Annotated in this window: 57 protein-coding genes (2 of these 57 running past the window's edge); 24 read left to right on the top strand and 33 right to left on the bottom strand. The window is 41.1% G+C overall.

The genetic code is table 11. The features are described 5' to 3' along the window. The 3 genes from CL667_09065 to CL667_09055 form a co-directional block, all read right to left on the bottom strand. Nucleotides 1-338: the start of a hypothetical protein gene (locus CL667_09065; protein ID MAL17852.1), read on the bottom strand. Its footprint begins 604 nt before the window's first position; the window shows 338 of its 942 coding nt (coding positions 1-338); it begins with the start codon at nucleotides 336-338; the stop codon falls past the left edge of the window. A 224-nt stretch (nucleotides 339-562) separates the two neighbouring features. Continuing rightward, nucleotides 563-2,950: a hypothetical protein gene (locus CL667_09060; protein ID MAL17851.1), complete on the bottom strand. Its 2,388-nt coding sequence runs from the start codon at nucleotides 2,948-2,950 to the stop codon at nucleotides 563-565. Nucleotides 2,951-3,083: 133 nt separating this feature from the next. Then, nucleotides 3,084-3,290 carry a hypothetical protein gene (locus CL667_09055; GenBank protein ID MAL17850.1) on the bottom strand — a complete coding sequence of 69 codons (207 nt, stop codon included), beginning with the start codon at nucleotides 3,288-3,290 and terminating at the stop codon, nucleotides 3,084-3,086. Between the two features lie 200 nt (nucleotides 3,291-3,490). Here CL667_09055 and CL667_09050 point away from each other — a divergent pair, with 200 nt between their 5' ends. The 3 genes from CL667_09050 to CL667_09040 all read left to right on the top strand — a co-directional run bounded on the left by CL667_09050 (nucleotide 3,491) and on the right by CL667_09040 (nucleotide 5,941). After that, entirely contained in the window at nucleotides 3,491-4,366 is an 876-nt protein-coding gene (locus CL667_09050; GenBank protein MAL17849.1) for a succinate--CoA ligase subunit alpha, read from the top strand. A gap of 177 nt (nucleotides 4,367-4,543) precedes the next feature. Continuing rightward, on the top strand, nucleotides 4,544-5,137 hold the full coding sequence (locus CL667_09045) for a hypothetical protein (protein MAL17848.1): 594 nt from the start codon (nucleotides 4,544-4,546) through the stop codon (nucleotides 5,135-5,137). A gap of 195 nt (nucleotides 5,138-5,332) precedes the next feature. Next, complete coding sequence (locus tag CL667_09040) at nucleotides 5,333-5,941, top strand: DNA-binding protein (GenBank protein MAL17847.1); 609 nt, start codon at nucleotides 5,333-5,335, stop codon at nucleotides 5,939-5,941. 1 nt (nucleotide 5,942) lies between these two features. Here the strand turns inward: CL667_09040 and CL667_09035 are convergent, their stop codons facing one another. Both CL667_09035 and CL667_09030 read right to left on the bottom strand, forming a co-directional pair. Then, nucleotides 5,943-7,217, bottom strand: a complete 1,275-nt coding sequence (locus CL667_09035; GenBank protein ID MAL17846.1) for a glucose-1-phosphate adenylyltransferase — start codon at nucleotides 7,215-7,217, stop codon at nucleotides 5,943-5,945. Nucleotides 7,218-7,224: 7 nt separating this feature from the next. Further along, the gene (locus tag CL667_09030) at nucleotides 7,225-8,664 is read right to left on the bottom strand and encodes a glycogen synthase (GenBank protein MAL17845.1); all 1,440 of its coding nucleotides are present in this window, start codon (nucleotides 8,662-8,664) and stop codon (nucleotides 7,225-7,227) included. 220 nt (nucleotides 8,665-8,884) lie between these two features. Here CL667_09030 and CL667_09025 point away from each other — a divergent pair, with 220 nt between their 5' ends. From CL667_09025 to CL667_09000, 6 genes are all read left to right on the top strand, one after another. Continuing rightward, entirely contained in the window at nucleotides 8,885-9,805 is a 921-nt protein-coding gene (locus tag CL667_09025; protein MAL17844.1) for an ABC transporter, read from the top strand. 2 nt (nucleotides 9,806-9,807) lie between these two features. Beyond that, nucleotides 9,808-11,106, top strand: a complete 1,299-nt coding sequence (locus CL667_09020; GenBank protein ID MAL17843.1) for a hypothetical protein — start codon at nucleotides 9,808-9,810, stop codon at nucleotides 11,104-11,106. Between the two features lie 577 nt (nucleotides 11,107-11,683). Then, entirely contained in the window at nucleotides 11,684-11,899 is a 216-nt protein-coding gene (locus CL667_09015; protein MAL17842.1) for a hypothetical protein, read from the top strand. Between the two features lie 194 nt (nucleotides 11,900-12,093). Then, nucleotides 12,094-12,375 (top strand): prevent-host-death family protein, encoded by a 282-nt coding sequence (locus CL667_09010; protein MAL17841.1) that lies wholly within the window; start codon nucleotides 12,094-12,096, stop codon nucleotides 12,373-12,375. After that, nucleotides 12,372-12,650 carry a hypothetical protein gene (locus CL667_09005; GenBank protein MAL17840.1) on the top strand — a complete coding sequence of 93 codons (279 nt, stop codon included), beginning with the start codon at nucleotides 12,372-12,374 and terminating at the stop codon, nucleotides 12,648-12,650. Before CL667_09010 ends, CL667_09005 begins: the two co-directional genes overlap by 4 nt. A 122-nt stretch (nucleotides 12,651-12,772) precedes the next feature. Then, a complete protein-coding gene (locus CL667_09000; GenBank protein ID MAL17839.1) occupies nucleotides 12,773-13,840 on the top strand; it encodes an amide hydrolase in 1,068 nt (355 codons plus the stop codon). A 28-nt stretch (nucleotides 13,841-13,868) separates the two neighbouring features. On the opposite strand, the gene CL667_08995 is transcribed toward CL667_09000, so the two are convergent. From CL667_08995 to hisN, 3 genes are all read right to left on the bottom strand, one after another. Next, nucleotides 13,869-14,483 carry a hypothetical protein gene (locus CL667_08995; protein ID MAL17838.1) on the bottom strand — a complete coding sequence of 205 codons (615 nt, stop codon included), beginning with the start codon at nucleotides 14,481-14,483 and terminating at the stop codon, nucleotides 13,869-13,871. A gap of 65 nt (nucleotides 14,484-14,548) precedes the next feature. Beyond that, nucleotides 14,549-16,810: a hypothetical protein gene (locus CL667_08990; GenBank protein MAL17837.1), complete on the bottom strand. Its 2,262-nt coding sequence runs from the start codon at nucleotides 16,808-16,810 to the stop codon at nucleotides 14,549-14,551. Beyond that, the gene (gene hisN / locus CL667_08985; protein MAL17836.1) at nucleotides 16,810-17,580 is read right to left on the bottom strand and encodes a histidinol-phosphatase; all 771 of its coding nucleotides are present in this window, start codon (nucleotides 17,578-17,580) and stop codon (nucleotides 16,810-16,812) included. The genes CL667_08990 and hisN overlap by 1 nt, the downstream gene beginning before the upstream one ends. A gap of 55 nt (nucleotides 17,581-17,635) precedes the next feature. On the opposite strand from hisN, the gene CL667_08980 reads away from it, so the two are divergent. After that, a complete protein-coding gene (locus CL667_08980) occupies nucleotides 17,636-18,235 on the top strand; it encodes a hypothetical protein (protein MAL17835.1) in 600 nt (199 codons plus the stop codon). 151 nt (nucleotides 18,236-18,386) lie between these two features. On the opposite strand, the gene CL667_08975 is transcribed toward CL667_08980, so the two are convergent. From CL667_08975 to CL667_08965, 3 genes are all read right to left on the bottom strand, one after another. Beyond that, nucleotides 18,387-19,625, bottom strand: a complete 1,239-nt coding sequence (locus CL667_08975; protein ID MAL17834.1) for a hypothetical protein — start codon at nucleotides 19,623-19,625, stop codon at nucleotides 18,387-18,389. Nucleotides 19,626-19,673: 48 nt separating this feature from the next. Next, nucleotides 19,674-20,234: a hypothetical protein gene (locus tag CL667_08970; GenBank protein ID MAL17833.1), complete on the bottom strand. Its 561-nt coding sequence runs from the start codon at nucleotides 20,232-20,234 to the stop codon at nucleotides 19,674-19,676. A 240-nt stretch (nucleotides 20,235-20,474) separates the two neighbouring features. Continuing rightward, nucleotides 20,475-22,301 carry a hypothetical protein gene (locus CL667_08965; GenBank protein ID MAL17832.1) on the bottom strand — a complete coding sequence of 609 codons (1,827 nt, stop codon included), beginning with the start codon at nucleotides 22,299-22,301 and terminating at the stop codon, nucleotides 20,475-20,477. A 142-nt stretch (nucleotides 22,302-22,443) separates the two neighbouring features. Between CL667_08965 and CL667_08960 the strand changes: the two genes are divergently transcribed. Continuing rightward, complete coding sequence (locus CL667_08960; protein ID MAL17831.1) at nucleotides 22,444-23,019, top strand: N-acetyltransferase; 576 nt, start codon at nucleotides 22,444-22,446, stop codon at nucleotides 23,017-23,019. Here the strand turns inward: CL667_08960 and CL667_08955 are convergent. Both CL667_08955 and CL667_08950 read right to left on the bottom strand, forming a co-directional pair. After that, on the bottom strand, nucleotides 23,016-23,291 hold the full coding sequence (locus CL667_08955) for a DNA mismatch repair protein MutS (protein ID MAL17830.1): 276 nt from the start codon (nucleotides 23,289-23,291) through the stop codon (nucleotides 23,016-23,018). The genes CL667_08960 and CL667_08955 overlap by 4 nt on opposite strands. A 124-nt stretch (nucleotides 23,292-23,415) precedes the next feature. Further along, entirely contained in the window at nucleotides 23,416-23,724 is a 309-nt protein-coding gene (locus tag CL667_08950; GenBank protein ID MAL17829.1) for a stress responsive protein, read from the bottom strand. A 230-nt stretch (nucleotides 23,725-23,954) separates the two neighbouring features. Between CL667_08950 and CL667_08945 the strand changes: the two genes are divergently transcribed. The 4 genes from CL667_08945 to CL667_08930 all read left to right on the top strand — a co-directional run bounded on the left by CL667_08945 (nucleotide 23,955) and on the right by CL667_08930 (nucleotide 27,099). Beyond that, a complete protein-coding gene (locus tag CL667_08945) occupies nucleotides 23,955-24,638 on the top strand; it encodes a GTP cyclohydrolase I FolE (GenBank protein ID MAL17828.1) in 684 nt (227 codons plus the stop codon). A gap of 8 nt (nucleotides 24,639-24,646) precedes the next feature. Beyond that, entirely contained in the window at nucleotides 24,647-26,110 is a 1,464-nt protein-coding gene (locus CL667_08940; protein MAL17827.1) for a cysteine--tRNA ligase, read from the top strand. Further along, nucleotides 26,110-26,388: a membrane protein insertion efficiency factor YidD gene (locus CL667_08935; protein MAL17826.1), complete on the top strand. Its 279-nt coding sequence runs from the start codon at nucleotides 26,110-26,112 to the stop codon at nucleotides 26,386-26,388. The genes CL667_08940 and CL667_08935 overlap by 1 nt, the downstream gene beginning before the upstream one ends. 228 nt (nucleotides 26,389-26,616) lie before the next feature. Continuing rightward, on the top strand, nucleotides 26,617-27,099 hold the full coding sequence (locus tag CL667_08930) for a phosphoribosyl-AMP cyclohydrolase (protein MAL17825.1): 483 nt from the start codon (nucleotides 26,617-26,619) through the stop codon (nucleotides 27,097-27,099). Nucleotides 27,100-27,341: 242 nt separating this feature from the next. Here CL667_08930 and CL667_08925 read toward each other — a convergent pair whose 3' ends face one another. Then, nucleotides 27,342-29,147: a DEAD/DEAH box helicase gene (locus tag CL667_08925; protein MAL17824.1), complete on the bottom strand. Its 1,806-nt coding sequence runs from the start codon at nucleotides 29,145-29,147 to the stop codon at nucleotides 27,342-27,344. A 314-nt stretch (nucleotides 29,148-29,461) separates the two neighbouring features. Then, nucleotides 29,462-29,986, bottom strand: coding sequence for a hypothetical protein (locus tag CL667_08920; protein ID MAL17823.1), 525 nt, complete (start codon nucleotides 29,984-29,986; stop codon nucleotides 29,462-29,464). A 397-nt stretch (nucleotides 29,987-30,383) separates the two neighbouring features. On the opposite strand from CL667_08920, the gene CL667_08915 reads away from it, so the two are divergent. The 4 genes from CL667_08915 to CL667_08900 all read left to right on the top strand — a co-directional run bounded on the left by CL667_08915 (nucleotide 30,384) and on the right by CL667_08900 (nucleotide 34,364). Further along, nucleotides 30,384-31,070 (top strand): hypothetical protein, encoded by a 687-nt coding sequence (locus tag CL667_08915; GenBank protein ID MAL17822.1) that lies wholly within the window; start codon nucleotides 30,384-30,386, stop codon nucleotides 31,068-31,070. 83 nt (nucleotides 31,071-31,153) lie between these two features. Continuing rightward, complete coding sequence (locus CL667_08910; GenBank protein ID MAL17821.1) at nucleotides 31,154-32,050, top strand: hypothetical protein; 897 nt, start codon at nucleotides 31,154-31,156, stop codon at nucleotides 32,048-32,050. Between the two features lie 16 nt (nucleotides 32,051-32,066). Further along, complete coding sequence (locus CL667_08905; GenBank protein MAL17820.1) at nucleotides 32,067-33,275, top strand: histidine kinase; 1,209 nt, start codon at nucleotides 32,067-32,069, stop codon at nucleotides 33,273-33,275. Nucleotides 33,276-33,287: 12 nt separating this feature from the next. Next, nucleotides 33,288-34,364, top strand: a complete 1,077-nt coding sequence (locus tag CL667_08900; protein ID MAL17819.1) for a hypothetical protein — start codon at nucleotides 33,288-33,290, stop codon at nucleotides 34,362-34,364. 5 nt (nucleotides 34,365-34,369) lie between these two features. Here CL667_08900 and CL667_08895 read toward each other — a convergent pair whose 3' ends face one another. Next, nucleotides 34,370-35,188, bottom strand: a complete 819-nt coding sequence (locus tag CL667_08895) for a hypothetical protein (protein MAL17818.1) — start codon at nucleotides 35,186-35,188, stop codon at nucleotides 34,370-34,372. A gap of 96 nt (nucleotides 35,189-35,284) precedes the next feature. On the opposite strand from CL667_08895, the gene CL667_08890 reads away from it, so the two are divergent. Next, entirely contained in the window at nucleotides 35,285-35,980 is a 696-nt protein-coding gene (locus CL667_08890) for a glycosyl transferase (GenBank protein MAL17817.1), read from the top strand. 14 nt (nucleotides 35,981-35,994) lie between these two features. Here CL667_08890 and CL667_08885 read toward each other — a convergent pair whose 3' ends face one another. From CL667_08885 to CL667_08845, 9 genes are all read right to left on the bottom strand, one after another. Beyond that, nucleotides 35,995-37,278, bottom strand: coding sequence for a DEAD/DEAH box helicase (locus CL667_08885; protein MAL17816.1), 1,284 nt, complete (start codon nucleotides 37,276-37,278; stop codon nucleotides 35,995-35,997). Between the two features lie 404 nt (nucleotides 37,279-37,682). Next, nucleotides 37,683-38,813, bottom strand: a complete 1,131-nt coding sequence (locus CL667_08880; protein ID MAL17815.1) for an ABC transporter permease — start codon at nucleotides 38,811-38,813, stop codon at nucleotides 37,683-37,685. Next, the gene (locus tag CL667_08875; protein ID MAL17814.1) at nucleotides 38,810-39,919 is read right to left on the bottom strand and encodes a multidrug ABC transporter permease; all 1,110 of its coding nucleotides are present in this window, start codon (nucleotides 39,917-39,919) and stop codon (nucleotides 38,810-38,812) included. Before CL667_08875 ends, CL667_08880 begins: the two co-directional genes overlap by 4 nt. Next, nucleotides 39,916-40,659 (bottom strand): ABC transporter, encoded by a 744-nt coding sequence (locus CL667_08870; protein ID MAL17813.1) that lies wholly within the window; start codon nucleotides 40,657-40,659, stop codon nucleotides 39,916-39,918. Before CL667_08870 ends, CL667_08875 begins: the two co-directional genes overlap by 4 nt. Next, nucleotides 40,652-41,584 carry an ATPase gene (locus CL667_08865; protein ID MAL17812.1) on the bottom strand — a complete coding sequence of 311 codons (933 nt, stop codon included), beginning with the start codon at nucleotides 41,582-41,584 and terminating at the stop codon, nucleotides 40,652-40,654. Before CL667_08865 ends, CL667_08870 begins: the two co-directional genes overlap by 8 nt. Before the next feature lie 156 nt (nucleotides 41,585-41,740). Further along, the gene (locus CL667_08860; protein MAL17811.1) at nucleotides 41,741-42,637 is read right to left on the bottom strand and encodes an HlyD family secretion protein; all 897 of its coding nucleotides are present in this window, start codon (nucleotides 42,635-42,637) and stop codon (nucleotides 41,741-41,743) included. Nucleotides 42,638-42,663: 26 nt separating this feature from the next. After that, nucleotides 42,664-43,932 carry a hypothetical protein gene (locus tag CL667_08855; protein MAL17810.1) on the bottom strand — a complete coding sequence of 423 codons (1,269 nt, stop codon included), beginning with the start codon at nucleotides 43,930-43,932 and terminating at the stop codon, nucleotides 42,664-42,666. Beyond that, the gene (locus tag CL667_08850; protein MAL17809.1) at nucleotides 43,929-44,546 is read right to left on the bottom strand and encodes a TetR family transcriptional regulator; all 618 of its coding nucleotides are present in this window, start codon (nucleotides 44,544-44,546) and stop codon (nucleotides 43,929-43,931) included. Before CL667_08850 ends, CL667_08855 begins: the two co-directional genes overlap by 4 nt. A gap of 169 nt (nucleotides 44,547-44,715) precedes the next feature. After that, entirely contained in the window at nucleotides 44,716-45,681 is a 966-nt protein-coding gene (locus CL667_08845; protein MAL17808.1) for an NAD-binding protein, read from the bottom strand. Nucleotides 45,682-45,839: 158 nt separating this feature from the next. Here CL667_08845 and azu point away from each other — a divergent pair, with 158 nt between their 5' ends. Further along, nucleotides 45,840-46,280, top strand: coding sequence for an azurin (gene azu / locus CL667_08840; protein ID MAL17807.1), 441 nt, complete (start codon nucleotides 45,840-45,842; stop codon nucleotides 46,278-46,280). Nucleotides 46,281-46,343: 63 nt separating this feature from the next. On the opposite strand, the gene CL667_08835 is transcribed toward azu, so the two are convergent. Together CL667_08835 and CL667_08830 are read right to left on the bottom strand one after the other, a co-directional pair. After that, nucleotides 46,344-46,991 carry an NAD-dependent dehydratase gene (locus CL667_08835; GenBank protein MAL17806.1) on the bottom strand — a complete coding sequence of 216 codons (648 nt, stop codon included), beginning with the start codon at nucleotides 46,989-46,991 and terminating at the stop codon, nucleotides 46,344-46,346. Nucleotides 46,992-47,066: 75 nt separating this feature from the next. Beyond that, nucleotides 47,067-47,828 (bottom strand): Crp/Fnr family transcriptional regulator, encoded by a 762-nt coding sequence (locus CL667_08830; protein ID MAL17805.1) that lies wholly within the window; start codon nucleotides 47,826-47,828, stop codon nucleotides 47,067-47,069. Between the two features lie 127 nt (nucleotides 47,829-47,955). Here CL667_08830 and CL667_08825 point away from each other — a divergent pair, with 127 nt between their 5' ends. The 3 genes from CL667_08825 (at nucleotide 47,956) to CL667_08815 (ending at nucleotide 51,622) form a co-directional block, all read left to right on the top strand. Continuing rightward, nucleotides 47,956-49,515 carry an acetylxylan esterase gene (locus CL667_08825; protein ID MAL17804.1) on the top strand — a complete coding sequence of 520 codons (1,560 nt, stop codon included), beginning with the start codon at nucleotides 47,956-47,958 and terminating at the stop codon, nucleotides 49,513-49,515. A gap of 66 nt (nucleotides 49,516-49,581) precedes the next feature. Further along, entirely contained in the window at nucleotides 49,582-50,679 is a 1,098-nt protein-coding gene (locus CL667_08820) for a 6-phosphofructokinase (GenBank protein MAL17803.1), read from the top strand. A 175-nt stretch (nucleotides 50,680-50,854) separates the two neighbouring features. Beyond that, nucleotides 50,855-51,622: a hypothetical protein gene (locus CL667_08815; GenBank protein ID MAL17802.1), complete on the top strand. Its 768-nt coding sequence runs from the start codon at nucleotides 50,855-50,857 to the stop codon at nucleotides 51,620-51,622. 147 nt (nucleotides 51,623-51,769) lie between these two features. Here CL667_08815 and CL667_08810 read toward each other — a convergent pair whose 3' ends face one another. The 6 genes from CL667_08810 to CL667_08785 form a co-directional block, all read right to left on the bottom strand. Continuing rightward, nucleotides 51,770-53,482 (bottom strand): AAA family ATPase, encoded by a 1,713-nt coding sequence (locus CL667_08810; GenBank protein MAL17801.1) that lies wholly within the window; start codon nucleotides 53,480-53,482, stop codon nucleotides 51,770-51,772. A 96-nt stretch (nucleotides 53,483-53,578) separates the two neighbouring features. Next, entirely contained in the window at nucleotides 53,579-54,856 is a 1,278-nt protein-coding gene (locus tag CL667_08805) for a hypothetical protein (protein MAL17800.1), read from the bottom strand. 88 nt (nucleotides 54,857-54,944) lie between these two features. Then, nucleotides 54,945-55,724: an enoyl-CoA hydratase gene (locus tag CL667_08800; GenBank protein ID MAL17799.1), complete on the bottom strand. Its 780-nt coding sequence runs from the start codon at nucleotides 55,722-55,724 to the stop codon at nucleotides 54,945-54,947. A 3-nt stretch (nucleotides 55,725-55,727) separates the two neighbouring features. Further along, nucleotides 55,728-56,570: a hypothetical protein gene (locus CL667_08795; protein ID MAL17798.1), complete on the bottom strand. Its 843-nt coding sequence runs from the start codon at nucleotides 56,568-56,570 to the stop codon at nucleotides 55,728-55,730. A gap of 41 nt (nucleotides 56,571-56,611) precedes the next feature. Next, nucleotides 56,612-57,091 (bottom strand): hypothetical protein, encoded by a 480-nt coding sequence (locus tag CL667_08790; protein MAL17797.1) that lies wholly within the window; start codon nucleotides 57,089-57,091, stop codon nucleotides 56,612-56,614. Nucleotides 57,092-57,100: 9 nt separating this feature from the next. Further along, nucleotides 57,101-57,671, bottom strand: the 3' portion of a protein-coding gene (locus CL667_08785; GenBank protein ID MAL17796.1) for a hypothetical protein. 182 nt of this gene lie beyond the right edge of the window; only the last 571 of its 753 coding nucleotides appear in the window; the start codon falls outside the window, past its right edge — the gene reads right to left on this strand; it ends in the stop codon at nucleotides 57,101-57,103.

Here is a 57,671-nt window from a genome sequence, read left to right as displayed (position 1 = left end):
GAGAAGAACACCTCTACTTCTTTATTCAGACTCATGCTCGAGCGCTCTATCACTCCAAAGCTCTGCGGCGGATTTACGGCACTCATAGATCGCCCAACAAAAAGCTCATCTTTATTTGGATGCATAGCCATAAGGCCCGGAACTTCAAGGCTTACTTCATCTACCAGTTCATTTTCTCTGTTGAATTTTAGCACCTTGTTTTCACCGATTAAAGTGACATACCAAAATGAACCATCCGGCTCTGCAATAGCATGATGTGGTTTTGCATTTGCAGAATAGCCCAGCTCCTGGAGATCAATAGTTTCGATTATTTCATGAGTCTGAGTATCAATCACCATTAAGGTTGCTGAACCCTGATTACAAACGTACATATTTTGGGTTGATTGAGCTTCAGCCACTCCTGATATCAATCCAAGACCAATCGTTAAGGCCGTGATGAAGAAAGTTCGCAGAAAAGTCATAATTCGAGCTTCCATAAAATTGAGGATTTGTTGAATAGAAAAAAGGCAACTTCAGAAAGACCTCTATTGAAGGTCATCTAAAGTTGCCTTAAATAAATCGTTTACTGATTTATGGCTTGTTCGTTTGTCTCCAGTACAAAAAGGCCTTCACGACCACTGGTCATAATAACGATGCCACTTTTGAAGTAAGGATAGTTACTCCACGTTCCGGAGAAACCAGGTGCGTCTTCAGTGAATGGATGCGTATCAAAACTTCCAACTTTCTGTGGGTTTGCCGGGTCACTTACATCAATAACCTGCAGACCACTTACATAGTTAGACTGATACATCAAGTCATCTTTGATATATAAATTGTGATCAGAAGAGGCATTTTCTAGGAAATACTCTCTAACAAACTGAGGATCATCCAAATCACTTACATCCCAAACAATAGTTCGGGTTTTGTCCACATTCCCCATCAACTCATCAAGTTCATCATTCTGGAAGAAATATCGATGATCTTCTGTTAACCATCCCTGGTGAACGTATCCGTAATCAGGATAAGAACCTGTTGAAAGAGCTACCGGATTTTCTTTATCGGTTACGTCTGCAATACTGATCGCTGTTTCGTTAGCACCAAAGCAGATTTCACTTCCCTGGTGTTCTTCATCGGGGCCATCATAAATTACACACTGTGCATCATGAGAATAACCGGTTCCGCTTCTTCCTGTAGAAGGATCAGCAAAACATCCTGCAAACGTTGGGTTGGCCGGATCTTGAATATTCACCATGTGTAAACCGCCGCCACAAGTTTGTCCACCGCCGCTGCTTCCTACAATAAATGCAAAACCTGATTCTTCATTAATAACCACGTTGTGTGCACTGTGAATATTCTCGTACATCGCTGTGGCTTCCAGCTCCATCGGGTCACCATCAAACTTGCGCAGCTGGGTTAGGTCAAGAACCTGCATTCCGTGTTCGCCCGCTCCATCAGCAACAATATAAGCGTGGTTTTTATACACTTTGATATCTCGCCAAACATTAGCTCTTGAGCCTTCTGTCATAGGAAGGTTGGCTACATAGATAGGATTACCTGGATCACTAAGATCTACGAAAGATGTTCCTTCGTTTCTACCAACCAGAGCATATTCTTTGCCAGTCACCGGATCTGTCCAGCCCCAAAGGTCATTCAAACGAACGCCTCGGTCACCGCCAATAGATCCAACAGGCATAAATGAAATTAAGTCAACATTGCTACAGCCAAAACGGTCTGCTTTACCGTCACTACAGTCAAGTCTGCCATTGGTAATAGGCTGTAATGTGTTTCCACCTTCACCGAATACAACATTCTGAGTTGTCCAGCTTCCCGTATCGTTTTTCTCAAGGATGGCAGCAGAACCTTCTCCATAATCGGCTCCGGTCATTCCGGCAACGGCCACATCACCATCTACAGCAAGTGTTCCTGAAAAATAATCTCCGGCTTCTTGTGAGCTCATTGGCATTTTTGAAGATCCTGTCCACATTCCATTTTCATCAGACTGAAACTGATAAATAGTTCCTTTTCCACCAGCGGCATTAGGTGCCCCGATCCATACTCCGGACTCGACTACAGAAATCGAACTTCCGAATAAATATGGTGACTGACCGTCAAAAGCTGATAGGCGTCCGCTTTCGCTCCACTCGCCATCTTCGCTACGGAATACAAATACGGTTCCGGCTGCTCCATCATTTCGAGGAGCTCCAACTAAGATCTGGTCACCATGAATTCCAATCGAAGTACCAAACTGACTACGATCTGCTGCCTGGTCACTGGTTAATGACGCACTGTGCATCCATTCAGAACCTTGATTAGCAAATACATGTACGGCACCGCCACCTCGCTGAGGTGCACCGACTACTAAATTCATTCCATCCATTGCAAGGCTTGAACCAAAGTTAGACCCGGCAGTATCAGGATTCACAATGCTTGCCGTTTCTGTCCAATTTCCAGAATTGGATCGGCTGTACACTAATACAGCTCCTAATCCGTCCGCGTGATCAGGCGCACCGACAAAAGCATAATTACCACTCAGCATTACACTTGAACCTAATGCGCTTTCAAAAGAATCTTCAGGCAGCATAAATTCTGCTATTTGACTCCAGCTTCCGGAACCGGACTTTTCAAAAAGAAAAGCAGCGCCCTGTTCTCCATTCATTTCAGGTGCTCCAACAATAAGGAAGTTACCGTCAGCTGATACTGAAGACCCAAAGCCATCACCAATTTTACCATTGGTTGCCATCAACTGATGTTGTTGCGTCCATTCGTCACCGGACTTCCCAAAAACATAAACAGCTCCGGGCTGATGTACGTTAGAAGGTTCACCGATAAATACAGCGCCGTCCGCTATAGAAACTGCCTGGGCAAATCCTCGCATCGCTTCTGATTGCCCATCAGGGGTTGTTTGTGCCTGAATTAAGGCCATGGGCGTGATTAAAAGTAATAGTGAGAATAAATATGATAATCGTTTCATAGATCCTAAAGGTTTATGAGAGTGGTTTTTTAAAATAAATACAGCCTTTAATATAGGGCGAGTCTTTTAGAAATCAATGAAGTTCACCGTTAAATATCGTTACTGCTGTATAAGAATCCTCTAAGCGGTGAAATTATTCATCGGTAGAGCTGAATAACGTCCAGGCAGTCACACCAACCAAGGCAGCTGCCCCACCCAGAATCAGAGCAAGATTTAAATCCCTTTGTATTCTTTCTGCTTTTGATAAATAATCAGAACCAACGCCTTTTTTGGCAATAATTCCTTCCAGTTCATTAATTCTATTTTGTAACTCTTTCTTTGTCTTATTCTTTAAACTCATAATCGTATTGATTTATTTTTTCTTTGATTTAATCAACTAACATTGAGTTTGTTTATTGAGTTTCATGAATTATTGGGGTTACAGTTGAAAAATCTAATCAGATTCCCCGTTCTGAAACTTTACTTAACAATTTAGCATTTCAATTCGCATGCAGAGATGCTATATTCTCAATCCCGAATTTGAACCTCAAAAAAGACAAAATGAGTGTATTAGTTGGAAATGATACCCGCCTGATTGTTCAGGGATTTACCGGAAGCGAGGGTAGCTTCCACGCCGGACAAATGATTGAATACGGTACCAATGTAGTTGGTGGTGTTACTCCCGGAAAAGGTGGACAAACCCATTTAGACCGACCCGTTTTTAATACCGTTGCTGAAGCGGTTAAAGAAGTAAATGCTAATACTTCCGTAATTTTTGTACCTCCTGCATTTGCCGGTGATGCTATTACTGAAGCAGCTTTTGCCGGAATTGAAGTAATTATCTGTATTACAGAAGGTATTCCTGTTAAAGACATGATTGTAGCCAAGCAGATTGTAAGCAGTCATGGAGCAACTTTGATTGGACCTAACTGTCCGGGTGTTATAACTCCGGGAGAAGCTAAAGTTGGAATTATGCCAGGCAGTATTTTTACACCGGGCAAGGTTGGGCTTATATCCCGTTCAGGTACTCTTACCTACGAAGCCGTTGACCAGCTTACCAAAGAAGGTCTTGGCCAAAGTACAGCAATTGGAATTGGTGGCGATCCTGTTATTGGAACCACTCACCTTGATGCTGTTAAAATGCTGAACGATGATCCTGATACCGACTCTATTGTTTTGATTGGAGAAATTGGCGGAACTGCTGAAGAAGAAGCAGCTGCCTGGATTAAAGATAATTGCCAGAAACCTGTTGTAGCATTTATTGCAGGCTCAACGGCTCCTCCGGGACGTCGAATGGGACACGCAGGTGCAATCATCTCTGGTGGTAAAGGAACCGCTCAAGAGAAAAAGAAAGCTCTTGCTGCAGCTGGAATTACTGTAGTTGAAAGTCCGGCTGAGATTGGTGTTACAATTAAGAAAATGCTTGAAACTGCTTAATCACAGTTTCTGTATTTAAGAAAATTCAAAGCCTCTTCCCTTTTGGGTTGAGGCTTTTTTTATTTTTAAAATTCAGGATAAGACAAGCTTGCCGTAAGGATGTCTTAAACTTGTCGTACAATTTTAAGAACCACAGGTCTATGTTTTGTAGACATTTACTTTAATGAATATTTATATATGTCACTATCTAATAACGTAAAGGCGTTCCGAGTACAGAGAGGCTTCTCACAAGAAAAATTGGCAGAATTAACTGGGTTAAGCCTTCGAACAATTCAGCGAGTTGAGAACAATGAAACCAAGCCCATGGGTGATACTTTATCGCGAATTGCTGAAGTATTCCAAATAGCACCTGATGAGTTAATTCAAATGCATAAGCCCCAAGATAGCTCGTACCTGATTGTATTAAACCTGACTCAGTTCTGCTCTATCCTCTTTCCCATTGTTGGTGTTTTAGTCCCTTCACTGCTTTGGATATTGAAAAAGAATATTATTGACAGGGTTGATGAGATTGGTAAGAATATTATAAACTTTCAAATAACATGGTCTATTGTCCTATTGGTGGGTACGATCAGCTACTACATGTATAGTGGTAACATAGCACTGGAGAACATTGGAGAGTACTTAACTGCTTACCAGCAAGCTTTACTTGTTTACCAGATATTTCTAATCTGTATGATTCTATATAATATTTTCATTATTGCTTTTAATACTTTCAAAATCCGAAGCAATAATAATGGCTTTTATCAACCCGCTATACCTTTTCTCCGTTAGTTTCATCCAAATAAGGATTAGAATACAGTCTCTGATATTGCAAGATGAGTTGTTCAGAATTTAATAACGAAATAGATTCTTTGGTTTCAAATAGACATATAGACACATATGTCGCTAAAATGTCGGGTAGATGTCGTACTATAAAAGCACTGCAGCATCTATGTTTTGCGTGAATTCTAACGCAACCAAATTTCTATGAGTACCGATTTAGCGAATCAGATAAAAAACATCCGGAATCAAAAAGGTTTTTCGCAGGAACTCCTTGCCGAGAAAACGGAACTGAGCCTAAGGACTATTCAGCGAGTTGAAAATGCAGAAACTGAACCCAGAGGTGATACCCTCCTACGAATTACGGAAGCGCTGGAAGTCACCCCCGATCAGCTTTTAGAATGGAATCAAGTTGAAGATCAATCCACCTTAGTTGTGATGAGTCTTTCGGCGCTCGGCTTTCTATTTACACCAATCCTTGGGGTTATCCTTCCACTTGTTATATGGATTTCAAGAAAAGATAGAGTCAAGAAAGCTGATATGATTGGCCGAAAAGTGATCAACTTCCAGCTCACATTCACGGCACTCATTTATCTGATGCAAGGTTTACTTTTCATGATACCCATACTCCAATTAGACATTGGCTTCTGGCTGGAGGGGTTGTTTGACTACCTAAACATCTCACCTATTTTATTTCAGCCGATTATTTTTGGGATTCCCTATCTGTACAATCTTGGAAGTATCATCATAAATACTTTCAGAATAAGAGCCGGAGATGAAGTTAGTTTTTCACCATCTGTTAAACTGCTAAAATAGTTTAGATGATTGTGCCATCCGGTATTACCGTATTCTTCTTCACAATCACAATGCCATCCCGTACGTAGTGATATTTGTGGTCGCCATCTTCTAGGTGATTTCCACCCACAATGCGCACATCATTTCCGATGGCTACATTTTTATCAATTATGCAGTTACTGATGTAGCACCGCTGACCAATACCCATGGCAGGTTTATCTGGCTTGGCGTCTTCAATCACAGATCGGTCCTGAAAAATATCGTTACCCATAATAATAGAATATTCTATTGTTGAGCCTTTACCAATCCTAGATCTAATTCCAATTACTGATCTTACAATTCTACTGGCTTCAACAATACACCCTTCCGCCATCAGGGCATGCTCAAGCGTTGTACCCATAAGTTTCGAAGCCGGAAGTAACCGGGCACGGGTGTAAATAAAATTCTCATTGTCATAAAGATTGAAATCCGGAATCGTATCGGCTAAAGCTAGATTTGCTTCAAAGAAAGATTGTATGGTTCCGATATCAGTCCAATATCCTCCAAATTCATAGCTACAAACTTTTTTTCCGCCTTCAACACATTTCGGAATCAGTTCTTTTCCGAAATCCGTAGCATCGGGATTATCATCAAATAGCTTTTTAAGCATTTCGCTGTTGAAGATATAAATCCCCATTGATGCCAGGTAATCTTTACCCTGTTCTTTATAGACTTCGGGTACTTTCGATTTCCACTTACTCAATTCTTTAGCATCGGGCTTCTCAACAAAATCTTCGATAATTCCTTCTGCGTTGGTCTTCATAATTCCAAAACCGGTAGCATCTTCTGCGGTTACAGGAATTGTTGCTACAGTGAGATCCGCATCATTTTCTTTATGGCGCTCCAGCATTTTTGAGTAATCCATTTGGTAGAGCTGATCACCGGAAAGTATCAGCACATGCTCATGGTCATGGTTCTCCATATGGTGAACCGATTGACGAACCGCATCGGCTGTTCCCTGAAACCAGTCAGTACTGTCAGGAGTTTGCTCAGCGGCAAGGATATCCACAAAACCACTACTGAAGGCGTCAAAGTTATACGTGTTTTTTATGTGACGATTCAGCGAAGCTGAATTGAACTGAGTCAATACATAAATCCTTCGGATATCTGAATTCAGACAGTTAGAAATAGGAATATCAACAAGTCTGTATTTACCACCCACCGGAACAGCTGGTTTTGACCTGTGGTCGGTTAGCGGGAACAATCGTGTTCCTCTTCCTCCACCTAAAATGACTGCGATAACGGACGATCTTTTCATAAATAACCTATTTTCTAGTTAGTGCTTTATACATTTTAATGTATTCCTGAGCTGAATTCTTCCAGGAAAAATCGAGTTTCATGACTTTACTCAAGACTTCAGAATATTGTTTTGAATCTTTATACAAATCAACAGCTCTGCTAATGGCATTTGAAGCAGCCTCCAGGCTAAAGTCTTCAAATGTTATTCCGTAGCCATTTTTTTCAGAGATATCTTTTACCGAATCTTTTAATCCACCAACGGCTCGAACTATGGGAACCGTTCCATAACGCATAGCAAACATTTGATTTAAACCACAAGGCTCAACCCTTGAAGGCATTAATATAAAATCGGAACCTGCGTAAATCTGATGTGCCAGCTTCTCATTATACTCCAACGTAGCATCAAAATATCCAACATGATCACTTTCCATACGGGCAAAAATTTGATGCAATTGAGGGTCACCCGTTCCTAATAATACAAAATTAACTTCCTGATCCGAATACATTACCTGTTTAAATAAATCCGGCAATAAATCTGCCCCTTTCTCCCGAACCAAACGCCCGATAAATGCGATGGTCGGTAATTCAGGATTCAGTCCAAATTCCTTACACAGATAAGTTTTGTTCTCGCTTTTCCCCTTCTTTCGGTTCCTAAAACTGAAGTTATATTCAATGAGGTCATCGGTGTTAGGATCCCAAACTTCGGTATCAATCCCGTTAATAATACCCGTTGATTTTTCCTGCTCTTGCTCAAACAATAGCTCTAGTCCGCTGCTGTTATCAGCCAGTTCCTTCATATAGTTTTCAGAGACGGTCGTGATTTGCCAGGATGATTTCAGCCCGGCCGCCAGGGAATTCATTCTTCCGTCCCAATCTAACAATCCAAGATTATTAATATTGAATGCAGGTAATAACTTATAGCTGTCAAGGTCGTGTTCGCCATGATATTCTGCATTATGAACGGTTATTACAGTAGGAATATCCGCCATATCACGATAGCGGTTACATTCGGATAGCATAAAAGGCACCAAGCCCGTGTGGTGATCATGACAGTGAACCAGCTCAGGTTTTTCGTCCCGACTTTTAATCCACTCCAGGCTGGCAATCTGAAAACTCACAAAGCGTTCCAGCTCGTCCCAGTAGCCTCGACCTGACCATGGGTCTATATAAATACCCGGGCGATCAAATCTCCCAGGTATATCAATCACATAGAAAGGGAATCCAAGTTTATCTTCCTTCATTTTCAATACTAAAAAGCGAACCTGCTCTGAAGCCATCGAAAAAGCACTTTCAAATACCGTTTCATAGTCCTGAGAACCTATCCAATGGTTGTCATACTTTGGGATCACCACTTCACAATGATGATCAAGCTGATTTAAATACTTTGGAAGTGAACCAACGACATCCGCAAGGCCTCCGGCTTTTGCGGCCGGGTAACATTCAGCACTTAAGTGAATAATGTGCATCTTTTTAGTAACCTATTTCCCTTTCACTCGTTATGATTTATTATAATGGGAAATAAGAAATCTTTGGGCATCTTGCAAAGTAAATTGCTACTTGAAATAAATTCGGGAGTTAAAAATATTCTGTAATTATAAAGAATACTTTTCGACTAATTAAGCAAGTGCCACTTTTACACTATTTGAAATTAAGCCAACAACCATACATTAGAGGATAGGATACACCATGGCAGTTATTGAGGTTAAAGACATCTATAAATCCTTTGGAAAAACCAAAGCGGTGAATGGAGTCAGTTTTGATGTAAACGAAGGCCGGATTTTCGGTTTACTTGGACCAAATGGAGCCGGGAAAACCACCACCATCCGAATGATAAACTTCATTCTTACACCTGATTCCGGAGAAGTCACCATAAACGGATTGGTTGCAAGTCCTGAAACCCAGCGCATGATTGGCTATATGCCGGAAGAGCGTGGACTATATAAAAAAATGAAAGTCTTTGACCAGCTGATGTATCTGACACAGCTTAAGGGAATGGATGCCGGTGCTGCCAAAAAATCAATTGAGTACTGGTTAGAGCGTTTTGACGCAGCCGATTGGAAAAAGCGGGAAATTAATGAGCTTTCTAAAGGTCAGTCTCAGAAAATACAGTTTATAGCCACCATCGCTCACAATCCGGATATCTATATATTTGATGAGCCTTTCAGTGGACTTGATCCCATCAACAGCGAAACGCTTAAAGAGATTATCATTGAGTTACGGGAACAAGGAAAGACCATCCTGTTTTCCACGCATCGCATGGAACAGGTAGAGCAAATGTGTGATGACATCTGCCTCTTCAATCAGGGTGAAGCCGTACTCACCGGGAACCTCCGGCATATCAAATCATCGTTCGGTGAGAACACCATTAACCTTGAATTTGAAGGTGACGGATCTTTTCTGGATAAACTGGAGAACGTCCGCATCAACAATCGTTCTACAAATTTTGCTGAAATCAGAGTACTGAACGGGCAAAGCATGCAGGACATTCTGAAGCTTGCGATGGAGCACGCTGAGATTCATAAGTTTGAGCGCATCGAGCCTTCACTAAACGAAATTTTTATCTCCACAGTCGGAGAAGACAACATCAAAAAAGCGGAGATTAAGTAATTATGAGTTTGCATAAAGTTTGGCTGGTATTAAAAAGAGAATACCTCACTCGTGTTAAAAGTAAATCATTTATCATCATCACTGCTCTTACTCCCCTGGCTTTTGTAGCGTTTATCGGGATTGTAGTGTTCATCAGTATTTCAGAATCAGAAGTAGAAAAGCGAATTGGGATTTTGGATCAAACCAATGTTTTGGTTGAACGCTTAACTGAAATTAATGAAACACGATACTTCGATGTCAGCGATATCCCTGAAGATACCCTGAGAAGTCAGGTTTTGAGTGGGGATTTGGACGGCTTCATCGTGTTATCCGATTCGGTGATTATGCATGCTAAAAGTCCTACACTGGTACATGGCGGAAGTGGAGGAATTGCTTTTCTTTCCGGTGTTCGTTCTGATTTGCGTGATGCCGTTCGGGAAGAGCGTCTTTCAAGAGAAAATGTATCCGATGAAATTCGTGATATTTTTGAAACAAGAACCGGTTTAGAAGCTGTTAAGCTCACCGAAGAGGGCGAGTCAGAAGACAACACCATCTTTGCTTCGGCATTAGGTTTCATATTAGGGTTGATGATATTCTTTGGGATATTCTTCTACGGAGCCTTATTGATGAGAAGCGTTATCGAAGAGAAAACCAACCGGGTACTCGAAGTGATCGCTTCTTCCGTTAAACCCATCGAGCTAATGTTTGGTAAGCTATTCGGAGTGCTCTCTATGGCTCTTACACAGTTTGTTATTTGGATTCTATTCTATACCGGGATTTCCATTGCTGCAGCACCGGTTGCCGGTATGATTATGCAAGCGCAGATGAGTAACCTGCCTGAAGGAGCAACCGAAGCAGCTGCTTCTTCTTTTGATCCTTCTACGCTTGAAAATATGGTAATCGACCCCTCCGTATTTGCTTACTTTATCCTCTTCTTCTTTTTAGGATTTATGATATACAGCGCACTCTTTGCTGCCATCGGGGCTGCCGTTGATAATGAGCAGGATTCCCAGCAGTTCATGCCCATTGTAGGCTTACCGATTTTTGTTGCCTACTTCCTGAATACGAAAGTGATGCAGGCGCCGGATTCCGGATTGTCTACGTTCATATCCATTTTCCCGCTCACCTCTCCTATCAATATGATTTCGAGAATTGCATCCACCTCTGTTCCAGCCTGGCAGATCATTACCTCTATCCTGCTCATGATCTTAACCTTCTTTGGCATCATGTGGCTGGCTGCTAAAATTTACCGCGTCGGTATTTTAATGTACGGCAAGAAGCCGACCTTCAAAGATCTTGCTAAGTGGATCAGGCAGAGCTAAAAGAAACATGAACAACATCTTTTCATTTCTAAGGGACGGGCTAACTACTCGTCCCTTTTTTTCTGGTCATTCCTGCGCATGCAGGAATCTGGATGCTTGCTTTTAACTTCTACGCCTTTTCTAACATCCAGATCCCAGCCTTCGCTGCGGGATGACACCTGAACTTATTTGTGTAATCTATACCATTCCAACCCCGTCATTCCTGCGCAGGCAGGAATCTGGATGCCTGCCTTCAACCTCTATATCCTTTCCTGCACCAAGATCCCGGCTTTCACTGCGTGATGACACCTGGACTAATTTGTGTAATCCATATCACTACAACTCCGTCATTCCTGCGCAGGCAGGAATCTGGATGACTGCCATCAACCTCTATATCCTTTCCTGTACCAAACCCTAACTATCGTTGCAAGATGACTTCCCTTCACCCCCTAAACAATTGATTTTCCTTTCTGAAAAGAAATATGCACTTTCCTTCAGAGACTTTTTGCGACGAGGTTATATCCCATGTATGTCGCACATTAACATGTTAAGCATACTTCAAATAGCTGCTTTTTTTTAATAAGAAATCGGATCAATCATGAAGCGGAAAGAATATTTCAAGAGTTTTTTGGGAATTTTTATCGGGATAATGTTTTATGAATTCTTCATTGATATGTCAGATCCTTTCCAAAACGCTTGGGCAAACTATTTCACCGAAATAGCAGTAATTTTAACTTGCGTATATGGCGGAATAGGAATCATAACCTTCCTTTCAAATAAATTTTCTTTATTTCAGACTAAAGAAAATCCCTAACAAGGTATTTTAAAAAACAAATCAGGTACGACCGAAACCTGAACGGCAGGAATTAATTTCGCTATTACAAAACAATCTCATAATCCTAGCGCCGTTAAACGCTGGGTCGTTAGGCACCTAGCTGGGGATATTTAATACAATAATGTGTCCTGAATTTAGTACATTAAATAGAACAATAATCAAAGATTTTACCCATGTCTCATATTCAATTTGATAAAGATATTCGCTCGCTCTCCGATTTTCGAGCTAATGCTGCATCTTATATAGAGCGTGTCAAATCTCAACGCCGACCACTTATTCTTACACAGTATGGCAAAAGTTCTGCCGTATTAATTGATGTAGAAGATTATCAAAAAATGTTGGATAAGATTGAGTTATTGGAAGAGTTATCTGCTGCCCGGAAAGAATTAAATAATGGAGAAGGTATTAGTCATGATGAATTCATAAGCGAACTGAGATCACAATATTCATCATGAAAATCATTTGGTCGCCAACGGCAAGAAACAAAACCAAAGAAATTCTAGAGTACATTTCTGAAGATGATCCAAGTGCTGCTTTAGCTCTTATTGATTTGATCGAGGAGAAAGTTGAAAATTTAAGTCAAAATCCAGAGTCAGGAAGAGTATTTCCCCCAACAAATAATGAAAAAATTCGAGAAATAGTTGTCCATGAGAATTATGGGGTAATCTATGAGGTCAATCCCGAGCTAATCGAAATTTTAACAGTTCGTCATTTCCGGCAAAATTTTTAGAATTGTAAATTGTAATTCCTTCGGTGCTTAACAAGGCATTATATTTTTTTTTTTTGAAACCCAATATTGAATCGAGCGTAGGTACCCTCTGCTAAAATATTTTTCTGATCTTAACTAGTTATATGCGTTCTGCCTTTTTTGTATTTCTTATCTGTATTGCCCTTCCCTCTTTCGGTTTTGCTCAACAAGATAGTTTTAACAGAGTTTCTCCTAGTGAGGCGGGGTTCAGCCCGGACAGTCTGGATAAATTAAGCGCCTTTCTTGAACATTCTGGAACGTCGTCCATGGTGTTAGCTTATGATGGAAACATACTATTTGAATGGGGAGACATTTATCAAAGGCATACCATTCATTCCATTAGAAAAGCAGTAATAAATTCTATTTATGGCGTATATGTAGGTAAAGGGATTATAGACACCAGCCTAACACTCAATGATCTCAATATTGATGACATTGAACCCGGCCTTACAAAAATAGAAAAGAGTGCCCGAATAGCCGACCTTCTGAAATCACGGTCTGGTGTTTATCATTCAGCCGCTGCCGTTTCAAAAGGTATGGCAGCCCAAAAACCTGAAAGAGGGAGCCACAAACCCAACGAGGCTTACTACTACAATAACTGGGATTTTAATGTACTGGGGACTGTTTTTGAAAAAGTAACGAAAAAATCTATCTATGAAGCGTTTTACGAGGATATTGCAGTCCCTATTGGGATGAAACAATATACGGGCTCCTTTGATACTTTGACTACCGCTGATGATAATACTCCTATTCCAAAAACCGACGGCTTTTATCAGTTTGAGAAGGATAAATCAAAACACCCAGCCTATCATTTTCGCATGTCCGCTCATGATTTGGCACTCTATGGAACGCTTTATTTGAATAACGGAAAATGGAATGGGCAACAAATTATTCCATCGGATTGGATTGAGGCAAGTACAACATCGTATTCTGTAACAAATCCGTATATGGATTTTGGCTATGGAATGTTGTGGAATGTGATCAACAAAAATGAAAAACGTGCCTCGAAATCATTTTATCATACAGGGGTAGGCATCCATATGTTGGCCGTGTATCCAACTTCTAAGCTTGTATTTGTTCACCGCGTAGATACTGAAGGAGAGTATAATTTTCCGCAGGAAAACCTTTATAAAATAATTTCAATGATCTTTGCAGCTCAAACGAGCTCGTAAGGTTTGGCAATATAACCCAGGACGTCATTCACTTCTTCTTATATCCCGGTGTTTGAATGAAATACTCCGGTTCATATAGCGGCTTATCTTCAGCCTCATCATCTATCTGAAAAATAGAATAAGCCCCGCTATCAAGATTAAAACCAAGCATTCTTCCCGATTTTGCCTTGATCATCACAGCAGCTGAATTGCTATCAAATTCATACTGATCTATTTCGAACTGGTTTTTCTGAATATCTGATTTCATTAGCTCCTTAATAAAATCATCCTGCTCGTTCGTGTAAAGCGTAAACATCTTGTCATTGGTGTACAGGTGAAAGCAGTGATAATGATCAGAGACGTATTCATCTAAACAAAAATCAGAAAGCGCATATCGATACTCTCCATTTACGATAATTGATGTGCCTGACAATGCAATTTTGGACTTTAACTCTTTACCACCCTGCATCTTTTTGAGAAAAGAAAAGAACATCAAGGAAGCCAGCCCAATGATGAAAATGGTTTCAAAAGCATGAGTTTCCCAGAAATCACCAATATTGAACAGGATATAGGTGAATGCTATGAAGAATAAGACAATAAAGAACCCACTTGTACAACCTAGTAGTCTCTGTTTATTTGTATGCTTGAATTCTATGCTCGCCATCTACCTTCATTTATTTTTATAAGATGGCGAGAAACTACTCTAAAATGTCCAAAGTACAAACTGCATTACATGATCCGCCTGATCTTGGCAATCACCCTGGGATCCATCTCTTCTTTAAGTGCGTCCTTAATCAAATCAACCGTTTGCTTTGCGGACAGAAATTGTACGGCATCCAACGCCTGATATCTGATTCGGGCATCCCGATCTTCCAGAAGCATAGGTAAGGTCTGTGCCCAGTAATCCTGATTTTCTTCGTTCTTCAGAAGAATTCCGAGTGCTTGTTGACGAATTTGATGAGGAAATGATCCCAAAGCAAACCGGTCTGCTATAGAGATAGAACGGTTGGTTGTATCGGTTTCGGCCGTGATCTGCAACAACTTGATTGCTCGCTGTTGTCCTTCCAAACTCTGCTCAAGCCGTTCCGTGACAGACAGTATGTCTTCTGTTTCGGCAAGCTCCTGGTAGGTTTTAAGAGTCGCTTCAAAAACCGTATCGGATTCTGCTCGAATCAATGTATTTCGAATAGAAAAAGCCACCTGATCATTCCCGGGATAATTGGCGAGTGCTTTTATTGCTGAAAGTTTAGTTGCAAGGTTGTCAGAATTGAGCTGTTCCAGGAAGTTCTGCTCTGTACCTGATGCTCCCTGAGTAATCATTGAAAGTGTTTCCAGCATCGCTGCTCTAACTTCCGGTTCTGATACAGTATTCAGCACATCTTGTAAAGCAAGCTGCAGGTCTGGGTTTTCAGTGAAATTTTGAAGTTGTTTTGCAGCTTGAATTTGGAGCTCGGGATCAGAGCTGCGTAACTGTCGAATCAAAAATAGAAACGGCTTATTCTCATTTAGCTCGATATCAAAATCTGAAACAGGATTCAGTGTCACATAATCCACGCCTGATGCCATATCTATAGAAACAGAGTCCCGATCACCGGTAAAGCTTATTTCAGAGCGGGTAGTATCCATAAACCCAAATTGCGTTACTTCTACACCTGCCAATATTTCGATCGCATTACCCTGAGCCTCAAAAACAAGCGAGAGAGAATTATTCATCTCATCGTAAAGGTAAGTTACGGTATAAGAATACTGTTCTTCACCGTCTTCCTTCATTGCATTAGGGACAGAAAGTTCACTCCAGAAAGCGCCGCTTTTATCATACCAAAAATCGGCATAGTCCTTCCAGCTGGTTACCCCTTCAAACTCTTGCATCAGCTCCGGTAGAGATTCCTGAATAGTATTGCTCAGGAATTCATTTTCCATATTGCCGATTCCTGCTTGCCAGCGATTCCAAAAGCGGATGGATTCCAAATCGTCTGGATTTAGCAACTGTTGTGAATCTGAATTTCTTGTAACCAAAGCCTTTAAAAATTCAAACTTATGATCCGGTGCATTCAGGTAGCGGTGATAATTTCCAAGCCATTGCTCGGCAATACCTCTTCTCAGCTGCGTAGAAAGTGATCCTAAATTCTGGTACAAATAAATAACGCCTGCACCCGACTGAATTTCTTCCCATCTACTATCCGGCAGCACGATAACATTCAAAGCATCATACGGAAATTCGAATGAAAATTTCTCTTCATACGCCTTCACACTTTCTACTGCAATAGACAATAGTCCAGTCTGAACCTCCTCCAATACAGCGTTTTCAGCAGTATAAACCGAAATCTGTTTGACTCCGGCACGTGCACTTTCAGAAACAAAAGGCCCAACAGCAAAAGTAAGTCCTGATATCGGAACAGCAGTTTCAGAGGTCCAGTTTACTTTTTTCTGTTCTGTTGAAATGACTTCATCATCAACATAGGTCCCGTTAAAAACAACTTGCTGGTCGGCCGGAATTGAAAAAGAAGCATCTAAAGTAGCTGTCACCTCTGGGTGATCCGGAATTGGCATCCAATGCAGTCTTGCTTTGGGATTCAGAGAAGTCCATAGATTTCCATAAATATCACTATGGATGCCATATGGTGAGTTACTTTCCCACGTAATCAAAAACTGAACTTCATCCCCAATGCCAAGGGTATCGGCCAAACTGATAATCAGAGAATCATTACTTACCTCAAAATCCATGGCATTACCTTCTGATGAAATCTCTTTCACATCCAGGTCGGAGGTATTGAAAATGATTTGAGCTAAATCTGGCCTGCGGGAAGTCAGTTCATATCTTCCTACTCCTTTAACCAGAGAAGACTCAGCCTCAATATTTAAATCAAGCTGAATATGACTCAGTTCAAATGGTAATTCAGGATAGGATTGATACTTCCAGTCTACCTGACTTTGAGCAAAGGTAACGGTTGAAAAAAGAAACAGAAAAAGTGCGGTCAGTAGTTTATTCATTATTTGCTGTGTGCTTCAAATATTTTCTTTACTTCCGGGAATAATGCTTTATTTGTCGAAAATCCATTTCCGGAATGGATAGTTTCATTTCCTTCAATATCACTGAATACGCCACCGGCTTCTCGCATCACGGGTAATAACGCGGCTGCATCCCAAATATTAAGAATGGGATCGTACATAACGTCAGCCCTACCGGTAGCAACCATCATGTGTCCATAGGCATCACCCCATGTTCTATGTAGTTTAGTTTTGGACATGAGTTCCTCAAAAACTTCCTGTTGATCCATTTCTTTAAAGCGGTATATCTCTGTTACCAACAGCGTGGCATCCTCGAGTTGTTCCGTATCACGTACTTTGCAAGGCTCTCCATTTAAGGTAGCTCCCTCACCAATGGCCGCGACACAAATCTCTTCAAGTGCCGGTGCGTAAATGATTCCAACCTGTGGCTCGTTATCTATCAAAATGCCAATCAGAGTTGTATAGAAAGGTATTCCATGGATAAAAGACTTTGTCCCGTCAATAGGGTCAAGCACCCACTGTATGTTGCTGTCTTCGTTAGTCCTCCCAAATTCTTCTCCAATAATTCCATGATCAGGATATCTTTTCTGGATTTCTTTTCGGATTATCTGCTCAGTTTCTTTGTCTGCAATAGTTACAGGCGAATCATCTGCTTTACTTATTACCTCTACATTTTTTTTAAAGTATTTTAAGGTGTGATGTCCGCCAATTTTGGCTATTTCAGTTGCTGCTTGTAATAATTCTTGGTTCATTAAACTTAAAGATTCATCAAAAATTTAAAATAGTACGTTACTTTCCGCTTAAACTATGAGAACGAAAAAAATTCTTCAAAAAATACTGATTCCGGCAATCTGTACCCTTCCTGCTTATGCCCTCGCACAAACCGGACAGGTTCAGTTTACGAATCAGAGTAAGTTAAGCATTAATGGAAAATCAAATGTGAATGATTTCCGCTGTCTCTCTGAGCATGAGCTGCAACGGGACTCTCTCAATTTCACCTATCAATACATTGGTGAAACTATTGATGTGAGTGGTGTTTCCTTATTTTTGGAAGTGAACAAGTTTGACTGTGGGAAAAAAGCTATCAACAGAGATTTCCGCAGTACACTCAAATATGAAGAACATCCTTTCATACAAATCACCCTGAATGAATTAGTTCTGAAAGACTCACTGGACCTGATTCCACAAACAGCAAAAGTCACTATCACTATTGCCGGAGTTGAACGAAAATATAATGTACCCTTAAACGCTTTTTCCAGCATGGAGGACCGGGTAATTGTAGGAGGAAATAAAATTCTGTATATGACTGACTTTGGTCTTACGCCTCCATCTCCCCTTTTTGGTCTTGTTCAGGTAAGCGATGAGCTCAACATCGTTTTTGATTTGGCAATCCGTTTGGATTCCTGATATTCCTCTTCCTAATTATCTCTTCCAGCAATTTCTCCCAAATAAAAAAACCGTCAGCTGATTTAATCAGCTGACGGTTTGGTTTAGAAACTCATTGACGCAGAAAGGGCGAGCCTTTCACAGCGCGCCCTTTTCCTATGAGGTCGGTATATCAGAAGCTTATCACAGCTTCTAACATGATTCCGCTAAATTCGCCACCGTTGTATAGGCTAGTGTTCCAGCCGTCACCATCGTAAGATTGTGAGACATATTCTAGTTTTGTAAGTACGTTGTCAGTCATGAACCAGCCACCACCGAAGTTGATTCTGCTAATTTCCTGAGTTGCGGCAGCATCAGTTCTTTCGCCGCTTATCATGTTATAACGTCCACCTAGGTAGATGTCTTCGTCAGCTCCAAATCGGTAGATAACTTCTCCACCAAGTTGAGTGAAAGAGCCACCTGCATCAGCGCTGTTGCTTGTTTGCTCAAAGATTCCAAAAAATTCAAGTCCCTGGAATTTTACGAATGGGTTGATTTGGAAAGCTGTTTGAGAGCCAAAGCCAGGATTGAATCGTCCGGAGAAGTCGCCTCCTTCCATTACTGCGTAGTAACGTCCACCGGCACGGTCACCACCGTAGATATAGTCACGTGTGCTTTCTTCGGAGCTATTGTAGAAAGAACCGGTGAGACGGAATCTCAGGTCTTCGTTCAGCTGCTTGTCGTATCCTAACTTACCGAAGAGTACAATACCATCATCAGTAGAAGTTACGCTTTGGTTTAGTCGGCCATTAGTTGCACCTATCACACCAATGATGCCTGAATTCTGGTAAGTTAATTCCATGAAAGGCTCAGTAGTGAAGTTGTCCATGATGTAGTTACCTACAAATGGATTGTAGAGAGCAGCAGCGTTATCTGATCTGCGGAAGTGTGCATCACCATAGTTGATTTGATCCATACCTACTCGGATGGTCAAAACATCCATCAAACCGTCCATAAAACCTTCTTCGATGAAGTCTAGTCGGTCAATCTGCATATAACCACCTTTCACATAAGACTCTGTGTGGTGACGAGATGACAGATATGTACGGAGGTGCATTCTTAAACCTTCGTCCAGTTGAACATCAAGGTTTAGGTTAGCTGTTGGAAGGTTAAAGTTGTTACCTAACTCTGCAAGAGAGTCTCCGGCATTGCTTTGTGATATACCCTGAAACTGTAGTGCAAAGTCTCCACCGACACGTACATACAGACCGTCGAATTCAACGTTTGTTGTTTTAGGTGTTTCGAATACGTTCAGACCGGATTTGCCGGGATCTTTGAAGTATTGTAAAGATTTTTGTTGGGCCATAGCTGCGCTAGTTCCCAACACAAGGGCTAATAGAAATACTGTGATATATTTGGCTTGTGATTTCATGACCTTAGGATTTGGTTATGTTATTGATTGGTTGATTGTTTTTTAAATTTATTGAGCGAATTTAGCATTGAATTCCACGTCTACCTTTTCACCGGCTTTAATTGTACCGAATACGGCGGTTGGTGGGTCAATATTAAACTCAGTCATGTCTATATTCTGCTTTCCATTAAAAAGTATAGTACCGTCTGCTTGAAGTTGGTACTCAACTTTCATTTGTACATTCTTAGTTACACCTGCTATAGATAATTCTCCATTAGCAGTTAGTGTAGAAGATTCTACGTCTGTGATGTCAGTTAATACAAACGTGATATTTTTGTGCTTATTAACTTTAAGCGCATCATCTATACGTTTGTCCATTCCACCTTTTCCACTATTTATTTCTTCAGCTACGACGCTAAATTCCAGGCTTGTAATTGAAACCAGTGAATCATCTGCTAGTTCTATAGTTGCAGAACCGGAGAACTCTTCAGCCGGAGCTTCCCAATCGTGAACATTAGAAGTTCCCCAAACGATTATCTCGCTTTCATCAGGAACAATAGTGTAGGTTTGAGAAAAAACTGCTGTACTCAGTAGAAGTGTTAAAATTAGTGCGGAAATTGATTTATACATTACGACCTCATTTTTGTTTTAGGAGTTGTTTAATTAACTCGCTTTAAAGAAACCAATTATTCATGAAGGGATTGTGAAGAAAAAAATATTTTTTCCCTCTTTCAAGTTATTAAACTACAACAAGTTGCGAGATTACCAGAATAGGTTTTGTGAAGATTATATGAAGGCATTTAATAAACTTTTCAGCCCGCTATTTCTCTCTCTTTTTTTAGTGATAAGCCAGGGTGCCTGCTCGGCATTTTAAATGGGTAACCCTTCCATCTCCATAATCTTTAGAGCATTGGTTGTTGGGCATGGACCCGATTTGAGTTTGTACTCAAAACTCATTTTTCCGTCTTCTATAGTTTCGGCAAAGTGCCAGTTACTCAGTTCCGATATATCCTTCTCCAAAGAAGCTAACTCCAGATCATGAGTGGATACCATTCCTACTCCATTTTTTCCAGCTATTTCTTTTAAGAATGCTGTACTTCCCTGAAATCGCTCTCTATTGTTAGTGCCTTTGAAAATTTCATCCACAAAAAAGAAAAGCGGGAGTTCATCGTTCTGGTCAAGTTTATCCAGTAGCGTTCGTAGTCGCCGTACCTCCGCATAGAAATGAGAAAGGCCGCCTTCCAAAGAATCCTTCACATTGATGCTCGTGAAGATCCTGAATAAGTTAGTTTCCAAAGACTCTGCATTCACCGGAGCTCCGGCAAAAGCTAAACAGAGATTGATACCTATAGTCCTTAGAAAAGTACTCTTACCCGCCATATTAGATCCAGTAATAAGAAAGAGATCTTTTCCTTCTTGCACTTTAAAATCGTTAGTTACTTTCTGGGATGAAGGAATAAGCGGGTGACCAAGATCTTTAGCTTTAAATAGTACTTCTTCATTCTCTACTAATTCAGGAAAATTGTATTCAGTATGAAGGGCTCCGAAATTCGCCAGGCTATTTAGGGCTTCGAGTTCATAAAAAACATCCAGCCATTTAGCTAGCTTAGGTTCTAGTTCTTGTTTCAGGCTCTCCATCTTCATGGAATAAAACATATCCCAAGGCATAATTAAATTTACCAGTGGCCATATTACTTGATTCGATTGCAGCGAGGCCGGTCCTGTAAGCTTTTTTACCTTCTTTATATATATAGAAGGTTTTGTATCCGATTTTTGATACTCAGCTAACAGCACCTTTAGATCTGACTCCCCCTTAACTTTAAATTCTTCCACTTCTAATAATAAGTACCGAAACCTGCCCAGCAGCTTATCTATTTGATATGCAGCCTCAAAAAGCCCGGATATTTTATCGCTATTGTAATTGTAATAGCTCAAATAAATAACCAGTGTGATAATAGGAATAAGTGCAGGCACAATTCCAATCCATGCAAGCGCTCCTAAGGTTACATTTGATATGCTAAGAATCGACAGTACAATTAAAGGTCCAGTAAAACCTGTGATCGGTGAATTTTTTAACCACTTGAGCATTTTATCCATGCTCCAGTCTTTATCAGAGCTTTTACCCTTTGTGAATTCCCCAACCACAGCTAGTTTGTCACGAAATCCCTGAAGCGGAATTAATTCTTTAACGAGCTTCTGTCGACGGTTTATTTCTTCTTTTTCGGGAGATTCCTTCAATAGCCAGTTCACCAATTTCTCTGAACTGCCCTCATATATTGATGTATCTATTAGCTGATGGAGAGAGTATTCTCCTACTATATCTAAATCATTAGCAAAAGAATGATCTTTAATCTCTATACCTGAGTGCCTTACCGGAATTTCAGACCAATTCAGTTCAAGGCGAGCAATATGCCTTTGCTTAATTTTCTTTAAGTGCTCAAACTTGTCAATAGACTCGTGCACCTTTTGATGACGATCTACCAAAACGATAAAACCCGTTATAAAAACAATGAGTCCTAGGAAATAGCTGAAATCATTCAAAATCCCTGTTGCCGAAAGAGCGAATCCTAACCCAGTAAAAAATACTATAGATCTTGACCAGGTATATTTTTTACTGAAACTCTTGAATCTTGCAATGTTCTCGTCAATACGCTGGCAATGCCTTTGCAGTAATTTTTTCAATGTATCTTGACTCATATTTTGATACGTCCTGCTACTTTCTAAAATCTCTATGTTATTTTTTGGAGGATTGAGGATAAAAAAAGAATCAACCAAAAGCTTACTTCCCTTTCACTACATCCAAACTATTGCTAATATACATCGAACTAAATAATTGGATATGGATTACTTCGCACACGAAACCGCTGTTATTGATGATGGAGCTAAAATCGGAAAAGGAACTAAAATCTGGCACTTCACACACGTCATGCCCGAATCTGAGCTAGGTGAAAACTGTAATCTTGGTCAGAACGTGGTGGTTTCGCCTAAAGTTAAGCTAGGCAATAACGTCAAAGTTCAGAATAATGTGTCCATATATACCGGGGTTATTTGTGAGGATGATGTATTTCTGGGGCCAAGCATGGTATTCACCAATATTGTAAACCCACGAAGTGCCGTGGTTCGGCGGGATGAATATGTAGAAACACAGGTCCGACAAGGTGCTTCAATTGGAGCAAATGCTACCATCATTTGCGGTAATGAATTAGGTAAGTATTGTTTGATTGGCGCTGGAGCAGTTATTACCAAGCCTGTGCTTCCTTATGCTTTAATGGTAGGGAATCCCGCTAAGCAAATTGGCTGGGTCAGTGAATATGGCCACCGCCTTGATTTTGGACAAGACGGTAAGGCAACCTGTCCTGAGTCTAAAGATGATTACCAGCTAAAATTCGGAGAAGTCACAAAAGTTGAAGGCTAAGTTCTATTCAATTCTGCTATCGTAGCTCCCCATCCACTACGGTCGCTGGCCAAGCTGTATGATTTAACATGCTCGTTTCTGTCCAATAAGCTATGTACGGTTCTTCTCAACACCCCTTTGCCCTTCCCATGTATAATCCTGATGGAGAAAATGCCTTTCTCCAGACAGGCTTCAATGTAATCTGGAATTAACTCACCTAGTTCTTTGGGGTTGAACAAGTGTAAATCCAGTATTCCGTTAATTGGGATTTCTATGGGATCGGGCTCATTCATTCGTTATTCGTGTTTTCGTTACTCGTTACTCGTTATTCGTTATTCGTTATTCGTTAGTCGTTGGTCATTGGTCATTGGTCATTGGTCATTGGTCATTGGTCATTGGTCATTGGTCATTGGTCATTTAACTAATATAGTCAACAACCCTTCTTTCCATCACAACTTTCTTGATGAACTCAACCACTTTTTGATGATCTGGATGAACTCCGTAGGCTTTTAGATCTTCCTTAGAATCACATTCCGTTGTCAAAACCACATCGCAAATGGCATCCTCATTCCCTTCTAAGATATTAATTCCTACTTCAGCACTGCTTAATTCTTCAATTTTATTAGGAAGGTCTTCCAGCAATTCTTTCATCACCTCAGCATTCTCAGCTTTTGTTTTGCCTTCCGCTACATCCTTCAGTTTCCACATTACCACATGTTTGATCATTTTGATCCGTTGTTAGTCGTTAGTCGTTAGTCGTTAGTCGTTAGTCGTTAAGTCAAATATCTATAGTAAGCACTCCAATTCCCAAAATACTTCTCTTCGAAATTCATTGTCCTTGTTCAATGTTCGTTATTCTACTGCTGTCAATTAATAGTAGGAACCCTTAACTTTGGGGTTCTGTTTGAAAAAGTGCAGGATAGCTCCTGTTACCTAAGATTTATAATTCAGAAATATTGAAAACATTGGATTTAGACAAAATCACTGCCGAGGAAATCGGTGAAGATCATCTCAGCACCGGAGTACAAACTCCATTACGCCAAGATGCTTTTGAGAAAACTGACGACGAAAAGATTGAAATTATTCAGGAGCATTTTGCTGAAATCATGCATACGCTGGGTCTGGATTTAAATGATGACAGCCTTAAAGGCACACCTTACCGTGTAGCCAAGATGTATGTGAAAGAAATTTTTGAAGGCCTGAATCCTAAGAACAAGCCGGTAGCTCGTCAGTTCAATAACGACTATGACTATAATGGCATGGTTGTAGAAAAGAATATTCAGGTGACTTCATTTTGTGAGCATCACTTCCTCCCTTTTATAGGTAAAGCTCATGTTGGATATATTTCTTCTGGAAAGAAAGTTATCGGACTCTCTAAAATTAATCGCATTGTAGATTATTACTCCCGACGCCCTCAGGTTCAGGAAAGACTTACCCTGCAAATTGCTGATGAACTCAGCGCTGCGTTAGAAACTGACGACATTGCTGTTTTTATTGACAGCAAGCACCTTTGCGTTTCAACCCGCGGAATTAAAGATATTACTTCTACAACTATTACATCTGAGTATCGTGGTGCTTTTAAGGAAGAAGCTACTCAGCAGAAATTCATTGATTACATCAAAACAAACACTGACATCTAATAATCGCTGTGGCTGATAAAGGCAATAAAGAACTTCACGTTTATAATACCCTCACCCGCAAAAAAGAACAGTTCGAGCCGTTAAATGCTCCACATGTGGGGATGTATGTTTGTGGTCCCACCGTTTATGGTGATGCACATTTAGGGCACGCCAAAAGCTATGTTTCTTTTGATGTAGTGTTGCGCTATCTCCGCTATTTAGGCTACAAAGTTCGGTATGTTCAAAATATTACCGACGTTGGGCATCTTGTTGATGATGCCGAAGAAGGTGAAGATAAACTCAGCAAGCAGGCTCGTATCGAGAAAGTACAGCCGATGGAAATTGCTGAAAAATATACCTACACCTATTTCCGGGATATGGATGCTTTGAATGTACTCCGCCCAGATATTGCTCCTCGTGCATCGGGACATATTCCTGAGCAAATTGCCATGGTCAAAAAATTGATCGAGAATGGCCACGCATATAATGCCGACGGTAATGTTTACTTCGATGTTTCTTCCGATGAAGAATACGGTAAGCTAAGTGGCCGTAAAACGGAAGATGCAGAAGCCGGCACTCGTGTTGAAACTGCTTCTGATAAGCGCAGCCCTGAAGATTTTGCTTTATGGAAAAAGGCTGACGACGGACATATAATGAAATGGGATTCGCCATGGAGCGTGGGTTATCCCGGTTGGCATGTGGAATGTTCCGCCATGAGCACCAAATATTTGGGTGAAAGTTTTGATATACATGGTGGCGGGCTTGATAACCAGTTTCCACATCATGAATGTGAAATTGCTCAATCCGAGTGTGCCCATGATAAACAATTTGTGAAGTACTGGCTCCATAACAACATGGTGACGTTGGAAGGGCAGAAAATGGGTAAATCGTTGGGCAATGCTATTAGCCTTCATGAATTCATTTCCGGCGATCACAAACTGCTAACCAGAGCGTGGCCGGCAGAAGTAATCCGCTTCTTCCTGCTGCAAAGCCACTATCGCAGTACTACTGATTTTTCTGAAGATGCTCTTTCAGGAGCTGAAACAGGATTGAAAAACCTTCAATCCATGATTTTAACGATTGATAAATCAAAGCCGGGAAGTGGCGAAGAGTATGATCTTGAAAGCTTTAAGAATGCCTTTGAATCATCCATGAATGATGATTTCAATTCAGCCCAAGCAATAGCAGTTCTTTTTGAAAGACTGAAGGAAATCCGAAAGCTGATTAATGATAAAAAGGCTCCATCAAACCTTGATACTATTAAAGTCTTTCTTCATAGTGTTGTAGAGGAAGTATTAGGAATCTGGCCAAAAGAAAAATCCGGTGGAAATGAGAAAGTAACCGAAGGATTGGTTGAGCTGTTAATTGATATCAGAAAAGACGCTCGTGCTAACAAAAACTTCGAGCTTTCTGATAAAATCAGAGACGAACTGGAGGAGCTGGGCGTTCAGCTGATGGATGGCAAAGAAGGCACGACCTTCGAAATCAAGTAATGGATCTGCTGAAAAACATATTCAGCCTATTAATTATTGGTTTAGTGAAATTTTACCAAGCAGCAATTTCTCCCTGGCTGGGTCGAAGCTGCCGATACTCCCCAACGTGTTCACATTATATGATTGAAGCCGTTGATGAGTGGGGACCTTTAAAAGGATTTTGGATGGGCATCAAACGAATCGGGCGATGTCATCCCTGGGGCGGTGATGGATATGATCCCGTTCCTAAGAAAACATTGAACAAGGAACATTCAACAATGAATGACGAACGAGAATAAAATTCTTATGATTGGACCTTACAGTCAGATCTTCCTTGTATGTATACATCCGCTTCGACGCAGAGCGTCTGAGCGAGTTGAACTTAGAAACTGAGAACCTATCTGGTTCCGTACGCTCCGCGTCGGAACCAATTTCATGCTACAAAATTTCAAGAACGCGAAATCAATTATTTCTTTTGTGCTTTAAAGTTTTGGTGGCAAAAAATATTGACCAACTAATTTAGATTAATGAACGAAATCAAATTCAAAGAACGAAAAACGGTAGAACAAGTTGAAGAAGGAAATGATCTGGCTCCTAAATTCCAGGAAAATGGATTGATTCCGGTAGTTACCACTGATTTTAAATCCGGCGAATTACTGATGCACGGATACATGAACGAAGAGGCTCTAAAAAAGACCATTGAACTAGGTGAAGCTGTCTATTACAGCCGAAGCCGTGAAACGCTATGGCACAAAGGAGCTACTTCGGGGCTGACTCAGATCATTAAAGAAATGCGTATTGATGATGATCAGGACTGTGTTTGGTTACGTGTGGAAGTTCAAGGCAATGGTGCTAGTTGCCACGTAGGTTATCGCTCTTGCTTTTACCGAAGCGTACCTACCGGTGAAGATTTTGATATCAAAAAAGGTGAATTACACTACGAAGAAGACGAAAAAGTCTTTGATCCTAAGGAAGTGTATGGTGATGCTCCAAATCCGACGAAACTCTAACCTATCCGCTCCGACGCAGAGCGTCTGAGCGAGGAAACCTTCTTTTAGGATTGCATCATTGCTCTGATTTTATGTGCAGCCATTTAATCCTAAAAGAAGATGATTTAGGCTATCTAACCAACCTTGCTCTGACGCTCTGCGTCGGAGCATTTTTTTGATCCGTATCCCAAATTCATTCACATAAAAAAAGCACAAACCCATTACTGGATTTGTGCTTAAACTTTTTAATAAAGTCTTACTGCTTATGAGTAAGATCTATTTTTGCGTTGTCTCTTATTACGGCCTTTCTTTTTAAAGCCACCGTCTCCTTTGCTGCTCGATCCACCTCTTTTACCTGAACCATTAGAATTGGATGAACCGCCTGAGCCGTTACCGCTCGTATCCGGCTTTGCCAGCTCAACACCAATTTCACGTCCCTCAAAATGAGTGCCGTTCATAGCATCAAATAATTTAGAGTCGAACCCTTCTTCTACTTCAAAGAATGAGAAGTTATTCTGGATATCGATTTTACCAAAGTCAGGCTTTTTGCCATTCATTTGTTCGTTCACAACACCCATCAATCTCGCCGGATTCAATCCATCACGATTACCGATGTTTAAGAAATAGCGTGTAAAGCCCTCTTCTGCAAGTCGGTTACTATTAACACCGCCACCAGAATTGCTTCTGCCGTTACTCTTACGAGAGTTGTTTTTACGGTTATTATTATTCTTAGAACGGCCAGCAGTAGCATTGATATCTCCGGCTTGTTCGTAGTATTCAAGAATTTGGTTGAATTCCATGGATACAAAGTGCTTAATAAGATCTTGCCATCCTAAATCAGCCAATTTCTCATACACTTCAGGCAAATACTTCTCGATCTGCTTTTCATTTACTTCAGTAGCACGAAGTTTCTCTACCATGTCCATCATTCGAACTCCACAAACTTCAGCTCCCTTTGGAACATCCTGCTTGATGAATTCTTTACCGGACATTTTTTCTAAAGCACGAATTCTGCCCATTTCCCGGGTGTGAATAATTGAAACAGCTATACCGCTATTTCCTGCACGGCCGGTTCGGCCACTACGGTGAATATATACTTCCAGATCATCCGGAAGGTTGTAGTTAATTACATGGGTAAGGTTATCAACATCAAGTCCGCGAGCAGCAACATCAGTGGCCACAAGCAGTTGTAATTCTTTACTTCGAAAGCGATTCATCACTTCATCACGCTGTGACTGAGACAAGTCTCCGTTCAACAGATCAGCATTATATCCTTCTTTTGATAGCTTTGAAGCTACTTCTGAGGTCTCACGACGTGTTCTGCAGAAAATAATTCCATATACATCAGGATTCACATCAGCAATACGCTTTAATGCGTCATAGCGATCTTTTGCATTCACCATATAATAATGGTGCTCTACGTTAAGCGCGCCGGAGTTTCGGGCATTCACCTGAATTTCTTCCGGATTGTTCATGTACTTATGCGCCATTTTGGAAATCTGCTTAGGCATGGTAGCCGAGAATAGCAGAGTTTGTTTTTCCTTCGGCGTGTCATGGAGAATAGCATCCAAGTCGTCCTGGAATCCCATATTCAGCATTTCATCCGCTTCATCCAAAATGAGAGAACGAACGTTGGTTACGTCAAGTTTACGGCGGCGGATCAAATCCAGCATACGGCCGGGTGTTCCGATTACAACTTGAGTACCTTTATTTAGCGCACGGATTTGAGTAGAGATATTAGCTCCACCATATACCGCAACCGTTTTAATTCCCTTCTGATGTTTGGCAAAAGCCTTCAAATCTTTTTCTATCTGTATAGCTAATTCACGAGTTGGTGAAAGTACTAATACTTGCACGTTACTTGAGTTAGCATCCACTTGTTGAAGCACGGGCATTCCAAATGCACCCGTTTTTCCGGTCCCGGTTTGAGCAAGCGCAATCAAGTCGCGCTGAGATGCTAAAATAGTAGGAATAGCTCTCTCTTGTACTTCAGTTGGGGTTTCGAAGCCAAGATCTTCAACGGCTTGGCATATTTCGGGCGACAAGCCCAGTTCTTTGAACGATGACATATATATATTTTTAAACGTTGTTATCCCGTTCAAAGAAATTTGTGCTGCGCGTAGATCTTGCCCGGAATCATTAATTATGAGGTGAGCTAATGACAAGAGGCAAGCACGACTGCTTGATTCATAAAGGCCAGCAAGGTTCTATAAACCTGAAAAGTTTCCTTTCGGAAATGTATTGTTCCAGTCTTATCGTGAACTCACAAATTCAGTAAGCCTTAAAGATACGCATTAATCCTGCCAATTCTCTTTCTTATTTAAAATAAAAAACCACAACAATCTTTATCTCGATTACTGTGGTTAGTATTGTTATTCGGAAATTATTGGTTCTTTGGCTCAAGGATGGTAGCAGCCTCTCCCAGATAGGCCAACATGTTTTTGACGGTAAGGTTGCTGAAATCATTCTCCCCTTTTTCAGAATAGATTTTTATGCTATCGGTTCTTCCCCGCAGGCTTATTTTCCCGTCTTCATTATAGATCTTCAGATTTTCTTCGTCGAGCTTCACAAAGTAGTACTGGCCACTTCCTGAAGTTACTGCTCGGTCAAGTGTTGTGTATTCAACAATTACGCGAACTACTTTTTCACTTTGATCTTTATCCAGCTCAAAGGAGAGCTTATTCTCACTGTTTTCTACTTCAAATTCAGCAATAAAAGTTGAATCACCGGAAATGGATAGTTGATTTCTGGTGCTTTTGATAATTATTATCTCCGTTTCAGAGTCGAAAACAATTTCATTAAATGGTTTTAATTCAAAAGTTCTAAGGTGAGTTACCTGGGCAACAGCATTCGTTGCAAAGATTGTTGTCAATAATAGTGCAGATAATATGTAAGTAGCTTTCTTCATGAGTCTTATGTTATTTGAGTGAGTGAGTAGTAACCAAATCAAGTCTTTCGGAGTGTTAATTTGTCTCTCTTTTAAGTTTACGTCTGTGTTGATGTCCTTTGATTTTTACTACACCCATAATTTATCCCCCTTTTCAACAGAAGTCATGCTTCTCTCGATAGATGAAATCTATGATCTTCCACAGAATCCCCTATAACCGCCAGAGCAGCCTAAAAAGCGGTACCATAAGGGTAAATTAAACAGCTGTTTACAATAAATTAATATGATTGGTCTTATGGAAGCGTTTTGAGAAGCGGTTCCATAAATGGCCTGTAATGGCTATTTAGGTACTTTTTGAGAGTGAAACATGAAATACAGATTTCGTTATATTCACTCAAATCATCTAAAAAAATAAGGCATGGATTATATAACTAAGCAATATCCCAAAGCTCAATCTCTTTCAACCCTTGAAAAAACCATACTTGAGGAACTAGGCAAAAATAATATGGACCCTGAACAGTGTATTTGGGGGACCTCCATTTGCAGCGATGAGGTCAATAATTCTTTTAACGCTTTAAGCAAGATATTTGCAGGACCAGGACCCTTTCGTTTTGGCGGTATTTCGGGAATTCCTTTTACAGGAAAAACCGGCTTTGGAGCTTTTGCCAGTCACATCCCTGAAAATGGCGGAGCAGTCATTCTATACGGACCTCACATTGGCATTTCGGAAAACGGAACAACCGGAGAAATTAATCGTGAAGGCCAAAGTGGAAACTCAACCTGTTGTGGTTCATTAATAGCAGGACTTCAAAATGTTAAGGAAGGCAGCGTGCTGATGATTTCTCATAATGATTACCAGCAAGGACAGGTAAATAAGCTACTGATTGAAAACTATAATGAAATCAAAGAAGCTGATGACCCTATCAAAACAACAACGGATATAGCTTACAATCAGATTAAACGAGAGTTGACCGACATAACGTCAACCAGTGCAGAGAACTTAGGCGAAAGCCCCCTCTTATTGATTGGCGGAATTGTAATAAATACTGACTGGGATAAAGAAGACTATTTCGAAATCCGGGATATTTCCACATTCAACAACTAAAACGTACATTCTGCATCATTCTTGGTGCTTCCCTTTTCTGCTTGGGGTATAATGATAACAATCACTTATTAAATTTTATAGATATGCTTAAATCGTTTGTATCCCTTTTACTCGCAGCGCTATTCATTACTTCATGTGCTCCTGATCAAAACCAATCCTCGAACATAGATTGGGAGACCGTTCAGGATTCTTCCCACATTGCATTCACAGTTACCGGTCTTGACGGGCCTGAAGCCGTTCGTTATGACCCTGACCAGCAGGTTTATTTCATTTCCAACTTTACCGGAGGTGGCAACACTCAGGATTCAAACGGATTTATAACCAAGACTGACGCTGAGGGAAATATATTAGATCGTGAATTTATGACCGGCACTACTGAATATCCCCTTCATGCTCCCCGCGGGATGTTTATTGTAAATGAAACACTCTGGGCTGCTGATGTTTTGGGAGTTCATGGCTTCAACAAAACAACCGGAGAGCAAACTGATTTTGTTGATTTTACTGATTTTGAAATTGGTTTTCTGAATGATGTATCAGCTAATAGTGATGGCACTCTTTTTGTCACCGATACTGGAAATCCAAGAGTTTATCAGGTGATGAACGGTACAGCTACAATATTCCTTGACTCCCTCCCTGAAGCTCCAAATGGTATTACCTTAAACCCGGATAATAATGAGTTCGTGTTGGCCCCTTGGGGTGGTAACCAGATTTTCCGATCATTCGATGGTGATAAAACACTAAGCGAATATGGAACATTAGATGGCGGCTTTTTTGACGGACTGGAGTTCTTGTCACAAAATTTACTGGTTGCAAGTCAGCAGGACTCAAGCATTCGTTTTTATGACGGAGTTGTTAACAAAATTCTAATTAAAACTCCGGGAAGACCTGCCGATATTGGAATTAATACCAATCTGAACCATGTGGCTGTTCCGTATATTGCTTTAGACCGCGTAGATATTTGGAACCTAAACAAAGAATAACTTTTTACCCCTTTACATGTCCAAACAAATAGCTCCGATCCCTAATAACGAATTTGAGCGAGCTCTTAAACTATCAGAATATGATATCGATTACTCTGAAATACATGGTAAGCTAGACGATCTAACTCGTCTTGCCGCTCATGTTGCCGGAACCCCTATTTCTTTAATTAACCTGCTGGATACTACCACGCAATGGACGGTATCAAACGTTGGATTAGACCTCCAGCAAATTCCTCGTGAAGAAACAGTATGTCAGTACGTAATCCTGGAAGAAGATTCTGTGGAAGTGGAAGACATGACGAGTGATGAGCGTTTCAAAGACAAGGACTACGTTACTAAAGATCCTCATATTCGTTATTACTATGGCGTTCCTTTAGAAACTCCTGATGGACATCGTATTGGAGCTTTGTGTGTGATGGATAAAGGTGCACACGATCTTACCCCTGAAAAAGAAGCCTTTCTGAAGATTATTGCCAATGAGGTCATCACTCGTATTGAGTATGAGCATAAGCTAAAACTGATGCGGCATAATGTTGAAGAACTGAAAGAAATTCAGCGTAAAGTCAGCCATGATATACGCGGCCCTATTGGTGGAATTATTGGTATTGCTGAAATTCTTCGGGACCAAGCCGAGGATAGTAAAATGGATGAGTTCATGCAGTTGCTTGAGCTTATCAATAAAGGTGGGCGCTCGGTACTTGATCTTGCTGATGAAATATTAAGTAACTATAAGGGAGAATCCGAGTCAAAGAAGCTTACTCAAAACCAACTATCACTCGAGCTTCTACAGAAAAAGCTCAAAGACCTTTATCAGCCTCAGGCGTTAAATAAATCCATAAATTATACAGTGGAATTAGAGAGTAACCATCAGGACCTCTCTTTTTCTAAACACAAAATACTTCAGATTCTTGGAAACCTGATTTCAAACTCAATCAAATTCACACCCGAAAATGGCTCCGTTGAGGTGGATTTGAGTATTAAGAGACCCGAGATCGAATTAGTTGCTTCTGTAAAAGACAGTGGAGTGGGCATGACCGAGGCTCAGATTAATGATATTTTAGCCGATGAGGCAGAATCTACGCAAGGAACTGATCATGAGCGTGGATTTGGGTTTGGTTTTAAACTGGCCCGCCATCTGGTTGAAACGATGAAGGGGACACTTCAAATAGAATCTGAAAAAGGAAAAGGAACACATATCACCATTTCAATTCCTCTGGAACTATAGAAGGGATCTTTAATGCGAGCTTTGAAGCTTTTCTTCCTTTCAATCGCTATCGCATTATCTTCTATATATAGCGTTCAGGCTCAAATTAAGAATACATCTCTACGGGGATTTCCTGTCGCTTTTTATACCGAGGAAACCAGCTTTGCCTTTGGCGGCCTTGGAATTTTAACCTTTGATTTCGAGAGTAATCTAACTTCACTGAAACCTTCCCAGATCAATTTCGGAGCTGCATACACTCTGGAGAATCAGCTTCTGATCTACTTTCCCTACGAACTTTATCTTTACGATAATGACTGGCGGTTTGAGGGTGAAGTTGGTTACTACCGATATACCTACAAATACTATGGCATTGGTAATAACACACCAGATAGTAATGAAGAAACCTACCGGGTAAATTTCCCGCGGGTTCAAGTTTCAGCTTTACGGAAAGTAAGTGATGATATATATGCCGGACTCAGTTACTGGTACGACGGATATGACATCACAAGCATAAAACAGAATGGATTACTTGATTCCAATGAACCTGATGGCGTATCCGGAGGGATTAATTCAGGTTTTGGCATAACTTCCATCTATGATACCCGTGACAATATCTTTTATACCAAAGATGGAGAATTCCTTGAATTCAAAGCTCAAATGGACCGTAAATGGATGGGGAGTGATTTTAAATTCCATCAAATAACAATAGACGCCAGCACTTTTCAAACCAATAAATTTGATCATACGCTTGGCATCAACTTCTTTGCTGAGACTACCGGCGGCGAGGTTCCCTTTCAGCGGCTTGCACTGCTTGGCGGGCCCAAACAGATGCGCGGTTACCTCGAAGGTCGCTATAGGGATAATAACTACCTTACCCTTCAATCAGAATACCGTATTCCAATTTACAAACGCTTTGGTTTCGTAGCCTTTGCCTCTGTAGGTGATGTAGCCCCTTCCCTTTCAGACTTTACCCTCTCCGAATTTAAATGGACCGTTGGACCCGGACTTCGATACATGATCGATACCGAACGGAAAGTCAATATTCGCCTGGATGCAGGCTTCGGAAAAGGAGTCAGTGGTTTTGCCTTAACTATTGGTGAGGCTTTTTAACTGGACTAGATCTCTTTGTAGTTGCCTAATTCAAGAGTCCAGTCGTATTCTTTAAAGTCAACAGATGGGTCAGCATCCTGGGGAATAATCCCATATTCCTTTAGCATTTTTACTGAACCGTCTTTTCCACCAAAATCAGCCCGGAACCAACTCATCAATTTGTTTACGACCACGCGGTTTTCTTCGGGATAGTAATCCGTTGTTTTCTCCAGATACTGCTTAGAGCTGATATCCAATTGCTCGTTTACACGCTCAGGATAATATGCAGCGATAAACGGACAAGCGGCCGCTCCACAATTCAGTGCAAAATGGATACGAGGATCTACTTTTTCCCAGCGGAATTTCTTCTCAAAATCTCCTACAAAAATTTTATTGGCATACCCACCGGAAAGTTTATTCTTAGAGCGACGAATAATGCCATGTTCGATATCATCAAAACTCAGTTCTTTCCCGGCGATGGTAACTTGGGGTGATGAAAAGAAATTGTATCCAAAAATTGAATCACGGTCTTTGAATAAATCCGGATTTTCTATCAGTATTATCTGCACATACGCATTGTACACATTCAGCCAAAAAGCTTTTCGTTTTCCTTCTGTATCGAGTGCTTCCTTTAGTTCGGACTCTGAAATGTTAGCCAATATCGACTCTATTTCTTCTGTTGATTCACCCGCCTGCAGGTTCTCAATCAACTGAACTGATAATTCAGGGATTGTCTGTTCTTCTATATTCACTGAATCCATCATTGCTTCTCCTTGGGCCTTGACATCATAAATTGATATCACAGCTGCCATTAAGATTGTCAGTCCAAAAATAAAATTCTTCATTTTGCTTTTCTTTTTTTGAATATTCGCAAGTACATCTAAGTTCCTTTACATATCGTATAGACCTACTGAACCCTTACAGTCTTACTAAGTATTTGAATGCTAAGCATCATTGTCCCTACATACAACGAAGAAAAGACCATTTTGGATTTATTGATCCATTTAAAAAATTCGTTAACAACCACAGATCAGTTGTTTGTTGTTGATGGTGGCAGTTCTGACCAAACCGTAAACTTAGTTAAAGAAAATGGGTTTACATGCTTGGAGTCACCAAGAAAAGGACGGGCTGCTCAAATGAATTATGGAGCTCAGCAAGCCCAAGGTGATATTCTCTATTTTGTACATGCCGATACCATTCCGCCTTCTTCGTTTCCCGCTGATATTGATGGTGCTATTTCCGAAGGCTACAAATCAGGCTGCTACCGATATCAATTTGATATCGACCATCCCCTGCTAAACATTAACGCCCACTGCACCCGGTATGATCGGTTAATGTGCAGGGGCGGTGATCAAACACTCTTTATTACCCGTTCTTTGTTTGATGAGTTGGGAGGCTTTCGGGAGGATTATATGATTATGGAAGACTACGATCTGATTGAGAAAATTCAGTCATGCAGCCCTTTTAAAATCATCCCAAAAAATGCAACCGTTTCTGCGAGGAAGTATGATGTAAACGGATATTTTCAGGTCAACATCGCAAACCTGATTGTTTTTATGATGTACTTTGCCGGAGCTTCCCAACAAACCATGGTTCACGCTTACAAGAATCTGATTGTTCACCCAAAGTTTGATTAGTTCAGTGTCTCATCCTATCTGCTGTTACTGTTATTTGAGCTTTTCCTTCTTCTCTTCTTGTTATTGTTTCTAGGATTGCCGCCATTACTTGTCTTCCTTTTTTCACTTTTGTGTTTTCTGGACGGACGACGTTTTTGTTTTTCAGCTGGAGCCGGATTATGGTCTGTCATTGGATATTTATGATCATCTATCACCGGGATGTTCTGATCAATTAGTTTCTCAATATCCTTTACATAAGCTTTTTCCTCAGCATCACAGAAAGATAGCGCTGTTCCTTCTGCTCCTGCTCGGCCTGTTCGGCCTATTCGGTGTACGTAGGTTTCCGGAACATTGGGAATTTCGTAGTTAATGACATACTGTAATTCATCCACATCAATTCCACGAGCAGCAATATCGGTAGCAACCAATACCCGGGTTGCCTGATCCTTAAAATTACCGAGTGCCCGTTGCCTTGCCTTCTGGGATTTGTTGCCATGAATAGCTTCAGCTTGAATATTTTGGCTATTCAGCAATTTTACTACTTTATTAGCCCGGTGCTTTGTGCGTGTAAAAACCAGCGCTGATTTTGAGCCTGCTTCTTTTAACACATCTACCAATAAATTCTTCTTATTTCCTTTGTCTACATAGTAGATGCCTTGCTCAATAATTTCTACCGTAGAAGATTCCGGAGTCACTTCAACTCGAGTCGGATTGTTAAGCATCGACTTCGAAAGCTTTACAATCTCATTGGGCATGGTTGCCGAGAAGAACAAGGTCTGGCGCTTGTTAGGAATTACTTTCAGTAATTTCTTAATGTCGTGAATGAAACCCATGTCCAGCATACGGTCAGCTTCATCCAATACAAATATTTCGATATCCGAAAGAGATATAAATCCCTGATTCATAAGGTCAAGCAGTCGGCCCGGTGTAGCGGTAAGAATATCTACGCCTCTATTCAGCTTCTTTACCTGTCCTTTTTGGCTAACACCGCCAAAAACTACTGTGGTTTCTAAATTTGTATATCGTCCGTAGCTTTTGAAACTCTCATCAATTTGGATGGCAAGTTCTCTTGTTGGCGTAACAATTAAGCTTCGAATTTTTCGGTTCTGACCACGGGATTTACTCTTGCTTAGTAACTGTAATATCGGAATGGCAAATGCGGCTGTTTTCCCCGTTCCGGTTTGCGCACAACCAAGCACATCAGTGCCTTTAAGTGCGATGGGAATAGCTTGTGATTGAATGGGTGTAGGGTGAGTGTATCCTTCTTCTTCCAAAGATTTTAGGATGGGGGTACTGAGGTTCAGTGATTTAAAAGACATATAGGGTATTAAATGAAAAAGCCCGGATCTGAGCCGGGCTAAGAAAAGTGAACTTGAAGATAGGCATTTAATTACTGAAGTATTCTAAGGTGGGTTCGATAAATAATTTGTCCTTGGTTGACTGATTAAAAATTATTCTTTAGAAAGCTCCATAAAGCTTTCGACCTCTTCTGTCTTTACTGAATCGAGTTCAGCACTAGCTTCCTTCAACAAGGAGAAGGACGCTTTGATAAGATTTCTATACTTTAACTCCACATAAATACTGCGAATAGGCTCGTAAAAGTTTCTCCTTGAGAAGGAGAGATTTAGAGAGGTCGGAGTATAGGGCTTGAAATAGTTACCGCTGAGCAATGATTGTTACCTCAAAACACTTCAACATTCTGTGTTGAATATTCAATGTTCGGCTAGGCCGTCGTTTTCTTGTAACGATTTATTGAAATCCATAATAGTCCACTTCCCATTGCTGCCAAAGCATAAACCATAAACTGTATCTCTTTCCAGCCTGCGCCTTTCAGCAGCACCATGCGCATGATCTTGATGAAGTAGGCTATCGGATTAGCAAGTGTGAGGTTTTGTGCCCATTGAGGCATACTTTCGATGGGGGTGAATAGTCCTCCCATCAGTATGAAAATCACCATAATAAACCAGGCGATGAACATAGCTTGCTGCTGAGTATGGGTTAGGGTTGAAATAAGCAGCCCAAGTGATTGCAGCACAACCAAATAAATACCCGCCACCACTAAAATGGTTGTTAAACTTCCAAGAAAAGGAATCTGGAAACCAAAGCGAGCTAATGCCAACCCAATGAGTAAATCAAACATCCCAATTACCCAAAAAGGAAGCAATTTTCCGATCATAAATTGATACTTCTGAATAGGCGTAACGTTCAGCTGCTCGATGGTACCTATTTCATACTCACGTACAATGTTCATCCCAGACAAAAATATTCCGATCATTGAAACCAGCACTACCAAAATTCCGGGCACCATATAAGTGATATAATCAAGATCAGGATTGTACCAATTTTGAGGAATTATGTTGATCGCCTTAGCCTGTTGAGTCTGTTGACTCGGTGATTCAATTCTAAGTTCAGCCAGTTTTGAAGCATTCAGGTCATTTAAAATGGATGAACTGTAAGATTGGATAAGCCCCGCTGTACTGCCATCAACTGCATCAATAATAAGCTGAAGATCGGCCTGTTTTCCTGAAGACAACTGATTCTCAAAATCTGGCGGAATGCGAAGTATCATCTTGATATCTCCGGCATTCATGGACTCCTGCGCCTCACTTTCGTCAAAAGTCTCTAACTCTAAATTAAAATATCCCGTAGCCTGAAATTTAGCCGTCAGCTCTCTGGAGAGGCTGGATTGATCCATGTCGATGAGGGCAAAATCTACTTCTTTCAACTCGTATGTTGCAGCGAATGAAAGCACCAGTAGCTGGATGATAGGCATCACAAAAAGAATAGGCAGCATGGCCCGATTCCTGAAAATCTGCAGAAACTCTTTTCGAAGTAAAAACTTAATCGTTCTCATTGCAGCCTCACCTTAAATTTTTTAAGACTCAGTGCAATAAAGAAGAGTGTGATACCAACTAAAATGGCTGTCTCTTTCCAGATCAACATAAACTCAGAGCCTTTAAGCATAATGCTTCGGACGATGATCAGGAACCATTTAGCCGGGATAGCATGGGAAACTATTTGAAGCGGAACCGGCATGCTGTCTACCGGAAAAATAAATCCTGAAAGCAGAACCGTTGGCAGTAAAAGTCCAGCCAGGGATACCATCATTGCCGTTTGCTGGTTGTTCGCAGCCGAGGAAATAAATACACCTAAAGCCAGTGCGGTTAAAATGAAGAGAATGGCTTCCATGAAAAAAAGAAAATAAGAGCCCTGGAAAGGCACCTGGAATACAAAACTCGCAAGAACCAGAATCGTGACCACATTAACCACCGAAAGCACCAAATAGGGCAACACTTTTCCTATAATGATATGGTAAGGTTTAAGCGGAGAAACGAGCAGAATTTCCATATTCCCCAGCTCTTTCTCACGGGTAATGGAGATGGAAGTCATGAGGGCTGAAATCAGCATCAGAATCACAGCAATAAGCCCGGGCACAAAAAGGTTTACGCTCCGAAGTTCTGGATTATACATCATCCTTACCTTCGGGTTTAAACCAGCCTGCTGAACACCACTGGTCTCATTCAATTCCTGCACATAATCCCTGATAATATTCGATGTATATGACTGAACCAGATTTGCCAGATTTGGATCAGTCGCATCGGTGATGATTTGAATATCGGCCTTGTTATTTCCGATCAACTTCTCTTTGAAATCAGCCTCAAAAACTACGATCTCTTTGATATTACCTTGTTTGAACAACCCTTCCACCTCTTCATAACTTTCCAGGTAAGCTTGTATTTGAAATGAGGAAGAAGCTTCGAGTTTTTGGGTAAGGGTTCGGGTGACTTCATCTTTCGATAAATCCAAAATTCCTATTTGAGCATTGGTTACTTCATTTCGAATGGCGAATCCAAACAGTACCAGCATGATGATTGGCATCCCAAAAAGTACGGCCAAAGTCCGTTTGTCACGATAAATCTGTTTGAACTCTTTTGTTACAAAGCCCGAAAATGAATTCATCCAACCCCCCTTTCTGCTGATCTGGCTAGCTGAATGAATACATCTTCAATTGATTCAGCATTCATGTTTTCTTTCAACTCTTTCGGGGTACCAATTGCGTCCATTCTTCCATCAACCATGATTGAAATACGGTCACAATATTCAGCTTCGTCCATGTAGTGCGTGGTCACAAATACCGTAATTCCCTGATCTGAAACCTCATAGATTTTCTCCCAAAACTGTCGTCGGGTGACCGGATCCACTCCGCCTGTCGGTTCATCTAAAAAAACGATTTTTGGGTTATGCAGAATGGAAATAGAAAAGGCGAGTTTTTGCTTCCATCCAAGGGGTAAAGAGCGAACTAGTTTTTTACGGACATCACCCAAACCAACAGATTCAATCACTTCATCAATCTTCTTGGCAAGTTCTTTGTCTGGAATGCCGTAAATCCCTCCATAAAACTGAATATTTTCTTCGGAAGTGAGGTCATCGTAGAGCGAAAATTTTTGGCTCATATAACCAATATTCTTTTTGATAGACTCGGCTTCGGTGTACACATCCTTACCTGATACTAAAGCCTTTCCCGAACTTGGTGTGAGTAGTCCGGTGAGCATCCGCATTGCTGTAGTCTTACCAGCTCCGTTGGCTCCTAAAAAACCAAATATCTCGCCCTGTTTTACTTCAAAGGTGATGTTATCTACAGCAGTGAAGTCACCAAAGGTTCGGGTTAAATTTTCGGTTTGTATGGCTAGCTCAGGCATGATTAGCTTCCCCCTGACTATGCATTAACTCCATGAAGCTATCTTCGATATCAGGTTTGATCTTTTCGATATCGATATCCTGTATACCCTGATCAGTTAAATAAGCTTTCAAAGCAGCGGTATCAACAGAATCTCCCTTTTCTGTATAGTGAATGTATTCCCCAAAAGGATGTACTGAATAGGCCTTATCATATCGTTGCAGTGCTTTCAGGAGCTTGTACTTGTTGCTTGCTTTCACTCCCAAAAGGGGTTTTCTGAAAGACTCGACAATTGCATAGGGAGTATCAATTTGCATGATTTCTCCTTCCTGAATTAACGCCACCCGATCACATAAATCTGCTTCATCCATGTAAGGAGTAGAAACGATAATGGTAATCCCTTCCGATTTAAGCATCTTTAGCATTTCCCAGAATTCCTTGCGGGAAACAGCATCAACTCCGGTGGTTGGTTCATCTAACAGCAACAATTCCGGTTTATGAATAAGCGCACAACTCAGCGCCAGCTTCTGCTTCATTCCTCCGGATAGGTCTCCTGCCAGCCTGTTTTTAAACTTTTCCAGCTGACCGTAAATTGGCTTTACCAATTCGTAATTCGCTTCAATAGTCGTTCCAAAAACAGAGGCGAAGAAATTCATATTCTCTTCTACCGTTAAGTCCTGATAAAGCGAAAACTTCCCGGGCATATACCCAAGCTGTGGCCTGATTTTTTTGTAGTCATCAACAACATCCAGTCCTAATACCGTAGCTTTCCCAGCGTCCGGAATCAGCAAGGTGTTTAGGATTCTGAACAAGGTGGTCTTTCCGGCACCATCGGGACCAATCACTCCAAAAAGCTCTCCTTTTTGAACTTCAAAGGAGATTTCTTTGAGTGCTTCCACTTTCCCAAAACCCTTGTAGACTGACGATATGGAAACTACATTATTCAATTTATTTCGTTCTGATATACCTCTTCAATCTCGTTTATGATTCTTTGGATTTTACTATCAATACTTTCATCCCATTCCTTGATATTATGCCTCAGCCAGTGAGAAAAGGACTTATTGTTGTGTGTATCCGGGCAGATCATTCAGGAGATGTTTGCATTAAAAGTTTACTTCGCCGGGCATGCCAATTTTCAATTTCCCATCAGGGTTGGCAACCGCTATCTCAACCGCGTACACCTGGGTAACCCGCTCTTCTTTGGTTTGAATCATGCGCGGCGTGAACTCAGCCTCAGAAGCAATCCACCGAACCTGACCTTTCAGCGATTCATTCTCTTCAGCGTTCTTATCTATAAGCACCTCTACTTCTTGCCCTAAACTAACCGTTGGGAGTTGGGCTCCCGATATATAAACCCGCAAAATCATCTCTTCTAAATTAGCTAGTTCGTACAGTGGTTTGCCGGTTGATACCAACTCGTTCGGCTCAGCATAACTCGAAAGCACCGTTCCGGCTAATGGATTGATAACCTTAGTTTTTTCCAGTTGATCCTGAATTTGAGCAATGCGTGTTTCCATTGTTTCCAGTTCGGCATACACCGATTGCTTCTGCACGTTTACTGATGAAATTTGCTTTTGAAGCACATTCACTTGCCCCTGAGCCTGATCAATTTGCTGCTGTGTAGCTGCATTACTTTGCTTGAGATTGGTGAATCGCTGAAGATCCTTCTTTGCTGTTTGAAGCTGTTCCTGATAAACTTCAGCCTGCGCATCCAGCTTTGATATATTTGTTTGGATCGATTTTACGGTGGCTTGGAGTTCTTGCTTTCTAAGATGAGTTTGAGTAGAATCAATCTGCCCTACTTTTTCTCCAGCATTCAATTTCATGCCCTCTTTCACCATGAAGCTATTTAGGGTACCGGATGCTTCTGCTGAAATAGTGACTTCTTCTGCTTCAAATTGACCGTAAGCATCCGATTTTTGTTCACTCCCACAGCCAATCATGAAAATCAGTAGCCCCAGAAGCAGTGGAAGTTTGAAATAATAGGTTCGTGTATTCATAATCTTGGTTCTATTGTTGATGTCCTTTACTGAATTTCTAATCCCATTGCTGTTCTATAGTCAGCCTGAGCTTGTATCAGTTTTATTCGATTGGTGAAAAGTGAAAGCCGGGCTCTGTTCGCATTAGTAAGTTCAGCTACATATTCCCGGGCCGTAATCACCCCGTTCTCAAGCTGTAAAACACTTTCTGCTACAATCTTTTCTCTGATCTCAATGATTTCTTCATCCCGGATAATCTTCTGTTCTATGGCGGAAATACGCTCACTAATCTTATTTAGAGCTGCTTCCAGCTGAAGGTTAAAGGATGCCTCATTTTGGGTGATAGTCCTTTGCCTGATGGTTAGCAATTCATCCTGCTCGTTGGAATTCAGGAAGTCTATGAAGTTCCAATTCACCCGCAATCCAATCATGTAGTAGTCATGAAAATCATCATTCAGAAAATTGAATCCGGGCCTCCCATAACCGGCCGTCCCAAAAGCAGAAACGCTGGGTAATTTCTTTGTTTGAGCTAATTTCTTTTGCTCCTCAATCGCATTTCTGCTGCTTTCAAACAAAGCAAGTTCAGGGCGGGCAGGTTGAGCAGTTCCCATTTCATACGACGGATTTGGAAGCAATAGCTCTCTATCCTCTCCTATTGTCTCCCCAATAAGTTGACCAAGAACTGCATATCCCGCTTTTACATTTGACGCTATTTCAATGGAATCTTGTTGGGCTTTCAGAAGCTCAGCTTCTAAAATTAACTGCTGACTCTTGAGTAAAACTCCGTTTTCAACTTTCGAGCGAACATCATCAATACGCTCCGTTATATCCTTGGTAAATAACCTTACAGCCTCTTGTTGTTGGTTTGAAAGTAAAATCCCAAAATAAACCTGATCTATTTGCGCTCGAATTTGATGCAGTTCAATCTTGGTTGACTGTATTTCCTGCTCTCCCTTCACTCGTTCTAACTCTTTCTGAATTCCTACAGCCCCGCCGTTAAATATATTCTGATTTACCTGTAGCGCGGCCTCATATTGATCTATACTGATCGCGGAAGGCCCTCCGCCACCCGGTAATCCAAATTCCGTTACTTCTGACTGATAGCTTGCACGGCCGTTTATAGAAATCTGTGGGTAGTTCCTCGTGTTAACAATCCGGACATTCAGATCTGAAATCTGTTGCTGCAGTTCAACATTCTCGGCCATTGGATAGTTAGCCTCAGCTTGTTGGTAACAATACTTCAGCGTTATAGAGTCTGCAGGAGCTGCCTGATAATTGACCGAAAATAGAAGTAAAGCTGTGATTAGCGCATTCATGACCTTTTATAGTTTATGGCGTTTAAAATGAAGTCGGTGAGAAACTCTTTTCGATTCTTTAGAAATCCCAGATAGTCCTCTTCTTCCAAATCAAAAACTGTTGTGACCATCACTTGGGCAATAAATGGAAACAGAATCAGCCCCACTATACTGATGAGCAGTTGACGAGGATCAATGGGATCCATATTTCCCTCTTCTATCTCTTTCTTAATCTGAACTCCAAAACTAGCCGGTGGATGGATATCATTTTCACTCATGAAATTCCGTAACTCCTTTGGATGGTTATTCATCTCCTGAATCACAAATTGCACTAGGGTAGGATTATCCTGTAGGAACTCATAATAAGCATCGATAAGCTTTGGCAACTTCTGATCCAGTTTATCATCAGATCCCAGAACCTTAAAAATGCTCGGAAAAAACCGCATCATTTCTTTCTGAAATACTTCCCGGAAAAGCTGATCCTTACTTCGAAAGTAGTAATGCAGCATCGACTTGTTGATGTTGGCCTCATCTGCTATTTCCTGCATCCTTGCACCCGCATAGCCATCCCGTTGAAATACTCTTGCTGCCGCTTCGAAAATTTGATCTTCCGTTGCCTTCTGTTTGTCTGTCATAATTTGATCTGTTTGATTCTGAGAACAAATTATAAAAGCTAACCATTTGATTCAACCATTTGGTTAAACTTTATAGTTGGCAAATTCTATGACATACCTATCTCATACAAAACAATGGGATAGAGTAGATTATATCAGATTAGTTATTCCGGTTTCTGAGTAACAAAATTTAAGAGGAGCCTGAAAGAAGCGCGTCAATTACTTTCATATTTGCAACTGCATCCTCTATAGGAGTCGGTACCGGGGTGTCATTTAGAATAGCTTTGGAGAAAGCGTCCCCTTGCAGCGTATATTGGTTGGCCTGAGTGTCTTCCTGCTTAATGATTTCTCCATTCTTTTTAAGCGTTACCTCGGAGTTGTCTTCAAGTGGATTGAAAGGAATTTCCATTCTGATTAATCCTTCTGTTCCAAATACGGTAAGCTGTTGCTCAGGACTTGCCTGCGTTGAACAAGTAAATGTTGCTGTTCCGCTGGGGAATTTTAAGATTCCTGAAGTCAAAACATCTACCCCAAAATCCGGATCCAGTTTAACTTCGCCCATTACATCGACGGGCTCTTCTTCAAACAAATATCGGGACGCAGAAATATTATAGCAGCCAATATCCATCAAGCCTCCACCGCCGACATCAGCTTTATTCCTAATATTGTCCGGATCATCATTGTAATAAGTAAATATGGAATGAATGGTTTGAATCTTTCCTATTTCCCCGTTTTTAATCCATGTTTTGACCAGTTCCCATTGCGGATGAAACCGGTACATAAAGGCTTCCATTACTTTAAGATCAGGGTACTTCTTAGTGGCCTGAAGTAATTCCTGTGCTTCTTTAGCATCCATAGCAATCGGCTTCTCACAAAGAACATGTTTGCCTGCCTCCAAAGCTTTCAAAGTCAATGGCACATGCAGATGATTAGGTAAGGGATTATAAATAGCATCGATTTCTTCATCCGCTAATAATTCTTCATAAGAGCCATAATACTTAGAGATACCAAGCTTATCAGCTGCCTCTTTAGCCTTAACCTCACTTCTTGAAGCTATCCCTTCTACGCTCGAAAATGTCCCTTTCTGCATAGCAGGAATCACATGTTTAATCCCAATATTAGCTGTGCTCAATACGCCCCAATTCACCTTTTTCATCTGCCTAATTCTTTGTTATTCCGAGTTGTACTTACAGTAAAAACTTTTCTATTTAACTTCACAAAATATTCACATTAAAAGGATAGTTTAATTTCAACGAATAAAACAGGTCGGAGGCCAAAAGTATGGCACCGCAAATTTCAAATACATATATCACTATGAGAACATTATTTTCTTTACTGGCTATTTTTGCTCTTGCTTTCACCAACCTGGCACAAGCTCAGGATAAGGTCGAAATCACCATCGAAGGTAACGACCGAATGCAATTTAACATGGATGAAATCAAAGTAGAGGCTGGCCAAACAGTCGTATTAACTTTAAAGCACGTTGGGAAATTACCAGCTGCTGCTATGGGACATAACTGGGTACTTCTAACGGAAGGCACAGACATTCAAAAATTTGGTGCTGCTGCTGCCAAATTCAAAGATAACGGATATGTTCCTGAAGGCTCAGATCAGGTTATTGCTACTACTGAATTAATTGGTGGTGGTCAGGAAACAACTATAGAGTTTACTGCACCTGAAGCCGGAACTTACGATTTCATTTGTAGCTTTCCAGGACACTATGCCCTAATGAAAGGTAAATTTATCGTAGAGTAAGTTTCGCTAACTGCTTATTCTATTTAAAGCCCCGGATATCGATCCATATTCGGGGCTATTTTTTTACCCCAACTTTTCGATAGCCTTCTTAATTGTGTCTTCGCCTTGAAGAAGTTCTAAGCTCTTCCTAAAAGTAGCCTTCTCTTCCATGATTTCAGTAATCACAGAAGCTACATCCGAACGGGTAATGGTTTCATCCTGAATAGGATCAATTCTTTCCTGTAGTATTACTTGTGAATTTCCTTCCTTATTTGTTAGCCGACCGGGCATCAGTACTGTATAATTCAGGTCTGTATTTCGGAGGTACTCATCTGCTTTGGCTTTAGCCTCATAATAATGTTCCATAGGCTTGGACCATGTATTTTCATCTCGATTGGCTTTCAGGGCACTAACCATTATAAACCGATCTGCTCCCGACTTCTTAGTTTCATCTATTGCCTTGATTGCACCATCCCGATCTATCACTTTTGTTTGTGATTTTGGGGTATTCCCTCCGGAACCTGCTGTAAATACGACGGCATCCACACCTTCAAAAGCATGGCTAATGTCTTCTTCCAGATCAGCTAAAACCGTATCAATTCCATTCTTTTCAAACTGATCGATTTGCTCTTTCTTGCGAATCATCGCCTTGGGCTGATGACCCTTTTCTTTAAGCTGATGAACTAATTTTTTTCCAATTTGTCCATTAGCACCAATTACCAATACATTCATTTTTTTCTTATTTGATTTAACTTCAGTAAAGAAAAAAAGATCTAAGTCAGTAATCGTTCAGCTTGTAGATTAAGGCTATTCTATGCCCTTTCCTGTAGCGGCCCAGTAAATTCCGCCATAGATATGTTCCAGAAACATATTATCCGAGTAGGTTTGAGGCATGTGACCAAAAGCGGTATAAAAAGATCGCCCTCCATCAAACTCATGATACCAAGCCACCGGATGGAAGTCACCCATTCCTTCCGTCTTCTTATCTCCCCAAGCTGGCTGCACCTCATAGTAAGATTCGTCTATTGTCATGAGGTAATTCAAGCCCTCTACCTTCTCTTCCCCGAATTCATAGAGCTCGTCGGTCCATAGGTAAGACTCAGGCATCCGCTCCATCCCGGGAAAACTGGAATCTAAGACCGTTACTCTTGTTGTTTGGTTAGCGGGATGAATTTCAAACATCCGCCCCACCAGCTGTGTATACCACTCCCACTCATATTCGGTATCAGAGGCCGCATGAATTCCTACAAATCCTTTCCCGGATTGAATAAACTCTTCCATCGCCTTTTGTTGCTCCTCATTCAGAATATCACCGGTAGTGCTCAGAAAAATAATTACATCATACTGTTTAAGGTTTTCACTACTAATTCGGTTGGCTTGTTCTTGCCAGTCAACCTGAAATTGATGACGGTCTGCGAGTTTCCGTATCCCATCTACTCCTTCATTAATAGATTCATGATGCCACCCTGCTGTTTTCGTAAACAATAATGCTTTGAATTGAGGTTGTGCACTAACCATTGTAGGTACAGCAATTGCAATGAGTAAAAAAGAGAGGGTTAATTTTCGCATGACTCCGATTTTGATATAAGTTTGATAGAGTGTAGGTAAAAAATTGGTTTTTATCTGCTCAAATTGTTAATTCAATCACGTTGTGATTTTACTCATCCACTTACGTTCGAAAACTTAGCCTATTGTAATGAAATATTTCTGCCTTTCGCTGTTGTTCCTTTTTTCAGTTAACCAGTTAATAGCCCAGAACGCCCCTGTTGATACCTCTAAATATCTTCCACTCACTACTTTTTCTACTCAGGAGGATCATGCGAACATGATGAAACAGCTTGGGATCAGTGAATTAAGACACGGCCCAAGCGGAAACCCTTCCGCTCCCAATGCGGCTAATTATGACGAAGCTAAGGCAAACCCCTGCCCTGAACTTCCGGCACTCATGATCACAGAAGATGGCAAACAAGTAACAAACTCTTCAATGTGGTGGAATCAACGCAGACCGGAATTGATCGAAAGTTTCGATCGTGAAGTTTATGGTCGTATTCCGGACAACGTACCCAAAGTAAACTGGGAAGTCGAAATTACAGATAATGAATGGGTTGGGCGAATTCCTGTGGTGGCCAAAAAAGTAACCGGATTTGTAGATAACAGTAACTATCCACTCATTGATGTGGAAATCGAGATGATGGTTGTAGTTCCAACACATGTGGAAGGCCCGGTTCCTGTTTTGATGATGTTTGGTCAACCGGAATTTCCGGCTCCGGCTCAACCGAATAAAGATGACCTCGAGCAAATCAATGATTCTTTTAAGGACATGATGATTAAAAATGATCCTGAAATGAAGAAGATGTTTGAAAAGTATCCGGCCTATCAACCTATACAAGCAGGACAAAGCGGTCCAAATTGGTTCGCCCCTACTGTTAATGGAGATTCCCCACGAACTGAACAATTGTTAGCGGCCGGATGGGGTTATGCGACAATAAGTCCTTCCAGCATTCAAGCTGATAACGGTGCCGGGTTAACACGGGGAATCATTGGCTTGACAAACAAAGGTCAGCCCCGCACTCCCGAACAATGGGGATCTTTAAGAGCATGGGCCTGGGGCGCTGCTCGCGGACTCGATTACCTGGAAACAGACACACTGGTGGATGCTTCAAAAGTTGGCATCGAAGGTGTATCCAGATACGGAAAAGCAGCATTGGTTACTCTTGCCTTTGAGGAACGCTTCGCAGTAGGATTGATTGGTTCTTCTGGTAAAGGAGGTGCTACCCTGCATCGTCGTGTGTTTGGTGAAGCAGTTGAAAGTATTACAGGATCAGGTGAATATCACTGGATGGCCGGTAACTACCTCAAGTACGGAACAGAGGAATCTGATTTTGGAAAGAAAACCGGATGTGATCTGCCCGTTGATTCTCATCAGCTTATAGCTCTTGCTGCTCCAAGACTCACTTTTATAAGCTATGGAATACCTGAACAAGGCGATGCATTATGGCTTGATCAAACAGGAAGTTATATGGCAACGATCGCTGCACAACCTGCTTTCACCTTATTGGGAGCCGAAGGACTTGGTAAGTCCAATGACTATATGAATGAAGATATGCCGGAGCCACAAACTGAATTAATGGATGGCGAGCTTGCCTGGCGCCAACATATCGGAGGCCATACTGATGCTCCTAATTTCCAACATTTTATTCCATGGGCTAGCAAAAAATTGGGTTATGAAATGAAAGCAAGAGGCTGGGGTAATTAACAAATCTGTTCTAAAAGCTAGTTCTAGATCAACTCAAATAAGTTTTTTAATAAAAAATAATTCACTATGAAGAAGGTATTAGTTACTACAGGCGGCGGAGACTGCCCCGGATTAAACGCGGTTATCAGAGCTATTGTAAAGCGTGCAGGAAGAACTCAAGATTGGGAAGTTTATGGAAGTAAAGAAGCCTTCAATGGTGTTTTACGAACTCCAAAAGAGATTATAAAGCTAGATAACGAACGTGTGGCCGGTATTCATGCCAAAGGTGGCACCATCCTTCAAACCACAAATAAGGGCGGACCTTTTAGCTGGCCGGTTGAAAAAAGCGACGGCTCCTGGACCACTGAAGATCGCTCTGATGAAATGATCTCCTATCTAAAGGATGAAGGATTTGAAGTAGTCATAAACATCGGCGGTGACGGTTCTCAGAGAATCAGCCAGGCTCTGCATGAAAAAGGACTGAATGTAATTGGTGTTCCTAAAACAATTGACAATGACCTGGCCTGTACCGACTACACCTTTGGTTTCCAGACTGCCGTAGATATTGCTACTGATGCCGTTGATAAATTGGTTACCACAGCCGAAAGTCACCACCGGCTTATGATACTTGAAGTAATGGGACGCAACGCCGGCTGGATTGCCCTGCATGCAGCTTTAGGCGGCGGAGCAGAAGTTTGCCTTATCCCTGAAATCCCCTACGATATCGATAAAGTACTCGAGAAATTACACGACCGCTACAGTGCAGGCGGCAAAGGTTTTGCCATTATAGTGATTGCGGAAGGAGCCAAACCAAAAGAAGGAACCACTGTTTCGCGGGAGAGTGAAGAAGTGGGCTATAAAAATGTTCGGTTTGGCGGTGTAGCCTATCAACTTTCGGCTCAGCTCAAAGATGCCGGTTTTAAACATGATATACGTGAAATGGTGCTTGGTCACTTACAGCGTGGTGGTACTCCAATCGCCTTCGACCGGGTATTAGCTACTCAGTTTGGCGCGAAGGCCATGGAAATGGTTATTCAGGGGAAATACGGGGAAATGGTTGCCTTCCAGGATCATGATATAGTTTCAGTCCCATTATCAGAAGCGACCAAGGGACAAAACCTTGTCGACCCCAATAGTTTTTTGGTTCAAGCAGCTAAAGGGGTTGGTATTTCTTTTGGGGATTGATGTTGATCAAGTGAGGTAAGTTGATGTTCGTACTTTGATACTAAATCTGATTTCTTCATTTTATCCTCAATATTTTTAGAATAACATCCATCTAACGTGCATACAAAGCATGGATAACCTCATCAGCACTGGCGATATGCCGATGTTGTGCTTCATTATCAGATACAACTAACTAATGATTAAATTCTTTAGAACCATTCGTAAGAACCTCATTGCTGATAGCAAAGTTGGTAAGTATGCCCTGTATGCTGTGGGTGAGATACTCCTCGTTGTGATCGGTATCATCATCGCTGTACAAATCGGTAACTGGAACCAGAGTGTTCAAGATAAAGAACTGCTTCGAATTTCTTTGGAAAACCTTCGCGAAGACCTTGAAATACAAAAGGAGATCATAGATGGGCAATTAGCCAATGAATCCGAAATGATTGCCAAGGCAGATAGTATTTTAATGTTTATGCAAGAACCAATTCCCTCTCCTTCGGATATAGCACCTTTATTATTTGAACTTACAACTCGTCGTACCTTTATTGCAAATAAAGGTACCTTCAACAATCTGGAATCAACCGGTAATATTGTACTCATTAAAGACAAAGAGCTTAAAAATGAACTCATTAGATACTATCAACAGCTGGATTATCTTACGGCAGTAATCACAAACAACAATCTATTTCTAATCGACAGTATTTATGGTGTTTTCGTGTCAAATAATGGAATGAAATTTGGACAAAACCCAGATGGTAGTATTCAGCAGGATTATTCAATTAATCCTGAACTTCGATTTACGATCAATAGCCAATTATCAGGTCGTAAGGAGTTTTCAGAAGCTATTAAGGATATTACCGAATTACAGTTAGAATCAACCGTTGAAATGATCAATCTGATCAATGAAAAACTCGGTGATAGACCTCGGATAGCTACAACCTTATCAATAAAAGATGATTAAATTCTTTAGAAAAATAACGAAAGCACAACAATGGCTATAAGTAATTGCTTGTTCTCGCCTACTTCTGAAAATCCTTGCAGATTTTCAGTTTAGTGTGTACTTGCAAAGTTAAGTGCTAAACCACGCAACTACTCATAGCCGGAGACGTTACCCCACCCTAAATTTCAGCTCATCAATCTTTGAAAGAATTTCATCCCGGTTCATTTCGCGATAGCGCTCGGGGAGAAGTTCTTTAGATGTACATTCGATCACCGCGCTTAATGTCTGAAGCTCAACTTCTTCCGGATAAGTAGGTGGAATGAAATCAGCCAATGCGGCGTCCAGAATTTCGGGAGTGACTTTCTTGCGACCTGCTGCCGCTGCTCGGAATTTTGCTCTTGTTAATGCCGCTTCCATATCAGCTCCTGAAAACGTTTTAAAGCCCTCTTCGATAACGGCCGGTATATATTCCTCCGTCATTTGTAGTCCGGTTTTCTTCTTCATGACATTAAAAAGCTCTATTCGTTCCTCATTGGTATGAGGAGGGAATAGCGCCAAATGCTCCTCTGCCCTACCCTGCCGCTTTAAATCGATAGGCATAAGGTCAGGTCGAGCTGTCATCAAGAACCATACAATTCGACCACGGTTAGACGTATCACTCATAAATGTGGCGATCTGAGAAAATACCCGACTGGAAACTCCACTGTCTCCGCTGGCATCACGGTCTCCTAAATAAGCATCCGCTTCATCAATCATAACCGCAACCGGCGACATCGCTTTAAGCAGCGACAAAATCTTTTCGAGATTTCCTTCCGTAACTCCCTGCCATTGGCTTCGGAAGTTCTTCAATTTCACCATGGGAATACCCACTTCACTGGCAAAACAAGTAACGAGAAAAGTCTTACCGGTTCCTACCGGACCACAAACCAGATACCCCATCGGCATTACGTCTTGCCTACCAGCTTTAAGTGCCTTCACAGCTTGTCTTAGATGGTTTTTCACATGTTTATGACCGGCTACATTATCCAGGGAATATTCGGTTTCTACGAACTCAAGCAAGCCATAAGCTTCCGCCTCAATAAGTTCTTTCTTAGTTTCTGAAAGTCCTTCGAAAGTGATTTTCTCTTCATTCTCACGAGCATTCGAAAGCACACTTCGGATATTTACGAAGTTCAAACCCGCCGTTTGCTGAGCAATGATATCAGCCTTTACCGCAGAAATCTTTTTCCATTCATCATCTTTGGTTTCGTATTCAATAAATGCTTTTCGCTCCTCTTCCCCCGGAATACTAATTTTGATATCGGTTGTGTAAGGATTCTGAACAATAGTCTTATTAAGATCAGCAAGATTTTCGGTGATCATCACCGTGGTAAAGTCCGAAGCCAGAAACATCGGATCATGCGCCCAGCGCGATAAATACACCATGGCCGTACGATCTTCATTTCCTGTAGAGGCTGCATCGCTCATCGGGATAATGGTCTCCGCGTAGTCAATAATGAGAGCCACGCTTTTCTTTTGATCGAGTCTAAGGCGGAAATACTGCTCCAATAAAGACATTACCCGCACCGGATCTTTCGGCATTTTCTTGGCAAAATCAGTGCCCACCAAACTATCCCGGCCAGCTATCGCCTGATTAAAATCAGCTTGCGATTCTTTATCCCTAAAATAGATGCCCGAAGCACGATCATAGAAAATCACAAAATCACGGGCTCCAAAAAATTCATCTGATAGAAATGATTTCAGGCGGTGAAACTCAGTCCCTTTATCTGTTTTGAGGGAAACCAAATCATGCACATTACCATGCAAAATAAATTGATTGATGGTTCTGCTTAGATATTTTCTAGCAAATTCCTGAGACCATTTCGGATAGTGATCAAACATGTCTTATAAGTTTCAAAGTGAAGGAGTGAAAAAGTGACAGAGTTACAAAGTGAAGATAACTCTGTCACTTTTTCACTCGACAACTTTGCTACTTTTTCACTCAATTAAAATAAGCTTTACCGTTTCAATGCGGCTTGGTGTGGCTTTACTGATAATAAATTTTTTACTCTCAATCACCACTTCCTCATTTACTTTTGGAATCCGCCCTAAATGATTAATTATGAATCCCGCTACGGTATCATATTCAGAAGGTTCCAGTGGGAGTTCAATTTCACTAAATTTATCAATTAGCTCCTGAATCTCGACATTCCCGCTAACCACATACGTATTCTCAGAGAGCTTCTTCATGATCTCATCTTCCACATCGTATTCGTCCTGAATATCTCCAACTACTTCTTCCAGCAAATCTTCGATAGTCACCATACCGGCCGTTCCTCCGTATTCATCCAAAACAATAGCTACAGACATGTTAGACTGACGAAATTCCGTCAATAAGCCCTTGGATTTTTTACTGGAAGGAACCAGTTTTACAGGGCGAATAATCTCATTTAAAGACTTGGGTACATGGAAAAAATCATGAGCAAACACGACGCCAATTACATCGTCAATTGACTCGCGATATACCGGGAGCTTTGAATGCCCTGACTGAATAAAAATGTTAAGCACCTCATCTATTGCCGTATCCTTTTCCACGGCTTCAATTTCAATACGGGGAATCATCGAATCCTTCACTCTCTTATTGGATAGCTCCAAAACGTTATGTAGGATCTCTGAATCGTCTTCGTCAATATCTTCACTCCCCCCGCCATCGCGAAGCTCTTTAAAGATCATTTCCACATCCTGACGTCGATAATAGCTTTCTACAACCTCAGCATCTTTAACCAACCACTTAATTAATATATTTGAAGATCCTTTCGAGATTTCAATCAATGGCCTGAATATGTAGTAGGCAAATCGAAGCGGTATAGATATCACTGAAATCATATTATCAGCGAGCGCTCTGAAAATGGCTTTGGGCAAAATCTCGCCGAACAACATAATAACAACCGATGCTATGATGGTCTGTATCAGCAAAACCTCTAGTTCTGAGGGAATGAACCCAAACCAGGCTTCCGAATAAACTTGTACAGGTTCAACTAAAAAAATAGCCATGAACGTAGCATAGAGCACGTTTACGATATTATTTCCCACTAAGGTGGTAGTCAGAAAAGTTTCCGGCTTTCTGGTAAAAAACTCTATGGAATTGGAAAGGAAATTATTCTTTCTGGAAGCTACTTCAAGCTTAAGTTTATTAGCTGTAACAAAAGCTATTTCTGACCCTGAAAAGAACCCACTTAATAGAATTGTTAAGGTGATGAGGCCTAGTTCAAACATTCCTTCATCCCCGTGATATTAAGTGACAGTAAAAATAAAGATGTGCTACCCGATGGAGGTTCGTCTTTCATTCAACAAATATTAGTTTCTATTTACCGGAGAAGTTAGCTTTTCTTTTTTCAAGAAATGCGCTGGTTCCTTCTTTAAAATCAGCAGTACCGCACAATTCTCCAAAAAGTTTTGCTTCTTCCTCATAACCGGATCCTGAACCAGCCTCTTTAACAGCAAGCAGTGCATTTTTAATAGCTACCGGCCCTTGCTTCATGATCTTACTCAGCATGGATTTGGCTTCATCAACAGGAGAATGCTCCGTTACCTGATTAATCAGTCCAATTTCATATGCTTCGTCTGCCTTAACCTGTCGGCCCGTCATTATAAGCTCCAGAGCTTTACCACGACCTACAAGCTGTGTGAGTCTCTGTGTTCCCCCATAGCCAGGAATCAATCCTAAACTAACTTCCGGCAAGCCAAAAGCTGCTTTATCAAAAGCAATACGGAGATGGCAGGCCATAGCCAATTCACATCCCCCTCCTAAAGCATAACCATTAACGGCTGCTATAACAGGAATGGTGAGATCCTCAATTTTTTGAAATACGGACTGTCCTTTTTGGGAAGCTTTTTGTCCGGAAACAGGATCAAGTGAACTCAACTCTTTAATATCGGCTCCGGCTACAAATCCTTTTTCTCCAGCGCCGGTAATTATTAAAGACTTTATTTTGAAATTTTCCTTGATCGCGTCTACCGCTTCTGCAAGCTCTTCTAAAACCAAATTGTTAAGAGCATTCAGTTTATCCGGGCGATTAATGGTAAGCGTGCAAATTCCTGTTTCATCAACATCTAAAAGAAGCGTTTCGTAAGTCGAATCCATAGTTTATTCTTTGACTTTTTTAGCAGGTTTAATTTCCGTTTCCACTTCACCGGTCAGGTCATCCAAAATCGAATCAAAATCCAGATCTTTTTCCCATTCGGTTGTGTACTCAGGTAAAATATCCTGATCTAAGTCGTCAATCAATTGTGAAGTTTCTTCTACTTCAGTGAGTAAGTTATCCAGCTGGAAACCAATTTCTTCCGGGTTGCTCATGGTCATAGACTGCTCATAGATGTACCTGACCGCATCTTCGATGGTTTCAAGATGTGTTTCACAAACCAGATATTTCTCTTTTGCTACATTAAACTTCTTGAGTCGCTTTTGCATGATGGCAACGCGACGTGCTTTTGTGCGTTTCAGCTTCTCTGAATCCAGTGTTTTAATTTCTTCAATCTGACGCACCACTTCCTCTTTCAGGTTGCTTTCCAGTGACGTATTCAGATAAACTTCATAGCGTTTAATTAAATCAAGAAGGGTCAGGTAATTACCCAGGAGCTCATCAATTTTCTTCCCGATGTTGTCTAATAATCCCTGTGAGCTGTACGGAAGCTTCTCGAAGTTTTCCTGAACAAGTTTGGCTAGATGCTTAAGGACCAAGAATCGCTTTTGAGATTTGGTATCCAATGACTGAAACAGCTCTTTCTCGTTATTAGCAGCATGGCGTTCCTTGATTTTCTTAAGCTCCAGTTTTTTGCGGAAACGGGGCAATTTTGGAACTATACCGAGGTACATCAGCTCGAGACCGAATACCGATGTTAAAAGTAAACTGGAGACATCTCCTAACCCTGACATGAAAAAGGCCGTCAATGTAGAAACCAGAAGAACACCTAAATTAATAGGGTTCATAAAAGCTTCGCGGGTATAGTTGATGTTTAGCTCGTCATTACTCATTTGTTGGGCTCTGATGAATTATCGGTGCTTTTGGAGTCAGCGCTGTCGGAAGGTGACTTTTTGTTACCAATGGTTTTCTCTGTACGAATTTCATCGGCATGTTTCTCAATCTCATTATATAACATACCCATTTCAGCTTTCACCTGCTTTAGGGTCTGTTTAGCCTTCTGCTTTTTGAGTTCTTCATCCAGCTCTTCCTGCTTCACTTTATTGCTGATTTCAGAATCGTCGTCATCAAGACTGTCCATAGCAACATCAAGGCGGGCTTCCACGTGAGTAACTTTATCACGGACTTTACCCAAGAACTCATCAACCGACTCAAGCAGGTTATCAGAGTTCATATTCTCAACTGCTTTCGCAATTTTACCTTTCTGCTCCGTTCTTTTAAGACGTTCCTTTGCCTCTTTAATACGCCGATAATGCTCTTTGTATTCTTCTTTCAGGCGTTCGCGTTCTTGTTCACTTTTGCTGCTCATGGCTATGTCCTATGAACTGCTTTTTTCTTTATTGCCAACCGTCTTAGAGCTGTCTTTCTCTTTTGCTGGTTCTTCCTCGTCAATATTGATAGAACCACTTTTATCGCCCATTTCCATCTTGAACTGCTCTACCAAAGACTTCGCTCTGATTTTCTCAGCATTTGCCTCAATTTCCATGGTTTCCGTATCAATGCTGTCTAAAGCAATTTCCATACGGGCTTCATTCTTGGCAGACTGCTCGTTGATACGATTAATCATTTCGTCATGGGTTTGATCAATACCGCCCACTTCGAATTGTTCCAGCGTATCCGCAATTTTAGCTTGCCATTCTGAGCGCTCGCTTGCACGAAGAGCTTCTTTAGCTTCCTGGATCTTGCGATCTTTTTCGCGCATAAATACTTTTTTCACCTTAATCGCTTTCTCGTATGCTCTATCTGCAAACTGAAGCTGATCTTTGGTGTGTGCGTAATTCTCCTTGGCTTTTTCAAGCTGAAGAGCGTATCCCTCTGCGATATCATCACGGTCGGCCTGAATGGCTGACTTAACCTTAGCTGTTAAATCCTGTATCGCTTTTTCATTG

The organism is Balneola sp. (genome assembly GCA_002694685.1).
Taxonomy (GTDB): Bacteria; Bacteroidota; Rhodothermia; order Balneolales; family Balneolaceae; genus Gracilimonas.
This window is presented reverse-complemented; position numbering and strand designations above follow the sequence as displayed.

Coding starts and splice junctions, on each gene's coding strand:
- azu (MAL17807.1), top strand. CDS start 45,840: ATGAGAACATTATTTTCTTTACTGGCTATTTTTGCTCTTGCTTTCACC.
- CL667_08860 (MAL17811.1), bottom strand. CDS start 42,637: ATGAATACACGAACCTATTATTTCAAACTTCCACTGCTTCTGGGGCTA.
- CL667_09005 (MAL17840.1), top strand. CDS start 12,372: ATGAAAATCATTTGGTCGCCAACGGCAAGAAACAAAACCAAAGAAATT.
- CL667_09010 (MAL17841.1), top strand. CDS start 12,094: ATGTCTCATATTCAATTTGATAAAGATATTCGCTCGCTCTCCGATTTT.
- CL667_08820 (MAL17803.1), top strand. CDS start 49,582: ATGAAGAAGGTATTAGTTACTACAGGCGGCGGAGACTGCCCCGGATTA.
- CL667_08845 (MAL17808.1), bottom strand. CDS start 45,681: ATGAAAAAGGTGAATTGGGGCGTATTGAGCACAGCTAATATTGGGATT.
- CL667_08895 (MAL17818.1), bottom strand. CDS start 35,188: ATGAAGAATTTTATTTTTGGACTGACAATCTTAATGGCAGCTGTGATA.
- CL667_08790 (MAL17797.1), bottom strand. CDS start 57,091: ATGAGCAGCAAAAGTGAACAAGAACGCGAACGCCTGAAAGAAGAATAC.
- CL667_08900 (MAL17819.1), top strand. CDS start 33,288: ATGCGAGCTTTGAAGCTTTTCTTCCTTTCAATCGCTATCGCATTATCT.
- CL667_09045 (MAL17848.1), top strand. CDS start 4,544: ATGTCACTATCTAATAACGTAAAGGCGTTCCGAGTACAGAGAGGCTTC.
- CL667_08850 (MAL17809.1), bottom strand. CDS start 44,546: ATGACAGACAAACAGAAGGCAACGGAAGATCAAATTTTCGAAGCGGCA.
- CL667_08990 (MAL17837.1), bottom strand. CDS start 16,810: ATGAATAAACTACTGACCGCACTTTTTCTGTTTCTTTTTTCAACCGTT.
- CL667_08995 (MAL17838.1), bottom strand. CDS start 14,483: ATGGCGAGCATAGAATTCAAGCATACAAATAAACAGAGACTACTAGGT.
- CL667_08890 (MAL17817.1), top strand. CDS start 35,285: ATGCTAAGCATCATTGTCCCTACATACAACGAAGAAAAGACCATTTTG.
- CL667_08905 (MAL17820.1), top strand. CDS start 32,067: ATGTCCAAACAAATAGCTCCGATCCCTAATAACGAATTTGAGCGAGCT.
- hisN (MAL17836.1), bottom strand. CDS start 17,580: ATGAACCAAGAATTATTACAAGCAGCAACTGAAATAGCCAAAATTGGC.
- CL667_08805 (MAL17800.1), bottom strand. CDS start 54,856: ATGTTTGAACTAGGCCTCATCACCTTAACAATTCTATTAAGTGGGTTC.
- CL667_08825 (MAL17804.1), top strand. CDS start 47,956: ATGAAATATTTCTGCCTTTCGCTGTTGTTCCTTTTTTCAGTTAACCAG.
- CL667_08810 (MAL17801.1), bottom strand. CDS start 53,482: ATGTTTGATCACTATCCGAAATGGTCTCAGGAATTTGCTAGAAAATAT.
- CL667_08815 (MAL17802.1), top strand. CDS start 50,855: ATGATTAAATTCTTTAGAACCATTCGTAAGAACCTCATTGCTGATAGC.
- CL667_08970 (MAL17833.1), bottom strand. CDS start 20,234: ATGTATAAATCAATTTCCGCACTAATTTTAACACTTCTACTGAGTACA.
- CL667_08925 (MAL17824.1), bottom strand. CDS start 29,147: ATGTCATCGTTCAAAGAACTGGGCTTGTCGCCCGAAATATGCCAAGCC.
- CL667_08930 (MAL17825.1), top strand. CDS start 26,617: ATGAACGAAATCAAATTCAAAGAACGAAAAACGGTAGAACAAGTTGAA.
- CL667_08795 (MAL17798.1), bottom strand. CDS start 56,570: ATGAACCCTATTAATTTAGGTGTTCTTCTGGTTTCTACATTGACGGCC.
- CL667_09050 (MAL17849.1), top strand. CDS start 3,491: ATGAGTGTATTAGTTGGAAATGATACCCGCCTGATTGTTCAGGGATTT.
- CL667_08800 (MAL17799.1), bottom strand. CDS start 55,724: ATGGATTCGACTTACGAAACGCTTCTTTTAGATGTTGATGAAACAGGA.
- CL667_09040 (MAL17847.1), top strand. CDS start 5,333: ATGAGTACCGATTTAGCGAATCAGATAAAAAACATCCGGAATCAAAAA.
- CL667_08870 (MAL17813.1), bottom strand. CDS start 40,659: ATGCCTGAGCTAGCCATACAAACCGAAAATTTAACCCGAACCTTTGGT.
- CL667_09055 (MAL17850.1), bottom strand. CDS start 3,290: ATGAGTTTAAAGAATAAGACAAAGAAAGAGTTACAAAATAGAATTAAT.
- CL667_08960 (MAL17831.1), top strand. CDS start 22,444: ATGGATTACTTCGCACACGAAACCGCTGTTATTGATGATGGAGCTAAA.
- CL667_09020 (MAL17843.1), top strand. CDS start 9,808: ATGAGTTTGCATAAAGTTTGGCTGGTATTAAAAAGAGAATACCTCACT.
- CL667_08975 (MAL17834.1), bottom strand. CDS start 19,625: ATGAAATCACAAGCCAAATATATCACAGTATTTCTATTAGCCCTTGTG.
- CL667_09025 (MAL17844.1), top strand. CDS start 8,885: ATGGCAGTTATTGAGGTTAAAGACATCTATAAATCCTTTGGAAAAACC.
- CL667_08965 (MAL17832.1), bottom strand. CDS start 22,301: ATGAGTCAAGATACATTGAAAAAATTACTGCAAAGGCATTGCCAGCGT.
- CL667_08935 (MAL17826.1), top strand. CDS start 26,110: ATGGATCTGCTGAAAAACATATTCAGCCTATTAATTATTGGTTTAGTG.
- CL667_09000 (MAL17839.1), top strand. CDS start 12,773: ATGCGTTCTGCCTTTTTTGTATTTCTTATCTGTATTGCCCTTCCCTCT.
- CL667_09060 (MAL17851.1), bottom strand. CDS start 2,950: ATGAAACGATTATCATATTTATTCTCACTATTACTTTTAATCACGCCC.
- CL667_09035 (MAL17846.1), bottom strand. CDS start 7,217: ATGAAAAGATCGTCCGTTATCGCAGTCATTTTAGGTGGAGGAAGAGGA.
- CL667_09030 (MAL17845.1), bottom strand. CDS start 8,664: ATGCACATTATTCACTTAAGTGCTGAATGTTACCCGGCCGCAAAAGCC.
- CL667_08920 (MAL17823.1), bottom strand. CDS start 29,986: ATGAAGAAAGCTACTTACATATTATCTGCACTATTATTGACAACAATC.
- CL667_08980 (MAL17835.1), top strand. CDS start 17,636: ATGAGAACGAAAAAAATTCTTCAAAAAATACTGATTCCGGCAATCTGT.
- CL667_08955 (MAL17830.1), bottom strand. CDS start 23,291: ATGAATGAGCCCGATCCCATAGAAATCCCAATTAACGGAATACTGGAT.
- CL667_08910 (MAL17821.1), top strand. CDS start 31,154: ATGCTTAAATCGTTTGTATCCCTTTTACTCGCAGCGCTATTCATTACT.
- CL667_08875 (MAL17814.1), bottom strand. CDS start 39,919: ATGAATTCATTTTCGGGCTTTGTAACAAAAGAGTTCAAACAGATTTAT.
- CL667_08855 (MAL17810.1), bottom strand. CDS start 43,932: ATGAATGCGCTAATCACAGCTTTACTTCTATTTTCGGTCAATTATCAG.
- CL667_08885 (MAL17816.1), bottom strand. CDS start 37,278: ATGTCTTTTAAATCACTGAACCTCAGTACCCCCATCCTAAAATCTTTG.
- CL667_08915 (MAL17822.1), top strand. CDS start 30,384: ATGGATTATATAACTAAGCAATATCCCAAAGCTCAATCTCTTTCAACC.
- CL667_08830 (MAL17805.1), bottom strand. CDS start 47,828: ATGCGAAAATTAACCCTCTCTTTTTTACTCATTGCAATTGCTGTACCT.
- CL667_09015 (MAL17842.1), top strand. CDS start 11,684: ATGAAGCGGAAAGAATATTTCAAGAGTTTTTTGGGAATTTTTATCGGG.
- CL667_08880 (MAL17815.1), bottom strand. CDS start 38,813: ATGAGAACGATTAAGTTTTTACTTCGAAAAGAGTTTCTGCAGATTTTC.
- CL667_08950 (MAL17829.1), bottom strand. CDS start 23,724: ATGATCAAACATGTGGTAATGTGGAAACTGAAGGATGTAGCGGAAGGC.
- CL667_08835 (MAL17806.1), bottom strand. CDS start 46,991: ATGAATGTATTGGTAATTGGTGCTAATGGACAAATTGGAAAAAAATTA.